The organism is Caballeronia sp. LZ029 (genome assembly GCF_031451275.1).
GTDB lineage: Bacteria > Pseudomonadota > Gammaproteobacteria > Burkholderiales > Burkholderiaceae > Caballeronia > Caballeronia jiangsuensis.
The window spans coordinates 1,314,023-1,367,541 of record NZ_JARUXO010000001.1 but is presented as its reverse complement, the minus strand read 5'-3'; the positions used below and the strand labels follow the sequence as shown (position 1 = coordinate 1,367,541).

Annotated in this window: 63 protein-coding genes, 2 tRNA genes and 1 pseudogene (1 of these 66 cut by a window edge); 30 read left to right on the top strand and 36 right to left on the bottom strand. The window is 63.3% G+C overall.

All coding sequences use genetic code 11. The features are described 5' to 3' along the window. From QCE73_RS06565 to QCE73_RS06530, 8 genes are all read right to left on the bottom strand, one after another. Positions 1–140: the 5' portion of an inorganic phosphate transporter gene (locus QCE73_RS06565; protein ID WP_035498755.1), read on the bottom strand. It extends 871 nt beyond the left edge of the window; only the first 140 of its 1,011 coding nucleotides appear in the window; the start codon lies at positions 138–140; the stop codon falls past the left edge of the window. A gap of 112 nt (positions 141–252) precedes the next feature. Next, a complete protein-coding gene (locus QCE73_RS06560) occupies positions 253–879 on the bottom strand; it encodes a DUF47 domain-containing protein (protein WP_035498756.1) in 627 nt (208 codons plus the stop codon). Between the two features lie 140 nt (positions 880–1,019). Further along, positions 1,020–2,408 carry a replicative DNA helicase gene (locus QCE73_RS06555; RefSeq protein ID WP_035498758.1) on the bottom strand — a complete coding sequence of 463 codons (1,389 nt, stop codon included), beginning with the start codon at positions 2,406–2,408 and terminating at the stop codon, positions 1,020–1,022. A 116-nt stretch (positions 2,409–2,524) separates the two neighbouring features. Beyond that, positions 2,525–2,980, bottom strand: coding sequence for a 50S ribosomal protein L9 (gene rplI / locus QCE73_RS06550; RefSeq protein WP_187604823.1), 456 nt, complete (start codon positions 2,978–2,980; stop codon positions 2,525–2,527). 28 nt (positions 2,981–3,008) lie between these two features. Next, the gene (gene rpsR / locus QCE73_RS06545; protein ID WP_014191233.1) at positions 3,009–3,284 is read right to left on the bottom strand and encodes a 30S ribosomal protein S18; all 276 of its coding nucleotides are present in this window, start codon (positions 3,282–3,284) and stop codon (positions 3,009–3,011) included. A 2-nt stretch (positions 3,285–3,286) separates the two neighbouring features. Then, positions 3,287–3,586, bottom strand: coding sequence for a primosomal replication protein N (gene priB / locus QCE73_RS06540; protein ID WP_035498764.1), 300 nt, complete (start codon positions 3,584–3,586; stop codon positions 3,287–3,289). A gap of 45 nt (positions 3,587–3,631) precedes the next feature. Beyond that, on the bottom strand, positions 3,632–4,003 hold the full coding sequence (rpsF, locus tag QCE73_RS06535) for a 30S ribosomal protein S6 (protein ID WP_014191231.1): 372 nt from the start codon (positions 4,001–4,003) through the stop codon (positions 3,632–3,634). A 121-nt stretch (positions 4,004–4,124) separates the two neighbouring features. Continuing rightward, a complete protein-coding gene (locus QCE73_RS06530; RefSeq protein WP_187604824.1) occupies positions 4,125–5,078 on the bottom strand; it encodes a LysR family transcriptional regulator in 954 nt (317 codons plus the stop codon). 172 nt (positions 5,079–5,250) lie between these two features. Here QCE73_RS06530 and gcl point away from each other — a divergent pair, with 172 nt between their 5' ends. The 3 genes from gcl (at position 5,251) to QCE73_RS06515 (ending at position 8,832) form a co-directional block, all read left to right on the top strand. Continuing rightward, entirely contained in the window at positions 5,251–7,026 is a 1,776-nt protein-coding gene (gcl, locus tag QCE73_RS06525) for a glyoxylate carboligase (RefSeq protein ID WP_309880307.1), read from the top strand. Positions 7,027–7,098: 72 nt separating this feature from the next. Further along, positions 7,099–7,899, top strand: coding sequence for a hydroxypyruvate isomerase (gene hyi, locus QCE73_RS06520; protein WP_035498943.1), 801 nt, complete (start codon positions 7,099–7,101; stop codon positions 7,897–7,899). A gap of 27 nt (positions 7,900–7,926) precedes the next feature. Continuing rightward, positions 7,927–8,832, top strand: a complete 906-nt coding sequence (locus QCE73_RS06515) for a 2-hydroxy-3-oxopropionate reductase (protein ID WP_309880306.1) — start codon at positions 7,927–7,929, stop codon at positions 8,830–8,832. 810 nt (positions 8,833–9,642) lie between these two features. Here the strand turns inward: QCE73_RS06515 and QCE73_RS06510 are convergent. The 6 genes from QCE73_RS06510 to QCE73_RS06485 all read right to left on the bottom strand — a co-directional run bounded on the left by QCE73_RS06510 (position 9,643) and on the right by QCE73_RS06485 (position 15,654). Then, a complete protein-coding gene (locus QCE73_RS06510; RefSeq protein ID WP_309880304.1) occupies positions 9,643–10,635 on the bottom strand; it encodes an asparaginase in 993 nt (330 codons plus the stop codon). A gap of 31 nt (positions 10,636–10,666) precedes the next feature. After that, complete coding sequence (locus tag QCE73_RS06505; protein ID WP_035498772.1) at positions 10,667–11,593, bottom strand: CysB family HTH-type transcriptional regulator; 927 nt, start codon at positions 11,591–11,593, stop codon at positions 10,667–10,669. 35 nt (positions 11,594–11,628) lie between these two features. After that, positions 11,629–12,699, bottom strand: coding sequence for a sulfate ABC transporter ATP-binding protein (locus tag QCE73_RS06500; protein WP_309880302.1), 1,071 nt, complete (start codon positions 12,697–12,699; stop codon positions 11,629–11,631). A gap of 16 nt (positions 12,700–12,715) precedes the next feature. Continuing rightward, positions 12,716–13,624 carry a sulfate ABC transporter permease subunit CysW gene (cysW, locus tag QCE73_RS06495; RefSeq protein ID WP_035498775.1) on the bottom strand — a complete coding sequence of 303 codons (909 nt, stop codon included), beginning with the start codon at positions 13,622–13,624 and terminating at the stop codon, positions 12,716–12,718. Next, positions 13,621–14,526: a sulfate ABC transporter permease subunit CysT gene (cysT, locus tag QCE73_RS06490; protein WP_309880301.1), complete on the bottom strand. Its 906-nt coding sequence runs from the start codon at positions 14,524–14,526 to the stop codon at positions 13,621–13,623. Before cysT ends, cysW begins: the two co-directional genes overlap by 4 nt. A 93-nt stretch (positions 14,527–14,619) precedes the next feature. Continuing rightward, complete coding sequence (locus QCE73_RS06485; RefSeq protein ID WP_187604831.1) at positions 14,620–15,654, bottom strand: sulfate ABC transporter substrate-binding protein; 1,035 nt, start codon at positions 15,652–15,654, stop codon at positions 14,620–14,622. A 259-nt stretch (positions 15,655–15,913) separates the two neighbouring features. Here QCE73_RS06485 and lexA point away from each other — a divergent pair, with 259 nt between their 5' ends. The 3 genes from lexA to QCE73_RS06470 all read left to right on the top strand — a co-directional run bounded on the left by lexA (position 15,914) and on the right by QCE73_RS06470 (position 17,823). Beyond that, a complete protein-coding gene (gene lexA, locus QCE73_RS06480; protein ID WP_035498780.1) occupies positions 15,914–16,591 on the top strand; it encodes a transcriptional repressor LexA in 678 nt (225 codons plus the stop codon). Positions 16,592–16,807: 216 nt separating this feature from the next. Next, complete coding sequence (locus tag QCE73_RS06475) at positions 16,808–17,134, top strand: hypothetical protein (protein ID WP_035498782.1); 327 nt, start codon at positions 16,808–16,810, stop codon at positions 17,132–17,134. A gap of 89 nt (positions 17,135–17,223) precedes the next feature. Continuing rightward, positions 17,224–17,823, top strand: coding sequence for a DUF2939 domain-containing protein (locus tag QCE73_RS06470; RefSeq protein ID WP_309880300.1), 600 nt, complete (start codon positions 17,224–17,226; stop codon positions 17,821–17,823). A gap of 17 nt (positions 17,824–17,840) precedes the next feature. Here the strand turns inward: QCE73_RS06470 and QCE73_RS06465 are convergent, their stop codons facing one another. After that, the gene (locus tag QCE73_RS06465) at positions 17,841–18,350 is read right to left on the bottom strand and encodes a universal stress protein (protein WP_035498786.1); all 510 of its coding nucleotides are present in this window, start codon (positions 18,348–18,350) and stop codon (positions 17,841–17,843) included. A gap of 299 nt (positions 18,351–18,649) precedes the next feature. On the opposite strand from QCE73_RS06465, the gene nodI reads away from it, so the two are divergent. After that, positions 18,650–19,597, top strand: a complete 948-nt coding sequence (nodI, locus tag QCE73_RS06460; RefSeq protein WP_309880299.1) for a nodulation factor ABC transporter ATP-binding protein NodI — start codon at positions 18,650–18,652, stop codon at positions 19,595–19,597. Between the two features lie 4 nt (positions 19,598–19,601). Further along, the gene (locus tag QCE73_RS06455; protein ID WP_309880297.1) at positions 19,602–20,447 is read left to right on the top strand and encodes an ABC transporter permease; all 846 of its coding nucleotides are present in this window, start codon (positions 19,602–19,604) and stop codon (positions 20,445–20,447) included. A gap of 58 nt (positions 20,448–20,505) precedes the next feature. Here the strand turns inward: QCE73_RS06455 and gnd are convergent, their stop codons facing one another. The 3 genes from gnd to QCE73_RS06440 all read right to left on the bottom strand — a co-directional run bounded on the left by gnd (position 20,506) and on the right by QCE73_RS06440 (position 24,911). Then, positions 20,506–21,486, bottom strand: a complete 981-nt coding sequence (gnd, locus tag QCE73_RS06450; protein ID WP_309880295.1) for a phosphogluconate dehydrogenase (NAD(+)-dependent, decarboxylating) — start codon at positions 21,484–21,486, stop codon at positions 20,506–20,508. 6 nt (positions 21,487–21,492) lie between these two features. After that, entirely contained in the window at positions 21,493–23,586 is a 2,094-nt protein-coding gene (tkt, locus tag QCE73_RS06445; protein ID WP_309880294.1) for a transketolase, read from the bottom strand. A 272-nt stretch (positions 23,587–23,858) separates the two neighbouring features. Next, positions 23,859–24,911, bottom strand: a complete 1,053-nt coding sequence (locus QCE73_RS06440) for an NADP(H)-dependent aldo-keto reductase (protein ID WP_309880292.1) — start codon at positions 24,909–24,911, stop codon at positions 23,859–23,861. A gap of 166 nt (positions 24,912–25,077) precedes the next feature. Between QCE73_RS06440 and QCE73_RS06435 the strand changes: the two genes are divergently transcribed. Then, positions 25,078–26,502, top strand: coding sequence for an MFS transporter (locus QCE73_RS06435; protein WP_309880291.1), 1,425 nt, complete (start codon positions 25,078–25,080; stop codon positions 26,500–26,502). 5 nt (positions 26,503–26,507) lie between these two features. Here QCE73_RS06435 and QCE73_RS06430 read toward each other — a convergent pair whose 3' ends face one another. After that, entirely contained in the window at positions 26,508–26,798 is a 291-nt protein-coding gene (locus QCE73_RS06430) for an XRE family transcriptional regulator (protein WP_035498796.1), read from the bottom strand. Next, positions 26,773–27,147, bottom strand: coding sequence for a type II toxin-antitoxin system RelE/ParE family toxin (locus QCE73_RS06425; protein ID WP_309880290.1), 375 nt, complete (start codon positions 27,145–27,147; stop codon positions 26,773–26,775). The genes QCE73_RS06430 and QCE73_RS06425 overlap by 26 nt, the downstream gene beginning before the upstream one ends. A gap of 197 nt (positions 27,148–27,344) precedes the next feature. Here QCE73_RS06425 and QCE73_RS06420 point away from each other — a divergent pair, with 197 nt between their 5' ends. From QCE73_RS06420 to QCE73_RS06405, 4 genes are all read left to right on the top strand, one after another. Next, the gene (locus tag QCE73_RS06420) at positions 27,345–27,542 is read left to right on the top strand and encodes a hypothetical protein (protein ID WP_187604836.1); all 198 of its coding nucleotides are present in this window, start codon (positions 27,345–27,347) and stop codon (positions 27,540–27,542) included. A 191-nt stretch (positions 27,543–27,733) separates the two neighbouring features. Beyond that, positions 27,734–28,123, top strand: coding sequence for a hypothetical protein (locus QCE73_RS06415; RefSeq protein WP_309880289.1), 390 nt, complete (start codon positions 27,734–27,736; stop codon positions 28,121–28,123). 4 nt (positions 28,124–28,127) lie between these two features. After that, entirely contained in the window at positions 28,128–28,469 is a 342-nt protein-coding gene (locus tag QCE73_RS06410) for a hypothetical protein (RefSeq protein ID WP_309880287.1), read from the top strand. A gap of 35 nt (positions 28,470–28,504) precedes the next feature. Continuing rightward, positions 28,505–28,966, top strand: a complete 462-nt coding sequence (locus QCE73_RS06405; RefSeq protein WP_187604839.1) for a lytic transglycosylase domain-containing protein — start codon at positions 28,505–28,507, stop codon at positions 28,964–28,966. Here QCE73_RS06405 and QCE73_RS06400 read toward each other — a convergent pair. After that, positions 28,932–29,285 (bottom strand): antibiotic biosynthesis monooxygenase family protein, encoded by a 354-nt coding sequence (locus QCE73_RS06400; RefSeq protein WP_309880284.1) that lies wholly within the window; start codon positions 29,283–29,285, stop codon positions 28,932–28,934. The genes QCE73_RS06405 and QCE73_RS06400 overlap by 35 nt on opposite strands. Positions 29,286–29,335: 50 nt before the next feature. Continuing rightward, entirely contained in the window at positions 29,336–30,073 is a 738-nt protein-coding gene (locus QCE73_RS06395; protein ID WP_309880283.1) for an SDR family oxidoreductase, read from the bottom strand. A 210-nt stretch (positions 30,074–30,283) separates the two neighbouring features. Between QCE73_RS06395 and QCE73_RS06390 the strand changes: the two genes are divergently transcribed. Beyond that, on the top strand, positions 30,284–31,315 hold the full coding sequence (locus QCE73_RS06390; protein WP_309880282.1) for a methyltransferase: 1,032 nt from the start codon (positions 30,284–30,286) through the stop codon (positions 31,313–31,315). Positions 31,316–31,345: 30 nt separating this feature from the next. Here QCE73_RS06390 and QCE73_RS06385 read toward each other — a convergent pair whose 3' ends face one another. From QCE73_RS06385 to QCE73_RS06375, 3 genes are all read right to left on the bottom strand, one after another. Continuing rightward, positions 31,346–31,549, bottom strand: coding sequence for a hypothetical protein (locus tag QCE73_RS06385; RefSeq protein ID WP_035498948.1), 204 nt, complete (start codon positions 31,547–31,549; stop codon positions 31,346–31,348). A 114-nt stretch (positions 31,550–31,663) separates the two neighbouring features. Beyond that, positions 31,664–32,056 carry a DUF5594 family protein gene (locus QCE73_RS06380; protein ID WP_035498808.1) on the bottom strand — a complete coding sequence of 131 codons (393 nt, stop codon included), beginning with the start codon at positions 32,054–32,056 and terminating at the stop codon, positions 31,664–31,666. A 34-nt stretch (positions 32,057–32,090) separates the two neighbouring features. Then, on the bottom strand, positions 32,091–32,393 hold the full coding sequence (locus tag QCE73_RS06375; RefSeq protein ID WP_187604844.1) for a hypothetical protein: 303 nt from the start codon (positions 32,391–32,393) through the stop codon (positions 32,091–32,093). Between the two features lie 182 nt (positions 32,394–32,575). Here QCE73_RS06375 and dusA point away from each other — a divergent pair, with 182 nt between their 5' ends. The 4 genes from dusA (at position 32,576) to QCE73_RS06355 (ending at position 34,665) form a co-directional block, all read left to right on the top strand. Next, positions 32,576–33,580, top strand: a complete 1,005-nt coding sequence (dusA, locus tag QCE73_RS06370; RefSeq protein ID WP_309880279.1) for a tRNA dihydrouridine(20/20a) synthase DusA — start codon at positions 32,576–32,578, stop codon at positions 33,578–33,580. Between the two features lie 117 nt (positions 33,581–33,697). Then, positions 33,698–33,773 (top strand) — tRNA-His (locus QCE73_RS06365). A 111-nt stretch (positions 33,774–33,884) separates the two neighbouring features. After that, positions 33,885–34,130 carry a hypothetical protein gene (locus QCE73_RS06360; RefSeq protein ID WP_238293661.1) on the top strand — a complete coding sequence of 82 codons (246 nt, stop codon included), beginning with the start codon at positions 33,885–33,887 and terminating at the stop codon, positions 34,128–34,130. Positions 34,131–34,239: 109 nt separating this feature from the next. Beyond that, positions 34,240–34,665 (top strand): hypothetical protein, encoded by a 426-nt coding sequence (locus QCE73_RS06355; RefSeq protein ID WP_035498813.1) that lies wholly within the window; start codon positions 34,240–34,242, stop codon positions 34,663–34,665. Positions 34,666–34,692: 27 nt separating this feature from the next. On the opposite strand, the gene QCE73_RS06350 is transcribed toward QCE73_RS06355, so the two are convergent. The 6 genes from QCE73_RS06350 to QCE73_RS06325 form a co-directional block, all read right to left on the bottom strand. Then, positions 34,693–35,802: an enoyl-CoA hydratase/isomerase family protein gene (locus QCE73_RS06350; RefSeq protein WP_187604859.1), complete on the bottom strand. Its 1,110-nt coding sequence runs from the start codon at positions 35,800–35,802 to the stop codon at positions 34,693–34,695. Then, complete coding sequence (locus QCE73_RS06345) at positions 35,799–36,500, bottom strand: TetR/AcrR family transcriptional regulator (RefSeq protein WP_309880277.1); 702 nt, start codon at positions 36,498–36,500, stop codon at positions 35,799–35,801. The genes QCE73_RS06350 and QCE73_RS06345 overlap by 4 nt, the downstream gene beginning before the upstream one ends. 58 nt (positions 36,501–36,558) lie before the next feature. Next, positions 36,559–36,741, bottom strand: a complete 183-nt coding sequence (locus QCE73_RS06340) for a hypothetical protein (RefSeq protein WP_309880276.1) — start codon at positions 36,739–36,741, stop codon at positions 36,559–36,561. Positions 36,742–36,966: 225 nt separating this feature from the next. Further along, positions 36,967–37,251 carry a DUF1488 domain-containing protein gene (locus QCE73_RS06335; RefSeq protein ID WP_035498949.1) on the bottom strand — a complete coding sequence of 95 codons (285 nt, stop codon included), beginning with the start codon at positions 37,249–37,251 and terminating at the stop codon, positions 36,967–36,969. Positions 37,252–37,452: 201 nt separating this feature from the next. Continuing rightward, positions 37,453–37,806, bottom strand: a complete 354-nt coding sequence (locus tag QCE73_RS06330) for a hypothetical protein (RefSeq protein WP_309880275.1) — start codon at positions 37,804–37,806, stop codon at positions 37,453–37,455. Further along, entirely contained in the window at positions 37,806–38,072 is a 267-nt protein-coding gene (locus QCE73_RS06325; protein WP_035498818.1) for a hypothetical protein, read from the bottom strand. Before QCE73_RS06325 ends, QCE73_RS06330 begins: the two co-directional genes overlap by 1 nt. Positions 38,073–38,379: 307 nt before the next feature. Here QCE73_RS06325 and QCE73_RS06320 point away from each other — a divergent pair, with 307 nt between their 5' ends. After that, the gene (locus tag QCE73_RS06320; protein ID WP_309880273.1) at positions 38,380–38,763 is read left to right on the top strand and encodes a hypothetical protein; all 384 of its coding nucleotides are present in this window, start codon (positions 38,380–38,382) and stop codon (positions 38,761–38,763) included. Between the two features lie 21 nt (positions 38,764–38,784). Here QCE73_RS06320 and QCE73_RS06315 read toward each other — a convergent pair whose 3' ends face one another. Both QCE73_RS06315 and QCE73_RS06310 read right to left on the bottom strand, forming a co-directional pair. Then, positions 38,785–39,123, bottom strand: coding sequence for a multidrug efflux SMR transporter (locus QCE73_RS06315; RefSeq protein WP_035498820.1), 339 nt, complete (start codon positions 39,121–39,123; stop codon positions 38,785–38,787). Positions 39,124–39,159: 36 nt separating this feature from the next. After that, positions 39,160–39,657, bottom strand: coding sequence for a heme-degrading domain-containing protein (locus QCE73_RS06310; RefSeq protein ID WP_309880271.1), 498 nt, complete (start codon positions 39,655–39,657; stop codon positions 39,160–39,162). On the opposite strand from QCE73_RS06310, the gene QCE73_RS06305 reads away from it, so the two are divergent. Next, on the top strand, positions 39,656–39,916 hold the full coding sequence (locus QCE73_RS06305; RefSeq protein WP_309880270.1) for a hypothetical protein: 261 nt from the start codon (positions 39,656–39,658) through the stop codon (positions 39,914–39,916). The two genes, QCE73_RS06310 and QCE73_RS06305, sit on opposite strands and share 2 nt — an antisense overlap. On the opposite strand, the gene QCE73_RS06300 is transcribed toward QCE73_RS06305, so the two are convergent. After that, positions 39,895–39,971 (bottom strand) — tRNA-Met (locus QCE73_RS06300). The two genes, QCE73_RS06305 and QCE73_RS06300, sit on opposite strands and share 22 nt — an antisense overlap. Before the next feature lie 192 nt (positions 39,972–40,163). On the opposite strand from QCE73_RS06300, the gene QCE73_RS06295 reads away from it, so the two are divergent. The 3 genes from QCE73_RS06295 (at position 40,164) to QCE73_RS06285 (ending at position 41,461) form a co-directional block, all read left to right on the top strand. Beyond that, complete coding sequence (locus tag QCE73_RS06295; RefSeq protein ID WP_309880269.1) at positions 40,164–40,544, top strand: DUF2946 domain-containing protein; 381 nt, start codon at positions 40,164–40,166, stop codon at positions 40,542–40,544. A 115-nt stretch (positions 40,545–40,659) separates the two neighbouring features. Then, on the top strand, positions 40,660–41,022 hold the full coding sequence (locus QCE73_RS06290) for a copper resistance protein CopC (RefSeq protein ID WP_309880268.1): 363 nt from the start codon (positions 40,660–40,662) through the stop codon (positions 41,020–41,022). A 7-nt stretch (positions 41,023–41,029) separates the two neighbouring features. Then, positions 41,030–41,461, top strand: a complete 432-nt coding sequence (locus QCE73_RS06285) for a copper chaperone PCu(A)C (protein WP_309880267.1) — start codon at positions 41,030–41,032, stop codon at positions 41,459–41,461. 75 nt (positions 41,462–41,536) lie between these two features. Here QCE73_RS06285 and QCE73_RS06280 read toward each other — a convergent pair whose 3' ends face one another. Beyond that, a complete protein-coding gene (locus QCE73_RS06280) occupies positions 41,537–44,092 on the bottom strand; it encodes a penicillin-binding protein 1A (RefSeq protein WP_035498823.1) in 2,556 nt (851 codons plus the stop codon). Positions 44,093–44,582: 490 nt separating this feature from the next. Here QCE73_RS06280 and QCE73_RS06275 point away from each other — a divergent pair. The 3 genes and pseudogenes from QCE73_RS06275 to QCE73_RS06265 form a co-directional block, all read left to right on the top strand. After that, positions 44,583–44,870: pseudogene (locus QCE73_RS06275) on the top strand (plasmid mobilization protein); the annotation flags it as partial. 333 nt (positions 44,871–45,203) lie between these two features. Next, the gene (locus QCE73_RS06270) at positions 45,204–45,884 is read left to right on the top strand and encodes a PspA/IM30 family protein (protein WP_035498952.1); all 681 of its coding nucleotides are present in this window, start codon (positions 45,204–45,206) and stop codon (positions 45,882–45,884) included. Between the two features lie 147 nt (positions 45,885–46,031). Further along, entirely contained in the window at positions 46,032–47,246 is a 1,215-nt protein-coding gene (locus QCE73_RS06265) for a tetratricopeptide repeat protein (RefSeq protein WP_309880265.1), read from the top strand. 355 nt (positions 47,247–47,601) lie between these two features. On the opposite strand, the gene glgX is transcribed toward QCE73_RS06265, so the two are convergent. Further along, entirely contained in the window at positions 47,602–49,812 is a 2,211-nt protein-coding gene (gene glgX, locus QCE73_RS06260; RefSeq protein WP_035498829.1) for a glycogen debranching protein GlgX, read from the bottom strand. Positions 49,813–50,057: 245 nt separating this feature from the next. Between glgX and QCE73_RS06255 the strand changes: the two genes are divergently transcribed. The 4 genes from QCE73_RS06255 to QCE73_RS06240 all read left to right on the top strand — a co-directional run bounded on the left by QCE73_RS06255 (position 50,058) and on the right by QCE73_RS06240 (position 53,300). Continuing rightward, on the top strand, positions 50,058–51,443 hold the full coding sequence (locus QCE73_RS06255) for a DUF2252 domain-containing protein (RefSeq protein ID WP_309880262.1): 1,386 nt from the start codon (positions 50,058–50,060) through the stop codon (positions 51,441–51,443). Positions 51,444–51,621: 178 nt separating this feature from the next. After that, positions 51,622–52,065 (top strand): large conductance mechanosensitive channel protein MscL, encoded by a 444-nt coding sequence (gene mscL, locus QCE73_RS06250; RefSeq protein ID WP_035498832.1) that lies wholly within the window; start codon positions 51,622–51,624, stop codon positions 52,063–52,065. A 322-nt stretch (positions 52,066–52,387) separates the two neighbouring features. After that, on the top strand, positions 52,388–52,879 hold the full coding sequence (locus QCE73_RS06245) for a hypothetical protein (protein WP_035498834.1): 492 nt from the start codon (positions 52,388–52,390) through the stop codon (positions 52,877–52,879). A gap of 214 nt (positions 52,880–53,093) precedes the next feature. Beyond that, complete coding sequence (locus QCE73_RS06240) at positions 53,094–53,300, top strand: dodecin (protein WP_035498835.1); 207 nt, start codon at positions 53,094–53,096, stop codon at positions 53,298–53,300. Positions 53,301–53,519: the final 219 nt, after the last annotated feature.

Genomic DNA, 53,519 nt, shown 5'->3' with positions numbered 1-53,519 from the left:
TGTTGCGGTTTGAGCACGCCGGTCGAGACGACCGTCGCGATGGAATTGGCGGCGTCGTGAAAGCCGTTCATGAAGTCGAACGCGAGTGCGACTATGACGAGCAAGGAGACTGCCCAGATGGCGAGTTGAATCGAATGCATCGGTTGGTGTTGTTTTGACCGGTCTTGAAATGCGCTGCCGGTTAGTCGTCCCGGTTTTCTCGTGTCCCGCCGCGCGCGGGCCTGCCGCGCGCCGGGGGCTTGGACGGCGTGGTCAGGCGTTTTCCAGCACGATGCCTTCGATGATGTTCGCGACGTCTTCGCACTTGTCGGTGATCGTCTCGAGCAGTTCGTAAATCGCCTTCAGCTTGATGAGCGTCTTCACGTCGTCTTCCTCGCGGAAGAGCTTCGACATCGCCGAGCGCAGCACGCGGTCGGCATCCGACTCCAGCCGGTCGATTTCCTCGCAGATCTTCAGGATTTCGCTCGCGCGCTTCATGTCGGCGAGCAATTCGACGGCCTGCTGCACGCGCGTGACCGTGCCGGTGCAGATATGCGCGAGCTGGCTCGCCTCCGACGTCACCGCGCGCACGTCGTACAGCGAAATGGCCGTGGCGACGTCCTCCATCAGATCGAGGATGTCGTCCATCGTCGTGATGAGCTTGTGGATTTCGTCGCGGTCGAGCGGCGTGATGAACGTCTTGTGCAGCAGATCGATGGTCTCGTGCGTGAGCTTGTCCGCGCGCTTTTCGTTCGCCTGGACGTTCTGCTTGTGGACCTCGGCATCGTCAAGGTTATCGATCAGCAGTTCGAGCTCGCGGCTTGCATCGACCATGCACTTCGCGTGCGCGTTGAAAATCTCGAAGAATTTGCCCTCGGTGGGCATGAAACGACCGAACATGAAATTCCCGCTAAATGGGTCAATTTGAGACGTACATCAAACCGTCATATTGTACCTGCGCACATTGGCTGACGCACCGCGCGTTCGTGACACGCGGTGGCCGATGTCGTCAGGGATTGACAGCGAATGCGATCGGCGGCCTATTCGCCGCCGTAGAAGTTCTGCGCGCCGGCGAAGTTGTCGAACTTCGTGTACTGACCGTGGAAGGTCAGGCGCACAGGGCCGATAGGACCGTTACGCTGCTTGCCGATGATGATTTCCGCGGTGCCCTTGTCCGGGCTGTCGGGGTTGTAGACTTCGTCGCGATAGATGAAGAGGATCACGTCCGCGTCCTGTTCGATAGCGCCGGATTCGCGCAGGTCCGACATGATCGGGCGTTTGTTCGGACGCTGTTCGAGACCTCGATTCAACTGCGACAGCGCGATCACAGGCACGTCGAGTTCTTTCGCTAGACTCTTGAGCGAACGCGAGATTTCGGAGATTTCGGTCGCGCGATTTTCGCCGCCGCCCGAGCCCGACATCAGCTGCAGATAATCGACGATGATCAGGCCGAGCTTGCCGCATTGCCGCGACAGACGCCGCGCGCGCGAGCGCAGCTCCATCGGGTTGAGGCCGCCGGTTTCGTCGATGAAAAGCTGCGCCTCGCTCATTTTCTGCACGGCGTGCGTGAGCTTCGGCCAATCCTCGTCCGTGAGACGGCCCGTACGCATACGATGCTGATCCAGCCGTCCGACCGAGCCCAGCATACGCATGGTCAGCTGCGTGCCCGGCATTTCCATCGAGAACACCGCGACGGGCAAGCCGTATTCCACCGCCACGTATTCGCCGACGTTCATCGAAAAAGCCGTCTTACCCATCGACGGACGGCCCGCCACGATGATCAGTTCGCCGCCGTGCATACCCGAAGTCATGCGGTCGAGATCGACGAAGCCTGTCGGCGTGCCGGTCACATCGCTCGGATTCGCAGTGTGATACAGCGTGTCGATGCGCTCGACGACCTGCGTGAGCAGCGGCCCGATTTCCAGAAAGCCCTGCGTGCCGCGCGCCCCGTCTTCGGCGATCGAGAACACGCGCGCCTCGGCTTCGTCGAGAATCTGGCGAACTTCCTTGCCTTGCGGATTGAAGGCGTCGGCGGAAATTTCATCGGCGACCGACACGAGGCGGCGCAGCACGGCGCGATCGCGCACGATCTCCGCGTAGCGGCGGATATTCGCGGCACTCGGCGTGTTTTGCGCCAGCGCGTTCAGATACGCGAGCCCGCCCACTTCTTCGGCCTTGCCGGCCATCGTGAGCGCTTCGTACACGGTGATGACGTCAGCCGGGCGCGTCGCCGCGATCAGCTTGCCGACGTGCTCGTAAATGATCCGATGGTCGTAGCGATAGAAATCGCTCTGGTGCATGACATCGGCGATGCGGTCCCATGCGGCGTTGTCCAGCAGCAGGCCGCCAATCACGGATTGCTCGGCTTCGATCGAATGCGGCGGGACCTTCAGCGCGTCGAGTTGCGGGTCTTTGGACGGAGCGTTCATGGGGTGGAATTATCGATTAATGTCGCGCGCTAGGCTACGTTCAGACGAAAAAAAGCGGAGCCATGAAAGGCTCCGCTTTTTCGTACCGCACGCGAGACCGAAGTCTCGCGTCAAACTTACGCGTGCTCGCCGAGCACCGACACGGTGACGTCGACCAGCACGTCCGTATGCAGCGCCACTTGAACCGAATGGTCACCGACCATCTTCAGCGGGCCTTGCGGCAGACGCACTTGCGCCTTTTCCACTTCGGCGAAGCCTTGCGACTTCAGCGCTTCAGCGATGTCCGCGTTCGTGACCGAACCGAACAGACGGCCGTCCACGCCAGCCTTCTGCGAAACCTGAACCGTGAAGCCGTTCAGCTTTTCGCCTTGCTTTTGCGCGTCCGCCAGCTTTTCAGCGGCGACCTTTTCGAGCTCGGCGCGGCGAACTTCGAATTCGGCGATTGCGTCCTTCGTTGCGCGGCGTGCCTTCTTGCCGGGGATCAGGAAGTTACGTGCGTAGCCGTCCTTGACCTTGACGATATCGCCGAGGTTGCCCAGGTTGACGACCTTTTCCAAAAGAATGATTTGCATTTTTGGCTTTCCTTAGTGCGTCGTCTGATTAGGCCTTGTGCAGGTCGGTGTACGGCAGGAGCGCGAGGAAACGCGCGCGCTTGATTGCCGTGTCGAGCTGGCGCTGATAGTGCGCCTTCGTGCCAGTCAGACGAGCCGGCGTGATCTTGCCGTTTTCGCCGATGAAGTCCTTCAGCGTTTCCGTGTCCTTGTAGTCGATCTGCTCGACACCGGCTGCCGTGAAACGGCAGAACTTCTTGCGCTTGAAGAGCGGGTTTTGTTGCTGACGACGCTTGTCGAATTTCTTACCAGTCGGGCGGGGCATGATTAGTCCTTTCCAATGTCCTGCAATTCTGTGATGTGAAACACCAGGGTTCGCGCGTTACGGCTCTTTTTGGCCAGAAATCCGGTGAAGCGTGCTTCGACGCCCATCGGACAGCTTTCCAGCCTGCCGCTCGCTTCTCCGGCCGCCACCGCCTGCAGTGTCAGTTCGATCTGACGGGCGATGCCCGCTTCGACGACTTCCGCGCGGTGTTGCAACGTGCAGCTTGCGATCGGGATGCCGGCGGGCGTGTAGCGCACCGGTTCGCGTTCCACGACGCTTGCTGTCAGTTGCAGCCGGTTCACGAGATAGTTTCTGTTCCCTGGTGGCTTGACAGTATTGAACTGTCCTTAAGCCTGCGCTTCGGACGGCTGGCTAGCCGCCTTCTTGGCTTCTTCGCGCTGCACTTCCTTCATCATCGGCGACGGGCCGGTTTCGGCCTTCTTCATCTTGACGATGAGGTGACGCAGAACGGCGTCGTTGAACTTGAACGCGTGTTCCAGTTCTTCGAGCGTGGCCTGGTCGCATTCGATGTTCATGCAGACGTAGTGAGCCTTCGCGAGTTTCTCGATCATGTAGGCCAGTTGGCGACGGCCCCAGTCCTCGATGCGGTGGATCTGACCACCGTGCGACGTGATCGTGCCCTTGTAGCGCTCGATCATCGCGGGCACTTGCTCGCTCTGATCGGGATGCACGATGAAGACGATTTCGTAATGACGCATATTCACTCCTTGTGGATATAAGCCGCCCGGGCGTCGGACCGGTGCGGCAAGTGAGAAGCCAAAGATTATAGCTTTTTACATGCACCTGCGCAAATACGATTTTGAACGCATTTTCAAGTAGTTACGACGCCTGCGCGGGCGCCGTCTGCGGCTCGCCCGGAAGCGTCAGCCGACGGCTCCAGTAACCGGGTTGCGCATAGATTTCCTTAAGATAATCAATGAAATAGCGCACGCGCGCCGGTACGTAGCGCTGTTGCGGATAAACCGCGAGGATGTCGTAATCGGGCAATTCGAATTCGTCGAGGACGGTTTCGAGCTCGCCCGATTCCAGTTGCCGCTGGATTTCCCAGGTCGAGCGCCAGCCGAGCCCCAGCCCCTCCGACGCCCAGCGATGCAGCAACTCGCCATCGTTGCAATCGAGCGTTCCGGTGACGCGAACCGTCACGACCTTGCCGTTACGCCGGAAATACCAGCCGCGATTCTGCCCGCCTTGCAGGTTGAACGCGAGGCAGTTGTGATTCGGCAGGTCTTCGAGCGCTTTCGGCCGGCCGTGCTTCCTGAAATAGGCGGGCGTGCCGCACACCACGCGCCGGTTGCCCGCGAGCTTCACGGCGACGAAATTCGGATCGACTGCTCCGCCGATGCGAATCGACAGGTCATAGCCCTCGCGCACCAGATCGACGACGCGATCGGTCAGATTGAACGACATCTGCAGTTCGGGTTTGTCGGCGACGAATGCGGGCGCGTGCGGCGCGACATGCATACGCCCGAACGCCGCCGGCGCCGACACGATCAGATGCCCGCCGACCGCGCGCCGTCCCGCCGCGAGTTCGTTTTCCGCCTGATCCCATTCCAGCAGCAGATTCTTGCAGCGGTCGAGAAACGCCGCGCCTTCTTCGCTCACGACGAGCCGCCTCGTCGAGCGGTACATCAGCTTCACGCCGAGGCGCTTCTCGAGCGCGTCGATACGCCTGCCGAGAATCACCGGCGACACGCCCTCCTCCAGCGCCGCCGCGGCCAGGCTGCCGGCTTCGGCTACGCGCACGAAAGTTTCTATCTGCTTGAAGCGGTCCATCTCTCGTCTCCAGCCGCCCGACCGCGCGGAACGGGCATTCGATACTTTTTGTTTGGGAAAAAGCGACTGCGGCTGATCTTATCAAACCTTTTTCACAGACTTAAAGTGCAACGGAACCCTGCTTGAATGCAGACAGCCATTTCGGATAGAGACCCCCAGGAAGGAGACAACCATGCCCAAGATGAGAGCCGTCGACGCAGCCGTCCTCGTGCTGGAAAAAGAAGGAATCGATACCGCGTTCGGCGTGCCGGGCGCAGCGATCAACCCGTTCTACTCGGCGATGAAGAAGTCGGGCGGCATCAGCCACGTGCTCGCGCGCCACGTCGAGGGCGCATCGCACATGGCCGAAGGTTATACCCGCGCCGCGCCCGGCAACATCGGCGTTTGCATCGGCACGTCGGGTCCGGCGGGCACGGACATGATCACCGGCCTCTATTCGGCCCAGGCGGATTCGATTCCGATTCTCGCGATCACCGGCCAGGCGCCGCGCGCTCGTCTCTACAAGGAAGACTTCCAGGCCGTCGATATCGAATCGATCGCCAAGCCGGTCACGAAGTGGGCCGTCACCGTGCGCGAGCCGGCGCTCGTGCCGCGCGTGTTCCAGCAGGCATTCCATCTGATGCGCTCGGGCCGTCCGGGTCCGGTGCTGGTCGACTTGCCGATCGACGTGCAGCTCGCCGAGATCGAATTCGACATCGACACGTACGAGCCGCTGCCGGTCTACAAGCCGAAAGCGACGCGCGCGCAGATCGAAAAGGCGCTGACGATGTTGAACGACGCCGAAAAGCCGTTGATCGTCTCGGGCGGCGGCGTGTTGAACGCGGCGGCGGAAGATCTGCTCGTGCAGTTCGCGGAAACGCTCGGCGTGCCCGTCATTCCGACGCTCATGTCCTGGGGCGCGATCCCCGACGATCATCCGCTGATGGCAGGCATGGTCGGCCTTCAGACGTCGCATCGCTACGGCAATGCAACGATGCTCGCCTCCGACTTCGTGCTCGGCATCGGCAACCGCTGGGCGAATCGCCATACCGGCAGCGTCGAGGTGTACACGAAGGGCCGTAAGTTCGTGCACGTCGATATCGAGCCGACGCAGATCGGCCGCGTGTTCGGCCCGGACCTCGGCATCGTGTCGGATGCGAAGGCCGCGCTCGAACTGTTCGTGGAAGTGGCGAAGGAATGGAAGGCCGCCGGCAAGCTGAAGGATCGTGGCGCGTGGGTCGCGGACTGCCAGCAGCGCAAGCGCACGATGCTGCGCAAGACGCACTTCGACAACGTGCCGATGAAGCCGCAGCGCGTCTACGAAGAGATGAACCTCGCGTTCGACCGCGACACCTGTTTCGTCACGACGATCGGTCTGTCGCAGATCGCTGGCGCGCAGTTCCTGCACGTGTTCAAGGCGCGCAACTGGATCAACTGCGGCCAGGCCGGCCCGCTCGGCTGGACGATTCCCGCCGCGCTCGGCGTGCGTGCGGCTGACCCGCAACGCAAGATCGTCGCGCTCTCGGGCGACTACGACTTCCAGTTCATGATCGAAGAGCTCGCCGTGGGCGCGCAATTCAAGCTGCCGTACGTGCACGTGGTCGTGAACAACTCGTATCTCGGCCTGATCCGTCAGGCGCAGCGCGGCTTCGACATGGACTACTGCGTGCAGCTCGCGTTCGACAACATCAACGCGCCTGAACTCGAAGGCTATGGCGTGGACCACGTGGCGGTCGCCGAAGGCCTCGGCTGCAAGGCGCTGCGCGTGCACAAGCCGGAAGAGATTGCACCGGCGCTGAAGCGGGCGCAGGCGCTGGCCGCCGAACATCAGGTGCCGGTCGTGGTCGAGATGATCCTCGAGCGCGTGACCAACATCGCGATGGGCACCGAGATCGACGCAATCAACGAGTTCGAAGAGCTCGCCGAAAGCAAGGCCGATGCGCCGACCGCCGTCACGCCGCTCGACTGAAGCTTCGCCGCCGCGCGTTCGATCGAGCGAATGCGCGGCGAACATTCACTGACCGACCATCAGGAAAGAACAATGCCGAAATTTGCCGCGAATTTGACCATGCTGTTCAACGAAGTCCCGTTCCTCGACCGCTTTGCCGCGGCCGCGAACGCGGGTTTCAAAGCGGTCGAGTTCCTGTTCCCTTACGCGTTCTCGATCAGCGATATCCAGAAGCGCCTGAAGGACAACGACCTGCGGATCGTGCTGCACAACCTGCCCGCGGGCAACTGGGAAGCGGGCGAGCGCGGCATCGCCTGCCTGCCGGATCGCGTCGCTGAGTTCCGCGAAGGCGTGCCGCGCGCGATCGAATACGCGAAGGCGCTGAACGTGCCGCAACTGAACTGCCTCGTCGGCATTCCGACGGCGGGCGTATCGGCGGAACAGGCGCGCACGACGATCATCGAGAATCTGCGTTTTGCCGCGGAAGCGCTGAAGAAGGAAGGCATCAGGCTGCTGGTGGAGCCGTGCAATTCGTACGACATTCCCGGTTTCGCGCTGAACCGTTCGAAAGAAGGACTGGATGTGATCCGCGCGGTCGGCTCGGACAATCTGTTCCTTCAGTACGACATCTATCACATGCAGCGCATGGAAGGCGAACTCGCCGCGACGATCCGGAAGAACCTGCCGCAGATCGCGCATATCCAGCTCGCCGACAACCCTGGCCGCAACGAGCCGGGCACGGGCGAAATCAACTACGCGTATCTGTTCGGTCTGCTCGACGAGATCGGCTATCAAGGCTGGATCGGCTGCGAGTACAAGCCGCTCGACGGCACCGAAGCGGGCCTCGGCTGGCTTCAATCGATCGGCGGCGTGAAGCAAGGCGCAACCGCTTAAACCAGACACACAGGAGGAGCTCGAAGTATGGCAACGATCGGTTTCATCGGCCTCGGCATCATGGGCGCGCACATGGCGCGCAATCTCATCAAGGGCGGCCACAAGCTCGTCGTGAACGGCAAGTTTCCGGTGCCGGACGATATCCGCGCGCAAACGCAAGTCGTCGCGGATTCCTCGGCGGTCGCGCAGGAAAGCGAGATCGTCATCACGATGGTGCCTGACACGCCCGATGTCGCCAATGTGCTGTTCGCCGATGACGGCGTCGCGAAGGGTCTGACGAAGGGCAAGCTCGTGATCGACATGAGCTCGATCGCCCCGCTGGAGACGCAGGAGTTTGCGAAGAAGATCAACGCGCTCGGCTGCGACTATCTCGACGCGCCGGTGTCCGGCGGCGAAGTCGGCGCACGCGAAGCGACGCTCACGATCATGGTCGGCGGCCCGGAGAAGTCGTTCGAGATCGCGAAGCCTTTGTTCGAACTGATGGGCAAGAACATCTCGCTCATCGGCGACAACGGCGCGGGTCAGACCTGCAAGGTCGCGAACCAGATCATCGTCGCGCTGAACATCGAGGCGGTCGCGGAAGCGCTGCTGTTCGCGGCGCGTTCGGGCGCGGATCCGGAGCGTGTGCGTCGTGCATTGATGGGCGGCTTCGCATCGTCGCGCATCCTCGAAGTGCATGGCGAGCGCATGACGAAGCGCACGTTCAATCCGGGCTTCCGGATCGAGCTGCATCAAAAGGATTTGAACCTCGCGCTCGACGGCGCGCGCAAGATGGGCCTCGCCCTGCCCCATACCGCCAGCGCGCAGCAATTGTTCAGCGTGTGCGCCGCGAACGGCGGCAAGGCGTGGGATCACTCGGCGCTCGTGCGTGCGCTCGAAATCATGTCGAACTTCCAGGTGGCTGAAGAGCCGGCGCAAGCCAAGGCCGCGTAAGCGGCGCCTGAACCGTGGGGCGTCCCGCGTATGGGCACGCGGGACAAACGTCGCTCTGGGCTGAGGGCGACAAAGTGGGGTCCGAGAAGCGGCACCCGGTGATGCGCCGGGTAAGCCTTGGTCGGTCAGACGGTTTATCGTCGGGTGTCCGCGTCGGATTGTTTTTTGGTTTTCTATGGATTGCCTGTGATCGTGTCGGTCTATTAGCACTGCCCCTATGCGGGGCGGCAGTCACTTTCTTTGCTGCTGCAAAGAAAGTAACCAAAGAAACAGCTATCCCCAGCCTAAGCACTTCACACCGGCCGCGGCACAGGCGATTGGCCTAATGGCCCGCCTGTAGCGAGTGCCCCCACAAGCAGACAAGGGCTTGGCTCGCGCACGGTCTGACCCATCGCACCACACACCAAACTGGTTCAGCACCAAATAGCTCCGGCCCGCTACGCGGCCGATGGGTCAATCGGGTGTGCGTGTGCTTCTTCTTCGATGGTTTCCCTCGCATACCCAACGGCAGCGCGTAGCGCTGTGCCGATGCCATTTCGTGCTGAACCAGCGCGCTGAATCGTCTCGGGCGTCAGACCGTGCGCGAGCCAAGCCCGATTGTTCCTTCGAGGGCGACACTTAGGCGAGTGCCACGGGCGGCTGGCAAGCATGGCCAACGTGCGTGTGACCGCGGGCGAAGAGAAGCTGCTTTCTTTGGTTACTTTCTTTGCAGCAGCAAAGAAAGTGACCCCCGCCCCGGGGAGGGGCAGTGCAAATAGACCACCACGAAAACAGGCCATCCATAGAAGCCGAACCAAAACAAAAAACCCCCTAATAAACATCAAAAACGCGCTGCAAGTCATCAACTCCCGAAGCAAGAGCAAGCAGCAACAAAACCCGCGCCTTATAGGGGTTAAGCGTCCCCGCACTGACGCTCCCGATGGCGTCATCATTCGCGGCGCCGTTGCGCATCACATGCCCCGCCCCCACGCGCGACGCCCGCACGACCGCGACGCCGTGCGAAACGGCATCGGCAAGCCCCTGCGTAAGCGTCGCATGCATCGAGCCATTACCGGTCCCGGCAACAACGATCCCCCGCACCCCCGCCGCGACGAGCGCATCGACCATCACCCGCGATGCATCCGCGTAACTCGCGACGATCTCGACCATCGGCCACTGACCGGTCACGGAAAACTCGCTCGCGACGGTATGCGGTCGCACGACCATACGCTGAAACTCGACGCGCCCGTCCTGCACAAAACCGAGCACGCCGGTCTCAGGCGAGCGAAACGCATCGACGGCGTAAGTGCTCGTCTTGGTGACATCGCGTGCGCTATGAATCTGGTTATTGACCGCGACGAGCACGCCCTTGCCCGCCGCGTCCTTCGACGCCGCGACCGTCACCGCGTTCAGCAGATTGAGCGGGCCATCGGCGGACAGCGCAGTCGATGGGCGCATCGCCGCCGTCAGCACAACGGGCTTCGTGCTCTTCACCGTGAGATGCAGCAGATACGCCGTTTCTTCGAGCGTATCGGTGCCATGCGTGACGACCACGCCATCGATATCGTCCTGCGCGAGCAGTTCGTCGATGCGCGATGAGAGCGTCGTCCACAGCGCGGCGCTCATGTCCTTGCTGTCGATGCTCGCGATCTGCTCGGCGTGAATGCGCGCCACTGAACCGAGCGCCGGCACGGCATCGAGCAACTTGTCGACGCCGACGACGCCCGCCTTGTAGCCCGCCGTCTTCGATGCGTCGCCGGCGGACCCGGCGATGGTGCCGCCCGTAGCCAGCACGGCGATGCGAGGGAGAGAGGAAGTATTCATGCCGGCGATTGTAAATCAGCCGGCATGAGGATTACGCCGTTTCGCGAAGCTGGGCCGCGATCTGCGCTTCTTCGAGTTGCGGCGCGAACATCTCGATCAATCGATACGCATACGCCCGCAAAAACGCGCCCTTTCTCAGGCCGACGCGCGTCGTGCTGGCCTCGAACAGATGCTGCGTATCGAGCGCGACGAGCTCGGTGTCCCGCTTCGCGTCGTACGCCATCGCCGCGACGATGCCGATGCCCATGCCGAGCTCGACATACGTCTTGATGACGTCGGCATCGATCGCGGTCAGCACGATATCGGGAATCGCGCCCGCGCTCGCGAACGCCTGGTCGACGTGCGAACGTCCGGTGAAGTCCTGGTCGTAAGTGACGATCGGATACTCGGCGATCTGCTCGAGCGTGATGTTCTCGCGGCCGACGAGCGGATGACCCTTCGGCACGACGACCGTGTGGTGCCACGAATAGCACGGAAACGTGACGATATCCGGATAACGGTCGAGCGCCTCGGTCGAGATGCCGATATCCGCCTCGCCATTGATGATCATCTGCGCGATCTGCTGCGGGCTGCCCTGGCGCAGCGCGAGATGCACCTTCGGGAACACCTCGGTGAACTGGCGGATGACCTTCGGCAACGCGTAACGCGCCTGCGTGTGAGTCGTCGCGACGACGAGATGGCCGTTGTCCTGATCCGCGAACTGGCGCGCCACGCGTCGCAGGTTCTCGGCGTCGAGCAGCATCCGCTCGATCAGCTGATGCACCTCCTTGCCCGGCTCGGTGAGACCCGTGAGACGCTTGCCGCGGCGAATGAAGATATCGACGCCGAGCTCGTCCTCCAGATCCTTGATCTGTTTCGACACGCCCGACTGCGACGTATAGAGCACGTTGGCGACCTCCGTCAGATTCATGTTCTGACGCACGGCCTCGCGCACGAAGCGCAATTGCTGGAAATTCATGTGAAACCTCTCCGCGATCCTTTTATGTTGTTATCTCACTGCGCCGGCGACGGCGCCGGAAAGACGCGCAGCGCGCGCGGCACGGCCGTCACGCCGTCGCCGACATCGAGCCTGAGCGCGCGCCATGCCTCGCGATCCAGTTCCGCCTCGATCACGCCGCCCGCGCTGCCCTCGAGCTCGACACGCACCGAACCGCCGAGCGTCACGACGCGCCGCACGCCGACCACGATGCCATCGCGATGCGTGCCATCGGCGGGATAGAGCGCGAGATCGTGCGGACGCACATACGCGAGCGCCCGGCCCCTGAAATGCGCCTCTGCGGCGATCGGGCTCGCGGCGCCATCGACGACAAAGCCGCCGGCATCGACATTGCCCTGCAGCCGGTTCGCCGCGCCGAGAAACTCGTACACGAACGACGTCTGCGGATGATCGTACACGTCTTGCGGACTGCCCACCTGCTCCACGCGGCCATGATTCATCACGACGATACGGTCCGCCACTTCGAGCGCCTCTTCCTGGTCATGCGTGACGAAGAGCGTCGAGATATGCAGATCGTCGTGCAGGCGGCGCAGCCAGCTACGCAGTTCCTTGCGCACCTTGGCGTCGAGCGCGCCGAACGGCTCGTCGAGCAGCAGCACTTTCGGCTCGACGGCGAGCGCGCGAGCGAGCGCGATGCGCTGCCGCTGTCCGCCCGACAGTTCGGACGGGAAACGCTCCGCGAGCCAGTCGAGCTGCACGAGTTTCAGCAGTTCATGCACCTTCTCGCGGATCACGGCTTCGCTCGGACGCTCGCGGCGCGGCTTCACACGCAGGCCGAACGCGACGTTCTCGAACACCGTCATGTGCCTGAAGAGCGCGTAATGCTGGAACACGAAGCCGACCTGCCGCTCGCGCGCGCCGACTGCCGCGACGTCCTCGCCATGCAGCACGACTTGTCCCGCATCGGCGAATTCGAGGCCCGCGATGACGCGCAAAAGCGTGGTCTTGCCGCAGCCCGAAGGCCCGAGCAGCGCGACCAGTTCGCCCGCCGGAAAATCGAGCGTGACGTTGTCGAGCGCGGTGAAATCGCCGAAGCGTTTTTGCAGATTGCGAACGTTGATGCTCATGATGTTGTCGGCCTCTTCAATTCTGTGCGGGTGTCCGGGTTTCGCCGATGGCTTGCGACATGCGCCGCTCCGCGAGGAGCTTGAGCGCGAGCGTCACGAGCGCGAGCAGCGCAAGCAGCGACGCCACCGCGAACGCGGCCGAGAAGTTGTATTCGTTGTAGAGAATTTCGACGTGCAGCGGCATCGTGTCGGTCTGGCCGCGAATATGCCCCGACACCACCGATACCGCGCCGAACTCGCCCATCGCGCGCGCGTTGCAGAGAATCACGCCGTAGAGCAGGCCCCACTTCACGTTGGGCAGCGTCACGCGCCTGAAGATCTGCCAGCCCGATGCGCCGAGCACGTGCGCCGCTTCCTCTTCGTCGTTTCCCTGCGCCTGCATCAGCGGAATCAGCTCGCGCGCGACGAACGGAAACGTCACGAAGATCGTCGCGAGCACGATGCCCGGCACGGCGAAGATGATCTGCACGTCGTGCGCGGCGAGCCACGGACCGAACCAGCCTTGCGCGCCGAAAATCAGCACGTAGATGAGACCGGAGATCACCGGCGAAACCGAAAACGGCAGATCGATGAGCGTGGTCAGGAGCGCCTTGCCGCGAAAGTCGAACTTCGCGATCGCCCACGAAGCGGCCAGCCCGAACACGACGTTCAGCGGCACGGCGATCGCCGCGGTGATCAGCGTGAGCTTGATCGCGGACCACGCATCGGGATCCTTCAGCGACTCGAAGTAATAGTCGATGCCCTTCGCGAACGCCTGCACGAACACCGCGACGAGCGGCACGACGAGAAAGAGCGCGAGAAACACGAGCGCGATGCCCGTCAGCAGCCAGCGCACGGCGCGCGGTTCGGTGACGGGATTGAGGCTGCTCGCGCGCACGCGTGCGGCGGCGTGCACCGGAAGCGCTTTGCTATCGGGCGTGCTCATGCCTGACCTCCGCCCGGATGTCCGACATGCAGCGAAGGCCCGGCGGCGACGGCAGGCGCCGCACCCGTCTTGCTCGTGCGCCGCTGGAGAAACCATTGCAGCGTGTTGATGAGGAGCAGCATCAGGAACGACACGCACAGCATCACGACGGCAAGCGCGGTCGCGCCGGCGTAGTCGTACTGTTCCAGCTTCGTGATGATGAGCAGCGATGTGATCTCGGATTTCATCGGCACATTGCCCGCGATGAAAATCACCGAGCCGTACTCGCCGAGCGCGCGCGCAAACGCGAGCGCGAAACCGGTCAGGAGCGCGGGAAACACCGAAGGCAGCACGACGCGGCGGAACGTGAGCCAGCGCGTCGCGCCGAGGCACGCGGCGGCCTCTTCCTGCTCGCGCTCGAACTCTTCGAGCACCGGCTGCACCGTGCGCACGACGAACGGCAAGCCGATGAACGTCAGCGCGACGAGCACGCCGAGCGGCGTGAACGCCACCTTGATGCCGAACGGCGCGAGATATTGCCCGATCCAGCCGTTGCCGGCATAGACCGCGGCGAGCGAGATGCCCGCGACGGAGGTCGGCAGCGCGAACGGCAAATCGACGATCGCATCGACGATGCGCTTGAACGGAAACGTGTAGCGCACGAGCACCCACGCGACGAGAAAGCCGAACACCGCGTTGATGAGCGCGCCGCCGAGCGCCGCGCTGAACGTGAGCCGATAAGACGCGAGCACGCGCGGCGACGTAACCGCGCGCAGGAACTGCGCCCAGTCGAGCGTCGCGGTCTTCGCGAAGGTGGCGGCAAGCGGAATCAGCACCACGAGGCTTAAGTACGCCACCGTGATGCCGAGCGTCAGGCCGAACCCGGGAAGCGCGCTCGGCTTCTTGAATGTGAGGGTCGTCATCCTTGATTGATCCTTGTCTTGCGCCGGGGTTGGGCGCGTCGCTGCTTCGGGGCGCGCGGCGTCATTGACGCGCCGCGTCGCCCGCTCTTTCGCTTACTGCGGTTGATAGATCGAATCGAACACGCCGCCGTCCGCGAAATGCGTCTTCTGCGCTTTCGTCCAGCCGCCGAACGTATCGTCAATGGTGTAGAGCTTCAGCTTCGGAAACTGCTTCGTGAGTTCAGCAGGCACCTTGTCCGAACGCGGCCGATAAAAATTGCGCGCAGCGATCTGCTGTCCTTCGTCGCTGTACAGATACTTGAGATAGGCATCGGCGAGCTTGCGCGTACCGTGCTTGTCAACGACCTTGTCGACCACCGCGACCGGCGGCTCCGCGAGAATGCTCACCGACGGCACCACGATCTCGAACTTGTCCGTGCCGAACTCTTTCACCGAGAGGAACGCCTCGTTCTCCCATGCGATCAGCACATCGCCCTGGCCGCGCTGCACAAAGCTCGTCGTGGCGCCGCGCGCGCCGGAATCGAGCACGCCGGCGTTCTTGTAGAGCTTCGTCACGAAGTCCTTGGCGGTCTGGTCGTTGCCGCCCGGCTTGTGCTGCGCATACGCCCACGCCGCGAGATAGTTCCAGCGCGCGCCCCCCGAAGTCTTCGGATTCGGCGTGACGATCGACACGCCGGGCTTGGCCAGATCGTCCCAGTCCTTGATGTGCTTCGGATTGCCCTTGCGCACGAGAAACACGATCGTCGATGTGTACGGCGACGCGTTGTCCGGCAGACGCTTCTGCCAGTCCGCGTTGACGAGTCCTTTGGACGCGAGCGCATCGATGTCGTAGGCGAGCGCGAGCGTCACGACATCGGCCTGCAGACCGTCGAGCACCGCGCGCGCCTGTCCGCCCGAGCCGCCGTGCGACTGCTTGAAGGTGACCGTTTCGCCCGTGTCGGCCTTCCACTTCTTCGCGAACGCCTGATTGAAGTCCTGATACAGCTCGCGGGTCGGGTCGTAGGAGACGTTCAGAAACGACGTTTGCGCGAACGCCGACGCAGCCAGCCCGACGCCCGCCGCCGTCAGCGCCGCCGCCGCAAGCACGCGCCGCGCGCCTTTGCCCAATCCCAGTTTGATGCTTTGCATTCCCCGTTCTCCGTCTTATCGAATTGACGGAATCAGTCTATCGAGGCGTCTATATGATTAGAAATAATCGTTATTCACTTTTTTATACGTAAAACTGCTAAGAAGCATATTCCTGGACGGAAGAAGCGACGGCGGCGGCGAACCGCCTCCTCGGCTGCGGCGGGCGGGCGAACTTAAAGTAAAGCTTGAAAAGCGCAAAATACTGTATAAAAATACAGCTAACTGTCCATCCATACAGTGCACCCAGGGGCCAGAGCCTGTGACCAAGACATCAAAACTTACCGCGCGCCAGCAGCAGGTCTTCGAACTGATCCAGCGCGCGATCGACCGCACGGGCTTTCCGCCGACGCGCGCCGAGATCGCGGCGGAACTCGGCTTCAGCTCGGCGAATTCGGCCGAGGAGCACTTGCGGGCGCTGGCGCGCAAGGGCGTGATCGAACTGGCGGCGGGCTCGTCGCGCGGCATCCGGCTGCTCGGCGACGCCTCGCGCATCGATCGCTCGGAAGAACTGCCGCATCAGTTCACGCTGCCGCATCAGAGCATCATGCAACTGTCGCTGCCGCTCGTCGGGCGCGTCGCGGCAGGTAGCCCGATCCTCGCGCAGGAACACATCTCGCAGCATTACGCTTGCGATCCCGCGCTCTTCTCCAGCAAGCCGGACTATCTGCTGAAAGTGCGCGGCCTGTCGATGCGCGACGCCGGCATTCTCGACGGCGACCTGCTCGCCGTGCAGAAGCGCACCGAGGCGAAGGACGGGCAGATCGTCGTCGCGCGTCTGGGCGACGACGTCACGGTCAAACGCTGGAAACGCCGTCCGGACGGGGTCGAGCTGATCGCCGAGAATCCGGACTACGAGAACATTTTCGTGCGCTCCGGCAGCGGCGATTTCGCGCTGGAAGGCATCGCGGTTGGCCTGATTCGTTCTGGCGAGTTCTGAAGTCTCCGCCCGGCAAGGGCGGGAGGCGAAAACCGCGGGCAAATCGTTCGCTCACGTTCAGAAAGAGATAAGAATGGGACAAGAAATGTCCCATTGACATCGCAAGATAGCCTCACCAACCGCTTTAACGCTCAGTCGAGGCGGCTCAAACACAACAAGCATGACGGCCGCCGTGCGCGGTGCGCCGCGGTGCGTCCTATCGTCTGGAGAGTCATCATGGAACGTTTTGCCCGTCTGCTGCCCTTCCGTCAATTTGGCCGCCTGCGCCATCTGCGCACGCTGATCGCATGCGGCACGCCGCACGCCGAAACCGCCCCCGACCTCTTCGACGACATGCCCGCGCTGCCGTCCCGCCAGCCTGCTTTCGCACGCGTGTCGTTGAGCAGCACGGTGCACGCGGAGCCGGAACAGCGCGCGCCGGTGCGCGTGTATCGCGGGCAATCGCGCGTGATTCTGGTGGGCAAGATCGACGAAGTGTCGCGCATGATCGACCGGTGCATCGCGGAGGAAGACGCGGGGCTCGCCGGCGGCATCCTCGCTTGAATCGGGGCGGAACGTGAATTCACGGGATTTATCGCGCGCCGGCGTGGTCAATCCCGGATTCACGTTTTGCAAAGAGGCTTCGTCGTCGCATGTCCCGCACTACCCGCTCTGTCGCTACCGCGTTCGTCGTCCTGATTCTCGTCGCGGCGCTCGCTTTTATTTACGCGTCACCTTATATCGCGCTGAATCGAGTGAAACGCGCGGCCGATGCGCGCGACGCGCAGACCGTCAACCAGTACGTGGATTTTCCCGCGCTGCGCGCGAGCCTCAAGGAACAGGTCGGCGCGCTGCTCACGCGCCGCGTCGATATTCAAAAGAGCGGCAATCCGCTCGCAATCATCGGGGCGATGATCGGCGCGGCGCTCGTCGGTCCTCTCGTCGATTCATATGCGACACCGGACGGCGTCGCGGCGATTCTCAACGGCATTCCGCCGCGCGGCGATCCGGGCGAGCAACCGCCGCAGGCCGGAAACGGTTCACCGGCAACGCCGTCGAACGCGCCGGCCTCGGGCGTCACGGCCGCGCAGCAGGCGCCCAAGGAACCGCCGCAGACCACCGCCGGTTATCGAAGCCTGAACACGTTCGTCGTCACGTATCAGCACGGCGCCGGCGATGCGCGTTACTCGGCGATCTTTCACCGCTACGGCCTCGTGTCATGGAAGCTCGTCGCGGTCGATCTCAACGGCTGACGATCAGGCGCCGGCTTTCAGGCGCCGGCTTCGGCCTTGACAGGCTTGGCCGCGTAGGCCGCTTCGTCTTCCGCCTCCGCCGATTCACCCGCCTGACACACGGCCACGAGAATGCTGCACTTCACGCGGTCGAGCAAGGGCGTGTTGCCCGCGCCCATCCACCAGCGCGCGAGACCGTTGCGGCAGCGATGCCCGACCACGACGAGATCGACCTGAAGGCTTTCGGCAAGCGCGGCGATCTCGTCGATCGGATGCCCGAACGCGAAGTGTCCCTGCGCCTGAAGACCGCGTTCGCGCAGCCATTCGACACCTTCCTGCAGAATGTCGCGCGCGGCCTCTTCGAAGCGTCCGCAGGCCATATCGGTTAGCAGTCCGGCGCTCTGCGCGATGCTCGAGCGCATGTCCACCACCGCGAGGACGTGCGTTTCGGCATTCAGATCCAGCGCGAGATTCGCGCCTTGCCGCAATGCCTTGCGACCTTCTCTGGAGCCGTCATAGCAGAGCAGGATTTTTCGGTAGCTTTCCATCATGACCTCCCTGGCCAACATTTACCCGCGGCGTTGCTTCATCATCGTGCGTCGCCCTTTGGGTGACAACGCTGGAAAACGCTTACCGACGCGAACATGCTAGCTCGCACCGTGCCAGAACTCCGAACACGCCGACGGACAAGCCTCTGGCACTTTCGGCCGGAACCGGTTCGGCGCCCGTCGCACAGGTTTGACACGCGCTCGCCGCACGCGGTTGCACGCCAGGCATCGCCTTGGTGCAATGGATTACACTAGCCCGCTGGATTTCCCCTACGCGATTTTTCCTGCGTCACGAATGCATGACTGATCAAACATCACGCGAGTCCGATGAAAGCGGCGCGCCCGCCATCGAGTTCAGCGAAGTAAGGAAGCACTACGGTGAGCGCACCGTGGTCGATGGTCTGTCGTTCGATGTGCGACCCGGCGAATGCTTCGGACTGCTCGGCCCGAACGGCGCGGGCAAGACGACGACGCTCAAGATGCTGCTCGGCATCACCTCGCCCGATAGCGGTGCGATCCGTCTAGTCGGCGAGCCGGTGCCCGCGCGCGCCCGTTTCGCGCGCGAACGCGTGGGCGTCGTGCCGCAATTCGACAATCTCGATCCCGATTTCACAGTGCGCGAAAACCTGACTGTGTTCGGCCGCTACTTCGGTCTCACCGGCGCGCGCATGGATGCGCTCGTGCCTTCGCTGCTGGAGTTCGCGCGCCTGGAGAGCAAGGCCGATGCGCGCGTCGGCGAACTGTCGGGCGGCATGAAGCGGCGTCTCACGCTCGCGCGCGCGCTCGTCAACGATCCCGATGTCCTCGTGATGGACGAACCCACCACCGGACTCGATCCGCAAGCGCGGCATATGATCTGGGAGCGCCTGCGTTCGCTTCTCGCGCGCGGCAAGACCATCCTTCTGACGACGCATTTCATGGAAGAAGCCGAACGTCTGTGTGATCGTCTCTGTGTGATCGAGGAAGGCCGCAAGATTGCCGAGGGACGGCCGCGCGATCTCATCGAATCGGTGATCGGCTCGGATGTGATCGAGATCTACGGGCCCGATCCGCAGGCGCTCGCGGCGGAGCTCGAGCCGTTCGTCTCGCGCATGGAAGTGAGCGGCGAAACGCTCTTTTGCTATGTCGACGATCCGCAGCCCGTGCATGCGCGCGTGAAAGGCCGCGCGGACGTGCGCTATCTGCATCGTCCGGCGAATCTCGAAGATGTTTTCCTGCGTCTCACGGGACGTGAGATGGTGGACTGAATCAATGGATACGCTCGAACAATCCCGCATCGGACGAAAACGCCAGTCGAAGCACGCGGAGAATTTCACGCCGCTATCCAGCGCGCTGCCCGCCAACGCAACGCACTGGATGTCGGTGTGGCGGCGCAACTATCTCGTCTGGAAGAAGCTCGCGATCGCCTCGATGATCGGCAATCTCGCCGACCCGATGATCTATCTCTTCGGTCTGGGGCTGGGTCTCGGGCTGATGGTCGGGCATGTCGACGGCGTGTCGTATATCGCGTTTCTCGCGGCGGGCACGGCGGCATCGAGCGTGATGATGTCCGCGAGTTTCGAGGCGATGTACTCGGGCTTCTCGCGCATGCACGTGCAGCGCACATGGGAAGCGATCATGCATACGCCGCTCACGCTCGGCGACATCGTGCTCGGCGAGATCGTATGGTCCGCGAGCAAGTCGGTGCTGTCGGGCGTCGCGATCATGATCGTCGCGGGCGCGCTCGGCTATGCCAGTTTTCCGTCGATGCTGATCGCGCTGCCCGTCATCGTGCTGACGGGACTCGCGTTCGCCAGCACGGCGATGGTCATCACCGCGCTCGCGCCGAGCTACGATTTCTTCATGTTCTATCAGACGCTCGCGCTTACGCCGATGCTGCTGCTCTCCGGCGTGTTCTTTCCGATCGCGCAACTGCCCGCGATCGCCCGGCACGTCACGCAGGTTCTGCCGCTCTTCCATGCGGTCGAGCTGATCCGTCCGGCGATGCTCGGCCGCCCGTTCGACGGCGCCGCGCTCCATGTGCTGGTGCTTACCGCCTATGCGGTCGTGCCGTTTTTCCTGTGCGCGTGGCTGTTCCGGCGACGCATGATGAAATGAAAAACGGCGATGGACCGCTGAAGTCCATCGCCGTGCTCACATCGTCGAAGAAAAAACGCTACTTCACGGGAAACTCGTGATGGCCGCCGAAGCCGAAGCGCATCGCGGAAAGCATGCGCTCGGGGAACGATTCGGCATCGCGCGAGCGGAAGCGCGTATAAAGCGCCGCCGACAACACCTGCGCAGGCACCGCTTCCTCGATCGCCGCCTCGATGGTCCAGCGCCCTTCGCCGCTGTCCGCGACTTCCGTCGAGAAACGTTCGAGCGTTCCGTCGCTGGCGAGCGCGCCCGCGGTGAGATCGAGCAGCCACGACGACACCACGCTGCCGCGCCGCCAGACTTCGGCGATATCCGCGAGATCGAGCGTGTAGCGTTCGCCTTCAGCGAGATCCTTCGACTCCTTGTGCCTGAGAATGTGAAAGCCCTCGGCATACGCCTGCATCAGGCCATACTCGATGCCGTTGTGCACCATCTTCACGAAGTGCCCCGAGCCGACCGGCCCGCAGTGCATATAGCCATTCTCGACGCGCGCATCGCGTCCTTCGCGGCCGGGCGTCTGCGGAATGTCGCCGCGTCCGGGCGCGAGCGTCGCGAGAATCGGATCGATCCGCCGCACGATCGCGTCGTCGCCGCCGATCATCATGCAGTAGCCGCGCTCCAGTCCCCAGATGCCGCCCGACGTGCCCACATCGACGTAATGGATGCCCTTCTCGCGCAACTGCGCGGCGCGGCGGATATCGTCCTTGTAGAAGCTGTTGCCGCCGTCGATGATCACGTCATCCGCGCCGAGGATCTTGTGCAGATCGTCGAGCGTGTCTTCGGTGATCTTTCCCGCGGGCAGCATCAGCCAGACGACGCGCGGCGCACTCAGCTTCGCGACGAGATCGCCGAGATCCTTCGCGCCCGTCGCGCCTTCGCTCGCGAGCGCTTCGGTCGCTTGCGGATTGTGATCGTACGCGACGCACGTATGCCCGGCGCGCATCAGCCGCCGCCCGATGTTGCCGCCCATGCGCCCCAGTCCCACGATGCCGATCTGCATGATGATTCACTCCTTGCCGTTGGATTTCACGCGTTCGATCTGCTTCTTCGCGGCGTCGTAGACCGCTTCCGGCGTGAAGCCGAATTTCGTCTTCAGCGCTTTCAAGGGCGCCGATGCGCCGAACGTGTGCATCACGATCTGCGATCCCAGGCGGCCGACATAGCGATCCCAGCCGAGCGTCGCGGCCTGCTCGACGCAGACGCGCGCATTCACGTCCGGCGGCAGCACCGAGTCCTTGTACGCCTGATCCTGCTTCTCGAAGATGTCCCACGACGGCATCGACACGACGCGCGCCGCGATGCCTTCGCCCTTCAGCTTCTCGTAGGCTTCGACGCACAACGAGACTTCGCTGCCCGTCGCGAGCAGAAGCACTTCGGGCTTCTTACCGCCATCGGCATCGGCGAGCACGTAGGCGCCGCGCTTCACGCCATCGGCCGATGCGTACTTCTTGCGATCGAAGGTCGGCAGCGCCTGACGCGTAAGCACGATGCACGAAGGCTCCTTCGAATGCGTCAGCGCGACGCGCCACACTTCGGCCACTTCGTTGGCATCGGCGGGACGCAGCGTGCACAGACCCGGCACGCCGCGCAGCGAAGCGAGCTGCTCGATCGGCTGGTGCGTCGGACCATCTTCGCCGACGCCGATCGAATCGTGCGTGAACACGTAGATCACCGGCACTTCCATGATCGCGGAGAGGCGAATCGGCGGCTTCATGTAGTCGCTGAAGATCAGGAACGTCGATCCATACGGGCGCAACCCGGACAACGCGAGGCCGTTGCAGACCGCGCCCATGCCGTGCTCGCGGATGCCGAAGTGCAGGTTGCGTCCGCCATAGCTGTCGTGCTCGAAACTGCCCGCGCCTTCGAACTTGAGATTCGTCTTGGTCGACGGCGAGAGATCCGCCGCGCCGCCGATCAGCCAGGGAAGGCGCGGTGCGATGGCGTTCAGCACCTTGCCCGATGAATCGCGCGTCGCGATGCCTTTTGCGTCGGCTTCGAACGTCGGAATGTCGGCGTCCCAGTTGTCGGGAAGCTTCGATTCGAGCATCTGCCACGCTTCTTTCGCGAGTTCCGGATTGGCCTTCTCGTAGGCGTCGAAGCGCTGCTTCCATTCGGCATGCAGCTTCTTGCCGCGCGCGCCCATGCCGTCGGCGAAATGCTGCATCACGCCGTCCGGCACGTAGAACTGCTTGTCCTCGGGCCAGCCGTAGAACTTCTTCGCGAGCTTCACCTCTTCCTCGCCGAGCGCTTCGCCGTGCGCGCTCGACGTGTCCTGCTTGTTCGGCGCGCCCCAGCCGATGATGCTCTTCACGACGATCAGCGTCGGCTTGTCCGTGTGCGACTTCGCCTTGTTGATGGCGTCTTCGAGCGCCTGCGCGTCGTTGGCGTCGTCGACATGCAGCGTGTGCCAGTTATAGCCGTGAAAGCGCGCCTCGACGTCATCGCTATAGGCGAGATCCGTATGACCTTCGATGGTGATGCGGTTGCTGTCGTAGATCCAGATGAGATTCGAGAGCTTCAGATGCCCCGCGAGCGACGCGGCTTCGTGCGATACGCCTTCCATCATGTCGCCGTCGCCGCACAGCGCGTAGACGCGGTAATCGAAGATCGCGTCCTTGCCCTTGTTGAAGTGGGCTTCCTTCCAGCGCGCGGCCATCGCCATGCCGACGCTGTTGCCCAGACCCTGACCGAGCGGGCCGGTCGTCGTCTCGACGCCGGTCGTCATGCGGTATTCCGGGTGGCCGGGCGTCTTGCTGTCGAGCTGGCGGAAATGCTCGATGTCGTCGAGCGACACCGCGGGCTTGCCGGTCGGCTTGCCGTTCTGGTCGAACTCCTTCACGCCCGCCAGATGCAGCAGCGAGTAAAGCAGCATCGACGCATGACCGACCGACAGCACGAAGCGGTCGCGATTGGGCCAGAGCGGCGCGTCGGGATCGTAACGAAGATGGTTCTGCCAGAGATGGAACGCGACGGGCGCGAGCGCCATCGGCGTGCCGGGATGGCCGGAATTGGCCTTCTGCACGGCGTCCATCGAGAGGGTGCGGATGGTGTCGATCGTGAGGCGATCGAGATCTTTGGCCTGCGGTGTTCCTTGAGACATGAGCGACGACTCCTTTGCGAAGAGCGCGCTGTGGCGAAAGGCGCCGCAGCGGGCAACCAGGACCATCGAGCAAGTGTAGTGCCTTGTAGCCGGCACCGCACCGCGAACGTTGCGAGGGGTGCGCCGTGGGTAAAAGCGTCGGGCGCTTCGGCCCACGGCGGTATTACGAAAAGGATGCGGGCACTAAGCGCCTGCCATGCGAACGTCAATGCTGACACATTCGCGGCCAGCGCATCCGATTCTTCGACAAATGCATGACCGGACAGGGAATTTCAGGGCGCCGGATTCGGCTGTCGTTCGTGCAGCGCTTCGATTTGGGCCAGAATTTCCTCCGACAGTTCGACGTTCACGCTCTCGATGTTCTCCTTCAGTTGCGGCATCGATGTCGCGCCGATCAGCGTGCTCGTCGTAAATGGCCGCGTGTTGACGAACGCGAGCGCGAGTTGCGTCGGCGTGAGTCCGTGGCGCTTCGCCAGCTCGACGTAGGACGTGATCGCGGCGAGCGCCTGCGGCTTGCTGTAGCGCTGAAAGCGCTCGAACAGCGTGATGCGCGCGCCGACCGGACGCGCCCCGCCCTCGTACTTGCCCGACAGCCAGCCGAACGCGAGCGGCGAATACGCGAGCAGCCCGACGCCTTCCTTATGCGTGAATTCGGACAGGCCGAGCTCATACGTGCGGTTCACGAGACTGTACGGATTCTGAATGCTGACGATCTTCGGCAAACCCGCTTTCTCGGCCGCGCGCAGGAATTGCGCGACGCCCCACGGCGTTTCGTTGGACACGCCCACATGGCGGATCTTGCCCGCCTTCACGAGATCGGCCAGCGCGGCGAGCGTTTCCTCGATGGGCACCGTGTATTCATCTTCGAGATACGGATACGACGGGCGGCCGAAGGTCATCGTGCTGCGATCGGGCCAGTGCAACTGGTACAAATCGACGTAATCCGTTTGCAGACGCTTCAGACTGCCGTCGATGGCTTCGTTCAGGTTCTTGCGGTCGAACTGGTTGCCCGCGCCGCGGATATGCCGCGGATTGTGCGGCTGGCGCGCGGGCCCGGCGATCTTCGTCGCGAGCACGATGTCGCCGCGCTTCGCGGCGTTCTTCGCGAGCCACGTGCCGATGTATTCCTCGGTGCGGCCCTGCGTCTCGGGGCGCGGCGGCACCGGGTACATTTCGGCGGCATCGATCAGATTCACGCCCTGGGCCAGCGCGTAGTCGATCTGCTCGTGCGCTTCGCTTTCGGTGTTCTGCTCGCCCCAGGTCATGGTGCCGAGCCCGATCAGGCTGACGTCGAGACCCGAATCACCCAGTTTCCGAAACTTCATTGATCATTCCTCTTGTTGGCGTTGTGTTTGCGCGTTGTCGGCGCATTGTCGGAAATGCTGCTTGGCTGGTTTTCCGGCAATCGCAAAAACTACCATAGGCGCGAAAGCTCTGCTCTCGCGGCTAGAATGGCAAGCTTCCAACACGTCATGCAGGAGCGTTCGACCGATGCCGTCCGCAAGCGATCGCGACAACAAAGGCTCGTCGCTCATCGTCACGCTCGTCGCGGCGACCTTCTTCATGGAGAACCTCGACGGCACGATCATCGCGACCGCATTGCCGCAGATGGCGCGCTCGTTCAACGTGCATCCCGCCGACATGAGTCTCGGCATCACGGCGTATCTGCTGACGCTCGCCGTCTTTATCCCGATTTCCGGCTGGGCCGCCGACCGCTTCGGCCTGCGCACCGTGTTCGCGAGCGCGATCGCGGTGTTCACGGCGGCGTCCGTGTTGTGCGCCACGACCTCGACGCTGCCCGCGTTCGCCGCGGCGCGCGTGCTGCAGGGCATCGGCGGCGCGATGATGGTGCCGGTCGGCCGGCTCGCCGTGTTGCGCGCGACGCCCAAGGAAGGCCTGATGCGCGCCATCGCGATCATCACGTGGCCGGGACTCGTTGCGCCAGTGATCGGCCCGCCGCTCGGCGGTTTCATCACGACGTATTCGTCGTGGCGCTGGATCTTCTATCTGAACGTGCCGCTCGGTCTGATCGGCTTGCTGCTGACGCTGCGCTTCATCGGCAACGAGCGCGGCGACGCGACGCGGCGTTTCGACCTGCCGGGCTTCGCGCTCTGCGGCATTGCGTGCACGACGCTGCTCTACGCGATGGAACTGGTCGGCCGCAGCGACGCCGACTGGACGCTCGTTGGCGTGCTCGTCGCGGTGGGCGTGGCGGCGGGCATCGCTTCGTGGTGGCATCTGCGGCGCGCGGCGCATCCGGTCGTGGATCTGTCGGCGCTGAAGGTGAAAACCTTTGCCGTGGCGATGGGCGGCGGATCGCTCTTTCGCATCGCGATCAGCGCGGCGCCGTTTCTGTTGCCGCTGATGTTCCAGGTCGGCTTCGGCATGAACGCGTTCGAATCGGGCTTGCTCACGCTTGCCGTTTTCGCGGGCAATCTGTCGATGAAGCTCGTCACCACGCCCGTCATGCGCCAGTTCGGCTTTCGGCCGGTGCTGATCGTCAATGGCGTGCTCGCGGCGCTCTCGCTTGCCGCGATGAGCCTGCTCGCGCCGACGACGCCGAAGCTCGTGATCGTCGTCGTGCTGTTCGTGAGCGGCCTGTCGCGCTCGCTGCAGTTCACGGCGCTCAACACGCTGAGCTTCGCCGATGTGCCCAAAGCGCAGATGAGCGGCGCGTCGGCGCTGTCCAGCACGCTCTTTCAGATGACGATGGGCATCGGCGTCGCGGTCGGCGCGATCGCGTTGCGCATCGGCGAGTGGCTGCACGGTCACGATGCGCATTCGATCGGGCCGGAGGATTTCGGCGTCGCGTTTCTGATCGTCGCCTTTGTCGGGCTGGTGGGCGTGCTCGATCTGTTCGGGCTCGCGAGGGATGCGGGCGCGTTCGTTTCGGGGCATCGGAAGCCGAAGGCGTGATGGTTTTATGACGCGTTCACGAGCTCGAATCTGAACCGCTTGCCGAGCGCCGCGGCCGCGCTCGCCAGCGTCGTCAGCGTGAGACTGGTGTCGGTCTCGTCCAGCAAGCGATTGAGCGCTGAGCGACTCGTTTTCATTTTCGCCGCCATCGCAGTTTTCGTGATGTGCTGCGCCTTCATTTCCTGCTCGATTTGCCACGCGATCACTCGCTTGATCGCCGTGGCTGTGACTTCCTCGAGAATGCCTTCGTCCTGAAGGAAGTCGTCAAAGTCACTGCCGACGTGTTTCTTGGTCATGTCGCTCTCCGTCGTGAACTTCTTTCATGCGGGTTTCGGCCAGATCGAAGTCGCCCTTGGGCAACGCCTGCGATTTCTTGATGAAGCCGTGGAGCAGAACCATTTCGCCGTCTTTCACCGTGAACAACACCCGCGCGATTCGTTGATGAAGGTGGATTCGGATTTCCCACAAATGTTTGGCCAGTTTTCTGACCAGCGGCATGCCGAGCGGCCAACCGATCTGCACGGTCTTGATGTCGGCGCCAACTGCTTTCTTGTCCGGTTCATCCAGCACGCTCAACCATTCACGCACCGGTTCATTGCCTGACGACTGCCGAAAAAGCCGGACTTTCAAAACTAGATGCTGCATTTGCTAGACCCTTCTTTTTATTTCCCGCATGTGCTTGCATAGCCGAACCCTTTTTCGCAACTCGTTGAACCTTGTTGTAGTGCGCGCGTAGGTGGAATCGCGCGCTGATCGTATCGTACCAAAATTGGTACATCATGGGAATCCACGATGCACTCGAGGCCGCTAAAGTTCGCGCCCCTCAGGCCGTAATCCGCGGTATGAACTCCCACACGCTCGACTCGCTCGCTGCCCTGACCGAAACGGTCGCCGCCATCCGCCACGCGCGCGGACTGAAGAATCCCCACGATCTACCCGAAGGCTCGCCCGAGCGAGAAATCGCCGCCGACGCCTTCGCCAACGATTTCCTCCGCGCGCTCGACGCCGAGCCGAGCATCGGCGCGTGGTGGCCCATCTGATCGATCCCCGCGTCATTTCACCGTCACATCGGTAACGTCGCGGCATCGTTTGCCGCGATCCGTGCGGGGCGATTTCCCGAATCGCCGTCTTCTGAGTCAAGTCTTGCTTTTTGGCGAAACGTTTGCGCGCGGCTATCAAGTCGCGCGCCCGCGCGCCGTCAACTCGCATATCGCCATGACTCAATCAGGAGATGCCAGTGAAGTGGGCAGCATCTTTTTTTGCCATCGCCGTCGCATTCGCCGTGACCGGCTGCGCGCCGATGCCGGCGGCCAGCACGGCCCAGACCGACAAGCCGGCGGCGTCCGCCGAAATCATCCGCTTTGAGATTCCCGCTGACGCGCTCGGCGCGCGCGATCCGCAACTCACCGCGATGCTCGCGAAAGCCGGTGCGCTCGCGGCCGCGCAGAAGCAGCCGACGACCATCCTCGTCACCGCGCTCGCGCAAGACTTTCCATATCTCAACCAGGCGATCTGGAAAGGCGTCCCCGCTCGGCACACGGTCAGGCTCAGCCTCGAAAACCTGACCGCCGGCGCGCGACAGCCCTACAGCGTGTCCATCAAGCCGACGCAGGGAGGCTGACGCGATGCGCCGATTCCTGATCCTTGCCGCCGGCATCTTGTTTTCAGCGAGCGCCTTAGCCGGTCCGCTCGACGTGAGCGCGCCCGCCTCCGTGCAAACGCTCGCGGCGCTGGGCCCCGTCGTTCAGAAGGTCTATCCACCCTTGCCCACGCTCGCGATGCTGCCGCCCGCCGCCATCGAGGACGACGATCCGCCCGTCAAATCCGCGAGCAAGAAAGGCAAGAAAACGCGCCGCGTCGCCGATTGCAAATGCAGCGGTCCGGAACCGCGTCTCGTCGTGTCCGACGAATCGCGCGCGTACATGAAGGACGTCGAGCATCGCATCGATATCGCGCTCGCGCCGTAAGCGACGCGCGCCCATTTCCGAAGGAGCCACGCCTCATGTTCCGTTCGACTCATGCCGCCCTCGCCGCCTGCGTGCTGTTCGGCGCATCGCTCGCGCCGGGCGCCGCTCGCGCCGACGATTGCTTCGAGCAGGCCGCCGCGTATCAGGGCGTCAATCCGCTCGTGCTGCGCGCGGTCGCCTGGCGCGAATCGAAGGGCGATGCCGCCGCGATCAACCGCAACGCCAACGGCTCGATCGATGTCGGCCAGTTGCAGATCAATTCGATCCATTTCACCGATCTGGCGCGTCAGGGCATCCCCCATCGCGCGCTCGCCGATCCGTGCGTCAACGTGTTCGTCGCCGCATGGCTCCTGAAGCAGAAGATGGTGAAGTACGGCAACACGTGGCGCGCAATCGGCGCTTATCACTCGGAATCGCCGAAACATCGCGATGCCTACGCGCGCAGCATCCAGCAAATTCTGGTTAGCTGGGGCGAACTGCAGCCGGCGATGCGCTGAGCGCGCCGCGTTCGTAGGTTCGCACCGGCGTGAGAAATTCGATCGTCCGGTCGCGCGCGAGCAATTGCGGCAGCACGGCCTCGTAAGCCTGCCGATAAGGCCGGCCCAGATGATGCGCGCGAAAATGCTCGGCCGAGCACGCCCACGTTTCGTACAGCACGAGCGTATCCGGATCGTCCGCCGCGCGATGCAGATACGTGTTGATGAAGTCCGGCTCGTCGGACATGCGTTCCAGCACGTCGAGAAGACGCGTTTCGAGTTCATCGCGATGCTCCGGCTTGCCCGGCAGATGCACGACGAACGAAGTGATGTCACTCATGATGAATCCCTCGCGGAGCACGGGCCGCGCGTGCGGCCCGCGCGGTTGGCTTAGAGCTGGCTCATGCCGCCGTCGATGATGATCTCCGTGCCGACGATGAAGCCCGATTCCGGCGATGCCAGATGCAGCACCGTCGCCGCCACTTCGCTCGACTTGCCGAAGCGTCCGAGCGGAATCTGGCTCTGAAGTTGCGCGGCGGCTTCGTCGACGAGGCCGAGTTTTTCATGCAGCGGCGTCGAGACCGGGCCGGGGCTCACGACATTCACGCGCGCGCCACGCGGCAGCAATTCCGCCGACAGCGTCTTCGCGAGCGACACGAGCGCCGCCTTGCTGGCCGCGTACACCGAGGACATCGGCATGCCGATATGCGCGTTGATCGAACCGTTCAGCACGATCGATGCGCCTTCGTTCAGTAGCGGCAGCAGCGATTGAATCTGGAAGTAAGGCCCTTTCACGTTGATCGCGAAGGTTTCGTCCCACGCCTTTTCGTCGATATCGGCGAACGGCGCGAACGTGCCGACGCCCGCGTTGACGAAGATCGCATCGAGGCGGATGTTCGCATCGACGAGCGCCTGCGCGAGTTCACGCGCCGCGCCGACCGTGCCGGCGACGTTGCGAATGGCGATCGCGTTCGCGCCCAGCGACGCGCGCGCCGTGGCGAGCGAGCTTTCGTCGCGACCCGTGATGACGACCCGCGCGCCTTCCGCCGCAAATGCCTGCGCCGCCGCGAGACCGATGCCGCTGTTGCCGCCGGTAACCAGAACTGTCTTGCCTTCGAAGCGATTCATGACGTTCTCCTTTGAACGTTGATCAGTGTGAAGTCATTATGGGCGGGACTTCGCGCGCTGCCGTACGACGTGATCGGCGCACTCGTTCGATATCATCGAACATGTTTTCGTCTGCGTGATACGGCCCACATAACTCCTTGAACCGGACGCGAACCGATCCTAGAGTACGCAGACCTTTCCAGTCTGCTTTCAGCTTCAGGGAGCCGCATCATGCAAGACGCGCAAGGCAGTATGAACGCACAGCCGAATCCCGAGCGCTTGCTGCAAATGGGCATGGCGTTCTGGGCGTCGAAAACGCTGCTGTCGGCGGTCGAACTCGGCGTGTTCACACAACTGGCGAGCGGACCGCGAACCGCGCAAGACCTGGCGCAGGCGCTCGAACTGCATCCGCGCGGCGCGCTGGATTTTCTCGATACGCTCGTCGCGCTCAATCTGCTTACGCGCGAGGATGGCCGCTACGCGAACGCGAGCGACGCCGATTTCTTCCTCGATCGCGACAAGCCTTCATATGTCGGCGGATTGCTGGAGATGGCGAACGCGCGGCTGTACCCGTTCTGGGGATCATTGACGGAGGCGCTGCGCACCGGCTTGCCGCAGAACGAATCGAAGCACGGCGGCAATGTCTTCGAGACGCTATACAGCGACCCGGCGCGCCTCCGCGGTTTCCTGCAGGCGATGAGCGGCGTGAGCATGGGCGCGGCGCAGGCGATCGCCCGCCAGTTTCCGTGGAGCGAGTACCGGACGTTCATCGATATCGGCGCGGCGCAAGGCGCGCTGCCGGTGCAGATCGCGCGGGCGCATCCGCATTTGACGGGAGGCGGCTTCGATCTGCCGGTGGTCGGGCCCATTTTCAACGACTATGTCGCGGCGCACGGACTGCAGGACCGGGTGCGCTTTTATCCCGGCGATTTTTTCAAGGACCCGTGCCCGTCGGCGGATGTGCTCGTGATGGGTCACATCCTGCATGACTGGAACCTGCCGCAGAAGCTCGAACTGCTCGCGAAGTGCCATGCGGCGCTGCCGCCGGGCGGCGTGCTCATCGTGTACGACGCGATCATCGACGACGAACGCCGTCAGAATGCGTTCGGCCTTCTGATGAGCCTCAACATGCTGATCGAAACGCCGGGCGGCTTCGATTACACCGGCGCGCAATGCTGCGCCTGGATGAAGGAAGCGGGGTTCGCAACGGCGCGCGTCGAGCCTCTGACGGGACCGGAGTCGATGGTGATCGCGACGAAGTGAATCGTCGCGGGCCGCGCGCGCGAGGCTTCGTCAGCGGTCGTTCGACATCCCTTTCAGGCGATCATTGCCTGCGTCGCGGGCGGCGTCGGCGGTGGCGAAATTTTCTTCGGAGACCAGCACGCGCTTCACCTCGCGCGCCGAAAAATCGACGAGCGCAAGGACCCACACAAAACCGCCCGCCTGTTCCGCGGTCTGCACGAATGCGCGCAGATCGCCTTCATTCGACGATGCCATACCGACCTCCACGTTCATGTTGATGCGCCCTGCCGATGCCACGCAATGCGTGAGCACCGGCGATGCGATGCGTCGGCTGAACGGGCGCTAACGGGCGGCAGCCGGCCGCCGTGATCAGGCTTCGAAATCGAGACCGCCGAAGAGCACCGACGGCTCTGCCTGGGAGCGCGTCGCGAGATCGACGTCGCGTGCGCCCTGCCAGGCGTCGAGCTTGGCGGCCATCGCGTCGAGATATCGCAGGAATCGGGCCTCGCCGCCCGCGCCCAACAGACGTTCGATTTCTTCGTCGTCCCAGGTCAGAAATACATTCAGCGGATATGGATAGACGTGCCGATGCTCATCGCCCGCTCGATGCGCATCGGCGTTGACATGCAGACGCGTCGGCACGGCTGCGCGCTCGTAGGGAAGTATCTCGACGCGCACGCCGCGCCCGAGGACACGCATCACACGCTCGACGATGCGCGGCATGAACTCGGTTTCGAACCGCAGCGCGTGTTCCCGATTCAACGCTCGTCTCCGCGAGTGCGCCTTTGCGATGCCTTCAGACGGGCGGCAGATCTTCGAGCGATTTCTCGATCTGCCCGTCCTGCACGCGCGCCTCGATGCCGATATGCCCGTTCGTATATGGCAGCGCGCTGACTTTCGGACCGAGGAAGACGCGGCCGCCGAGTGTGAAGAGCGTGCGGACTTCCTTGCCGTTTTTGAGGGCGTCCACGACCTGCTGGACGTCCACGATGGTGGTGGGCGCGGTCCAGTCGTTCGTGGCCGGATCGAAACTGCCCCAGCGCACGTTGGTCACGCGATCGTTGACCCAGCGCACACCGTCGATCGCCAAAGTCGTCATGTCTGTCTCCGATGTCGTCGTTGGGGGTGGTTTGGAAATCCTAGCATGGTGAAGCGAAGCGGGTGAACGTTTGCGCCACCCGACGCGATCGGACCGGACGACCGATCCGCCGCGCTGCGGTAAAATCGCGGATTCCCCTTCAGATTCAGGCGGTTCGCACGAAAGCGCGGCCGTCGTCGCCCATGTCAGCCGTATCGAAGATCAGCCCCCGCCGCGTTTCCGTTGCACCGATGATGGACTGGACCGACCGACACTGCCGGTCCCTGCACCGGCTCGTGTCGCGTCATGCGTGGCTCTACACGGAGATGGTGACGACGGGCGCGCTGCTCTACGGCGATGTCGCGCGGCATCTCGCGTTCACGCCCGCCGAAGCGCCCGTCGCGCTGCAGCTCGGCGGCAGCGAGCCGGCCGATCTCGCGAAGAGCGCGAAGCTCGGCGAACAATGGGGCTACGACGAGATCAACCTGAATTGCGGATGCCCTTCCGAGCGCGTGCAGCGCGGTGCTTTCGGCGCGTGCCTGATGAATGAGCCGCAGCTCGTCGCGGATTGCGTGAAGGCGATGCGCGATGCCGTGTCGGTTCCGGTGACGGTCAAGCATCGCATCGGCGTGGATACGGTCGAGGAGTACGAGTTCGTGCGCGATTTCGTCGGCACGATCGCCGATGCGGGCTGCGAGGTGTTCATCGTGCACGCGCGCAACGCGATCCTCAAGGGCCTGAGCCCCAAGGAGAACCGCGAGATTCCGCCGCTCAAGTACGAGTACGCGTATCGGTTGAAGCGCGACTTCCCGCATCTGGAGATTTCGATCAACGGCGGCATCAAGACGCTGGACGAAGTCGAGGAACATCTGAAGCACGTCGATGGCGTGATGCTCGGCCGCGAGGCTTATCACAATCCGTACGTGCTCGCGGGCGTCGACACACGCTTCTATGGCGGCGCTACGCCGGTTCCGTCGCGCGAGGACATCGAGGCGGGGTTCATCGACTACGCGCGCCACGAACTTTCGCGCGGCACGTATCTCGGCGCCATGACGCGGCACGCGCTGGGCCTGTATCGCGGCGTCGCGGGCGCGCGCGGATGGCGTCGCGTGCTCTCCGACAATCGCCGGCTCGCGAAAGGCGATCTGACGATTTTCGACGAGGCGCGTGCGCATCTTCGCGAGGCCGTGGAAGCGATCGAATCCTAAGGCGTGCCCTTCGGAAAAAGATGCTCGAAGGGACTAGGCAAGTGCAATCATTGTTCGTATAATCTCGCTTCTTGATTGCTACGGCAGTTCTGAAGCAGTCAGGACGCGGTAACAGTGGTGGCTGTAGCTCAGTTGGTAGAGTCCAGGATTGTGATTCCTGTCGTCGTGGGTTCGAGTCCCATCAGCCACCCCACCGAGAATTCATGCAAAAAGCCCAGTCATCCGACTGGGCTTTTTGCATTCTCGACACCGACTCAGGCACGCGTCATGCACATCGAAGATCTCCCCTTCGCGGAGAGCGATCATGACCCGGCATCACCTCGCGACAGCCGCCCTTCTACTCCTCACGACCTTCGCGGCCCACGCCCAGACCGCGCGCCCCGACGATAGCGCATCGATGGTCAAGCCGCCGGGCGCACCCGGCGCGCCATCCGCGAGCGCCACGCGCCCCGACAATCCCGACAACATGCCGGTGAAGCGTCCGAATCCGCCGCAGAACAGCGATCGCATGCTGCATCACAGCCCCGCGAGCGACGCGATCGCAAAATAACCCGCGAAGGACCCGGACCCCGCCTGGAAGCACGCGCGACGCAACTATAATGGCGCTCGTCACGACAATCGGAGAGAACCGCGCCCTCCGGCTCCAAGCGGTCCAATCAATGCAAAAAGTCATACTGCCGTTAGTTTCCGGTTTCCTCGCCGCGCTCTTTTTCCGCGAATCGACCCTGGCGCTGCTGCACGCAGCGGGTCTCGTCGATCCAGCCGGCTTTTCCACCGCACCGTTCGTTCCGCTCGGCATCCCCGAATTCATCGCGCATGCGCTGTGGAGCTCTATTTTCGCCGTGCTGATGGTGTGGCTGCTGCGTGTCGCGCCCGAGCGCAACGCGCCCTGGATCGGCGCGCTCGTCTTCGGCGGCATCGTGCTGACCGCGGTCGGCGTATTTGTGATCGATCCGGCGCGCGGCATCTGGCCGAGCGGCAACATGCTGCCGCGCCTCGCGCCCAACTTCATCGCCAACGCGATCTGGGGCTGGGGCGCACTCGTGTTCATGCGCGCATTCATGGCCGGCAGCGAACCGGACTGATCCGGCGTCGAAATCTCCCGCGCGGGATCAGTCCTTCAAGAGCCGCAGCGGATGCAACGCGGGCGTCCACGCGCTCTCGAACATGCGGTCGATATCGGCGGCATTCACATCCTCGGCGCGTGCGATCTTCCAGCGCGGCTCGTTGTCCTTGTCGACGATACGCGCCCGGATGCCCTCCAGCACATCGCCGCGCTCGAACATCGTGCGCGTGAGATCGAGGTCGCGGCGCAGCGTCTCGGCCATCGTCGAGAACTTCGCGCGATCGACTTGCTGCAGCGCTACATCGACGGAAAGCGGCGAGCGCTCGCGCAAGTCGGCTGCCGTGCGCTTCGCCCAGTCGTTGCCTGCGTCCGCCTCGCGTTCGAGCGACGCGAGAATCGACGCGCCGTTGCCCGCCGCGAAGTGCTTGTCGATCATCGTGCGCGCCAAGGCGAGCTCGCTTCTCTCGGGGATCGGCGCAACCTTGTACTTCGTCGTTTCGTTCTGCACGAAGCGCACGATTTCCACGCCATCGAGAAAGCGCTGATGCCTGAGCGATTCGACGAGTCCGGGCAGCGCGCCATCGTCGAGATAGGCGTCGGCCATGCGGGCGTAGAGCGCATCGGCGGCGGCGAGGCTCGCGCCCGTCGCCGCGAGATAACGGCCGATCGCGCCCGGCGCGCGCGCGAGAAACCAGCTCACGCCGACATCGGGAAAGAGGCCGATACGCGTCTCGGGCATCGCCATCTTCGTCGATTGCGTGACGATGCGCAGGCCGCCCGTGTGATGCGCGCCCTGCGAGATGCCCATGCCACCGCCCATCACGACGCCGTTCACGACCGCGATATACGGTTTCGGAAACGTGAAGATCGCGTGATTGAGCTTGTATTCGTCGGTGAAGAACGCGTCGATCGCGTCGCGCGCGCCCGCCTGCGCGGACTCGTACAGAAAGCGGATATCGCCGCCCGCGCAGAACGCCCGCACGTGCGGGCTATAGACGACGACCGCGCGGATCGCCTGATCGTGGCGCCACGCGCGCAATGCCTCGCTGATCGCGCGCAGCATCGGCGGCGTCAGCGCGTTGAGTGCCTTCGGACGATCGAGTGCAATGAAGCCGATGCCGTTGGCGGTGTCGATACGGATGTCTTCGGTGGTCATCGTGTTGAAGTGTCGGATCGATCCGGTGAGTTGAATCGAGTTTCGGTTCCCCGAGGTTCAGTTCCGTTGACCGGCGCGTACCACACGTCGAGCGACAACTCGACGAGCGTCGCGGCCGGTGTCTCGGGCAACGCCGCGCCATTGAGCTTCAGCGCGACGATGCCATGCAGATTCGCCCACAGCCCTTCCGCGCACGCAATCGGCGCGGCGCGCGGCGGCAGCCGGTCGGCCGCGCGCAACTCGACGAACGCATCCGCGATCAGCGAAAGCGTCGCCGCACCGGACTCCGCCGCGTGGCCGTTGCCGTTGTCATCGGCATCGGCGGGGGCATCGGCGGAACCCGCGGGCTCCATGAACATCAGCCGATACGTCTCGGGCTCGGCCAGCCCGAATTCGACATACGCGCGGCCCATCGCGTTCAAACGCGCGGCCGGGTCCGCGATCGACGTATGCGCGACGAACGCGTCGCGCAGACTCGCGTGCCCTTCGCGGCGCAACGCCCGCGCGATATCGCCACGGCTCTTGAAATGAAGGTACAGCGCGGCGGGCGAATAATCGATCGCTTCGGCGAGCTTTCTCATCGAGAGCGATGCGAAGCCCTCGCGCTTCACGATCTCGCGCGACACTTCGAGTATGCGCTCGCGCAGCGCCTGGCGCTGTTCGCGTCTTTGCTCGGTGCGCCGCTCTTGCGGTCCCATGCGAGGCATTGTCGGCACCGCCTCTGTCGAAGTCAAATCGCGGCGCGCCCGCGCGCGCTCAGATAGTGATCTTGGCGTCGTCGTCGCGGCGCGGGGCCGCCCGATAAAGCGGCTCGTCCGAGTCGCTCAGCAGAACCGATGCGAACACGATGCACAACGCAAGAATCAGCACACCAACGGCTGCCCAGATGAGCCATAGCGCATTGGACTCGACAAGTGAGTGAAAAAAGGATTGAAGCATGACGACCCCGCGCGATTTTTATATTTGATTGCTCAAGAAGCGCATGCCTTCGAGCAAATAATGTGCCGAGCGAATCGCATCGCGTGCGGCGAATAGAGCGATGGTACTCCGTTGCGCGATCACGCGGAAGGAGGCGCAACGCATCCGCCGCCGATAAAGCACACGGTGCGATGGAGGTCTTACATCGCGCCGTGTAAGAGAAGAAGGTGCGTGTGCGTCAGCGCATCAGACCGTGACGCGTCCGGGCGGAAAGTGTCCGCTTTTCAGGAGCACCGGCATACCGTTGGTCACGCGCAGATGCTCGCGCGCCACGGCTTCGATGCGCGTGCGGCCCGAATCGAACGCATCGATCCAGCCGGCGCTGTCGTAGGTTTGCGCGCCGAAATGATCTTCCAGCGCTTCCACCGAAATCGCGCACGGCACGCGCCGTCCGTCGACGATCGCGGCGAACTCGATGGTCAGATTGGCATCGCGGTAATCGGGCGCGTCGGGGAGGAATCGAATATCCATGATTGTCTCGTTGCTGATGCGTGGCGCCCGGTCGGGAAAGCATCGGGCCGGCGCCAACGCGAAGACGTTCAAGCGCTTCATTGCTCCGCTTCATTGCTCCATTCGATGCGAATGTGTTTGCAGCGCCGCAAACGATCGCACGAATCGATTCGGCGACTATGGTACTCGCGCTCGCGCCACGCGGTCCAGCGCCCGCGCCGTTCACGCGGCAAGAACGGTTTCGTCGACATCCACGACGAGCAGCGAACTCGCCAGAGGGTCCGCGTAGTTGAAGTCGAGCAGCCGGCTCATGTCGCGCACGCGCTCGCATACGCGTTGCCGCGCCTCCTCCGACAGATGCGGATAGTCGCGCAACACCTGCGCGTCGAAGCGATAGTGCACGCCCCACGCGATGTTGCCGGGATGATTCGCCACGCCGCCGGTACGCCAGCTCACGAAGAGCGCGGGCGTCGCCTCGAGACCGATTTCCGCGACATCCGCGCCGCTCGGAAAAAGGTCGATCAGGCAATTCGCGACGTCGTACAGCACGGTGTGTCGAAGATGGATGGGACGCATCACGTCGCTTGCAGCAAGCGGTCGATGTATTCGCGCGCGGCCTGCTCCACATGCACGAGCGCCTCGCCTTCGGTCGCAAAACGCCGCTCGGGTCCGAGATCGACCAGCGCCTCGAAGCGATGCGCGTCGTCCGGTCCGCCGCGCGCGAGACTGACCGAGCCGACATAGATCGGCGCATCGCCGTCATGCTCGCCGTGCGACTGCACGAGCCGCGCAGAAGCGCTGATGTAATACCCTCGATATGGCCCCGTGACTCTTTCCGCCATGACTTTCTCTCCCTTTTTTCGCTCGCGGCACTTGTGTCCTGCCGTCCGATAGGCAATTCCAACCGAAACTGCAGAGGTTAAGGTGCGCGATCCGGAAAATAGTTCAGCGGATCTGCGCAACCAATCGTGGTTCCGCAAGCATCGCGCCCGCGCGGCCATCGCGCTTCGGGCGTGCGTCGCGCGGATAACAACCGCTTACGTGTCGCGTAAGCAGCGTATGGGACAATGCACATCTCAAAAAATGCGCCCTCCCCGCGAACTCGAGTCCGGCGGACGCATATCGTCATTTCGCTCTCACGAGGTAAAGATGAAGGAACCTGGTCGGCGCATGCGCCGTATCTCCGCACGCGCCGCACATGACGGCGCCGTTTCGCGTGTCTCGTGGCTGCGTAGCGCAGCACTCGGCGCGGCTGTCGTCGCGATCTCGGGTCTCGGCGCGTGCGCGTCGTCGAACGAAGCGTCGCTCATCAATCTGCCCGATGGACAGACCGGCTATGCCGTCAACTGCAGCGGCGCGGACGCCGGATCGAGCTGGGCGAGCTGCTATGTGCTCGCCGGCAAGAAATGCGGCGCGACGGGTTACGACATCGTCTCGAAAGATAACGAGGAAGGCGGCCCGACCGGCGGCGGCATCACCAACGTGATCTCGGCGAACGTCAAGAATCGCTCGATGATCGTGCGCTGCAAGTAAGCCTGCGCACGATCGGGCGTGTCAGTGCGCGCTCATCTTCGAGAACGCATTGAGCACCACGACGCCCGCCACGATGAGGCCCATGCCGAGCATGGCGGGCAGATCGGGCGTCTGCTTGAAGAGCAGCGCCGCGACGATCGTGATGAGCACGATGCCCGCGCCCGACCACACGGCATACACGACGCCGACGGGCAACGCGCGCAGCGTCAGCGAAAGCAGATAGAACGACAGCCCGTAGCCGACCACGACGATGGCCGCGGGCAGCGCGCGCGTGAAGCCGTCGGAGGCGCGCAGCGCGGAGGTCGCGACGACTTCGGCGACGATCGCGATGGCGAGAAGCACATAAGCGGTTGAGCGCATCTTGGTTGTCGTGTCGATTCGAGGATGTCGAAGACGTCAGTCGCGGCCGAGCGAAAGATGGCCGAAGTTCTCGCCGAGCACCGCGCATAGCGCTTCGACGACCATCTGATGATCGTCGCGCTGCGGAAGCCCCGACACCGCGACCGAACCGATCACGCCCGCGCCCGATACGCGCAACGGAAACGCGCCGCCGTGCGTCGCGAACTCGGCGGGATCGAGAGCGTGTTTGTCGGCGAGCGTCGCACCGGCCTGTTGCAGCGCGAGCCCGATTGCATACGAGCTGCGTCGAAAATGCTCGACGGTGCGCGACTTGCGTTCGATCCAGCGCGCGTTGTCGGGCGTGGTGTTGTCCATCGCGGCATAGAAGAGCTTGCGCCCGAACGTACGCACGTCGATGACGACGGCCGCGTCGCGCGCGAGCGCCATCTCGCGCAATTGCGAGCCGATCTGCCACGCATGCTCGGCGTGAAACTGCTGAAACACGAGCGTGTGTTCCTGATGCGCGATAGCCTGCAGAACGTGTGGAATGTCCATGAGCGAGGACTCCTTTTATCGTGCGTGGAGTGGGATTGGATTGGCGCATGTGCATGCACCGGTCTTTGCGATTTTGACATGCGCATGTGAAGTCGCCACATGCGCTTCGGCCATGAACTGGTTCGATTGCGACTTCGTGCGGTTCTTGAGTTCGCACGGTGGACGCATCGCGATGCGCGCGCTGAAAAGCAAAAAGCCCGGCTTGACCGGGCTTTTCTGCGTGATGCTGGACGGTGTTGGTTGCGGGGGTAGGATTTGAACCTACGACCTTCGGGTTATGAGCCCGACGAGCTGCCAGACTGCTCCACCCCGCGTCCGTCGAAGAAAAGATTATAAGTCCTCGCTTACTTTGTCGCAAGCCCCCATCTGCTTCGATCAAAGAAAAAGAAGAAGCGAAGCGTCGATGCTGCGTCGATGCGACTCGCTCCGATGCAAAGCGCGTGAAAACACGCATGGCATAATCGTCCGCTCAGCATGGTATGTATCGATAACGGATCAAACGCGACATGCATCACTTGCGTCGGGGCATCATCGGGAAGATAAGCGGGTTCGCGGCGATATGCGCGATCCTGCTGCTCTCGCTCGCGCCGGTCGCATCGCAGGCGTTCGAACATGCGCGCATCGAATCGATGCTCGCTTCCGTGTGCGCCGCCGATGCACGCACATCGCACGATTCGCATCCGGTCGAACACGACGCCGTCGGTCATCTTCAGGTGTGCGCTTATTGCGACCTCATCGCGCACGCACCGACGCCGCCGGCATCGCTCGATCGAACCTTCTCCGCGTTCCCGTCAAACGAAACATTCGCCGACGCCACCTTCGACGATGCGCCGCGCCGCGCATTGCTCAACGCCGCGCAACCGCGCGCCCCGCCCGCCTTCGCCTGATTCACGCGCCTACGCGCGGACTTCGTTCATCGCACCGCGCGAGATGAAGTCCGCCATTCGCACGCAGCAAACATTGCTCGACAAGCCAGCGGCTTCGAGCACGCAAGGAACCATCATGCTTTCATCATCGATCATGCGCGGCGCGCTCGCGCTGGCGTTCATCGGCTCGGCGCAGCTCGCGCTCGCGCATGCATTGCCGAAGGTGCAACAGCCCGGCCCCGGCGCGACTGTCAGCGCGCCGCACGAAGTCGCGATCGACTTCGGCGAAGCGCTCGAACCGACCTTCAGCAAGCTCATCGTCACCAATGCTCAGGGCACGCAGATCAACACCGCGAAATCCGCCGTCGATGCCAGCGACAAGAAGCACATGAGCGTCGCGCTTCCCGATCTCGCGCCGGGCGTCTACAAGGTGCAATGGACCGCGGTCGCGGCGGACGGGCATCGCACGCAAGGTCACTACAACTTCACCGTCAAGTGAGAACGCAATGAAAAAAATCGCTGTACTCGTGGGCACCCTCGCCTGCGCATCGCTCGCACAGGCCGCGACGCTCGAAGCCCGCGATTGCTGGATTCGCGCGATGCCGCCGAACCTGCCGTCATCGGGCTATTTCACCGTCGCGAATAACGGCGACAAACCCGCGACGCTCACCGCCGCGGCGACGCCCGCATTCGGCATGGCGATGATGCACAAGTCCGAAAGCAAAAGCGGCACGGCGACGATGTCGCCGGTCGATTCCGTCGATGTCCCCGCGCACGGCACGCTGAGCTTCGCGCCGAAGGGCTATCACCTGATGCTCGAAGAGCCGCCCAAGCCGCTCAAGGTCGGCTCGACGATTCCCCTCACCCTTTCGTTCGCGGACAAGTCCACGCTCGACATGAAATGCGAAGTGAAGTCACCCGCGACCGTCGGACACTGAACGCACGCTTCCGAAATGCAAAGCGCGCCGGGTTTGCAGCCCGGCGCGCTTTTTTATCGACTGTGCTGCATCACCTCACGGCCTGCTGAACATGTCCATGATCTGCTTGCGTTCGTCGGTCGTGACTTGCGGTGTCGGCGGCGCCTGCATGCCCGCCGGTCCGACACCGCCCATCGTGGTCGCATCGCCCGCCATCGGATTGGTGTTGTCGAGCCCGATGCTCGCCACGAAGCCCGCGCCCGGCGTGCGGTCGGCGTAGAACAATTCGCCGTCCACTGTCGTGATGCCATCGGGCTTCGCCATCTGCTCCTGCGGAATGCCGCGCAGCGCACGTCCCATGTACTCGACCCAGATCGGCAACGCGAGCTGCGCGCCGAACTCGCGGCTGCCGAGCGTCTTGGGCTGGTCATAGCCCATCCACGCAACCGCGACGAGCTGCTTCTGATAACCGGCGAACCAGCCATCCTTCGCGTCGTTGGTCGTACCGGTCTTGCCTTGCAGGTCGTTGCGCTTGAGCACATTGGTGCCCGAGCCGGTGCCCTGCGTCGCGACCGTATGCAGCAGGCTGTTCATGATGTACGCGTTGCGCGGCTCCAGTGTCTGCGGCGCATTGCTGCCGGCCATGAGCGGATTGGCGCGCGAGATCACGGTGCCGCGCGCATCGGCGACGTCGGCGATGAGATACGGATTGATGCGATAGCCGCCGTTCGCGAACACCGAATACGCGCCGCTCAGTTGCAAGGGCGTGACGAGGCCGGCGCCGAGCGCGAGCGGGAGATAAGGCGGCGTCTTGTCCTTGTCGAAACCGAACTTCTGCGTGACGAAGTCCTGCGCGTAGCCCGTGCCGATATACGACAGAATGCGGATCGAAACCAGGTTCTTCGACTTCTGCAGGCCGGTGCGCATCGACATCGGGCCGTCGGGCTGGTCGTCGTCCTTCGGTTCCCACGCATCGCCGCCGCCCGCCGCGGGGAAGTACAGCGGCGCATCGTTGATGATGGTCGCCGGTCCCAGCCCCTTGTCGAGCGCCGCCGAATAGATGAACGGCTTGAAGCTCGAACCCGGCTGACGCCATGCCTGCGTGATGTGATTGAACTTGTTCTTGTTGAAGTCGAAGCCACCGACGAGCGCGCGGATCGCGCCATCCTGCGGCGTCATCGAAACCAGCGCGCCCTCGACCTGCGGCAGTTGCGTGATCTGCCAGTTGCCCTTGTCGTCCTTCGTGAGGCGCACGATCGAACCCGGCTTGATCGCAAGCGCCTTCGACGCATTGTTGCGCAGCCCCGCCGCCACGAAGCGCAGTCCTTCGCCTGCGATGGTCGCGGTATCGCCGCCGACGAACTGCGCCGTCACCTGCTTCGGGCTCGCGGCCGTCACGACCGCCGCGACGAGTTCGCCGTTGTCCGGATGATCGACGAGCGCGTCTTCGATCGCCTCGGCGCGATCGTCCGCGTTGGACGGCAGATTGATGTTGCCCTCCGGCCCGCGATAGCCATGCCGGCGCTCGTAATCCATCACGCCCTTGCGCACGGCCTTGTACGCGGCGTCCTGATCGGCGGAATCGATGGTCGTCGTCACCGTGAGGCCGCGCGTGTACGTTTCTTCCTTGTACTGCGCGTACATCATCTGCCGCACCATTTCCGCGACGTATTCCGCATGCACGCCGTACTCGGTGCCCGCGGACTTCGTGTGGAGGTCCTCGGCGATCGCCTGATCGTACTGTTCGCGCGTGATGAAGTTCAGGTCCAGCATGCGCTTGAGAATGTATTGCTGACGCACCTTCGCGCGCTTCGGATTGACGACCGGGTTATACGCCGACGGCGCTTTCGGCAGGCCGGCGAGCATCGCCGCTTCGGCGAGCGAGATGTCCTTCAGATCCTTGCCGAAGTACACGCGCGCCGCAGCCGAAAAGCCGTAGGCGCGCTCGCCGAGATAAATCTGGTTCATGTACAGCTCGAGAATCTGATCCTTCGTCAGCGCGCGCTCGATCTTGTACGCGAGCAGCATCTCGTAGATCTTGCGCGTGTACGTCTTCTCGCTCGACAGAAAGAAGTTGCGCGCGACCTGCATCGTGATCGTGCTCGCGCCCTGCGATGCGCCGCCATGCGTGAGATCGGTCACGCCCGCGCGCAGAATGCCCACGAAGTCGACGCCGCCGTGATCGTAAAAGCGGTAATCCTCGATTGCGAGGACGGCCTTCTTCATCTGATCGGGAATATCCTGGAAGCGCACAAGGCTGCGCCGCTCTTCGCCGAACTCGCCGATCAGCACGTGATCGGCGGTATAGACGCGCAGCGGCACCTTCGGCCGGTAGTCGATCAGCGCATTGAGCGACGGCAGATTCGGCCCCATGACGACGAGCGCATAGCCGACGATGAGCGCGCCGATCACGACGCCGATAGCAGCGAGCCCCGCGAACCAGAGCGCGATGCGCGCGAAGGGCGAACGGCCTCGGCCGCCGCCGTTGCGATCGTTACGGCCATTGCCGCCATTGCGGCCGTTTCCGCCGTTGCGCCCGCCGCCGTCGCGGCCGCCCGAGTCATTGCGTGAGTCGTTGCGAGAGTCGTTCCAGCGGGGTTCGCGATCGTATCGCGAGGATTTGGATGAGTCGGGTCGTTTGATGATAGGCATGACTGGGTTCGTTCGGCGCGCCGTGAAGCGCGCGCTGCCGAGCTGCGATGCGATGCGCCGAAGCTCTGGCGCGACTGCAAAGGCGGGACGTGTGAATGTGCGGGCCGGTATCGACCGAGATAACAGCGCATTTTAAAGAATTCGCGCGCGCCACTACAAAACCAGCGGGAATTTTTTGTAAGTAAATGCCCGCGCGCCGCCGGAACGCGCGTGAATGTTGGGTTACCCACAGAAAGTGTTGAGAGCCTTGTAGACAACCGTATGAGAAAATAGCCAAGTCGTTGATCGCGCGCCGTTTTTGCGCAACGCTCAAACTCATTCGATGCGCGGTGGTTCACACGCACGGCCGCCCGCAAACCGATATGATGGTTGAGTGGATCGCAGGTTCCCCGGAACAGCTCGGGCGGGCCTGCAGTAACGATGTCGTGCCGTTTGATGAACCGAAGTCGCGATCGTCCCATACGATTGCCTTACTGTTTGCGAGCCGCTCATGACGACCAAACCCAGCGAACGCATCGTTGTTTTCGTGACCCCCGCGCAGAAGCTGGCCATCAGCAAGACAGCGGACAACCTCGGCATCAGCGTGAGCGAGCTCATGCGACGCGCGGTGCTCAACTTCAACGCGACGAGCGAGCAGATCAAGGTCGCGGGCATCGTCGATCGTCTGCGTGCGCCGAAAGCCCCCGATGCGCTCAACGTCGCGCTTAAGAGCGTCGCCGCGAAAGCCGCCGCGCGCGAGGCCCGCGAAGCGGCGGCGAGCGCAACCAAGCGCGCCGCGCAGGCACGCACCGTTTCGCAAGCTCAGCAAGCTCAATCCGAAGAGGATGCCGAGCACGACACGGATCAGGGCGACGATGCCTCGCTGACGGACGACACGCGTTCCGAACGCTAGTCGCCGCTACCGTGGTCCGCTTCTCCGGCACGGCGCATCGTTACACTCCTTAACCTTCCGTTAAGTCCCGATTAAGTCACGGCATGATCTAATGAGCGGGTAAACCCGGCGTGAGCGTGAGGCTCACGACGCTTGCAATCCCGCCCATTGCGCCTCACATTCGAGCCGCGTGGCACGCAGATGGGCGCGCACGCCGCCGTCTTCATCCAGGAGAAATACATGTCGCTTTTCGATTCCATCACGCGCACGGTCAGAGGCCTCTTGAACGACGCCGCCGACACTATGCAGGACCCTTCGCGCGACGCACGCCAGATCGTGCGCGAGCTCGACGACAGCATCGCGAAGGCGGAGAACTCGCTCATCGAGATAGAAGCGCAGGTCGCGACGCAGCAAAGCAAGCGCGACGCCGCAGCAGATAAAGCGAAGAAGTACGAAGACGGCGCGAAGCGCGCGCTGCAGTCGGGCGATGAAAGTCTCGCGCGCGAAGCACTCGCGGCGCAGTCGAACGCCGAAACCGAACGCGACGCGCTCGCGGCGGAACTCCAGACGCTCGTGCCTTCGGTCGAGCATCTGAAAAAGCAGATCGCGGACATGCGCCAGCGCCGCAACGATCTCAACGCGCGCTCGAATATTCTTCAGGCCAAGCAGCAGATCGCGCAGGCGAAGGACACGGCGGCTACCGCGCTGGGCGGCATCGGCGGAAAGAATCTTTCCGAAGACTTTCAGAAGCTCGAAGACAAGGTTCAACTCGCCAACGCCCGCTCGGACGCGCGTCTGAATTCGGCGGACCAGAACTCCGGCAAGGCGCTCGACGACAAGCTCGCCGCGCTCAATCGCGGGCCATCGGTGGAAGATCGTCTCGAAGCGCTGAAGAAGCAGTTGAACACGCCGGCGCAGTAAGTGCTGCATCTGAAAGGCCGCGGCGCGCGGCGAACTTCCGGGTCCGCCGCGCGTCGCACGAATATGCGTTACCTTGAGCATCACGACTTGCATCACCCGTTTGCAGCATCGACAGGAGACGGACGTTCATCGCGTCCGGCCCGCATCATGAAAAAGACTTTGACGGCTCTGGCGTTGTCGCTGTCGCTCGCTTCTCCGCTCGCGTTCGCCGTGCCGACCGCGCAGCAGGTCGAGCAGTCGATGACGCAGGGCAACTGGCAACAGGCCGACACCCAGTTGAGCGAAGTGCTCAGCGCGCATCCGAAGAACGCGCATGCGCACTACCTGTATGCGCAGGTGCTCGACCGCGAGGGCCGCTATAGCGACGCGCTTTCGCAACTCCAGCAGGCAAAATCGCTCGATCCCTCGCTGAGCTTCACCGATCCGTCGCGCTTCGCCGCCACGCAAGCCCGCATTCAGGCCGATTCGACGCGCGCAAGCATCTCGCCGCGCTCGAACAACGGCGCGACTACTTCGAGCGCGCAGAATCCGTTCAATCAGGAGCAGGCCGCCGCCGCGCCGCAAAAGCACGGCATCGGCATGGGCGCGTGGATCGGCTTCGCGCTGCTGATCGCGGCGATCGCGCTGGTGCTGCGCTGGGGCTTGCGACGTGCCCGCGCACGTGACGACGGTCAGGCCGAGAACGACCGCCGCTCGCAGATCAAGCGCGCGACCGAACTGCTCAACGACGTGCGCACGCTCAAGCTCGACGTCCGGCTCTCCACCGCGCCGGGTCACGAGGCGCTCCTCAAGGATGTCGAAGGCGCGGAGACGCAGTTGCGCGAGATGGTCGAGTCGCTGTCGAACTCGAAGAATCCGGTCCCGCCGTATGCGATCGAAGATCTGGCGAATCAGGTCGCGAGTCTGAAGGCTCGCGCCGAGGGCCGTCCCGATCCGAACGCCACGAACAACGCCCAGGCGGGCGCGGCGGCCGGCTCGCCGTATGCGCAGGAAGCCGAGCGTTTCGGACGCGGCCAGCAACAGTATCCGCAGCAAGGGCCCTATCCGCCTTATCCGCCGCAGCAGGGGCAGCAACCGCCCGTCATCATTCAGCAAGGCGGCGGCGGATTCGGCGGCGGCATGGGCGGACTGCTCACCGGCGTGTTGCTGGGCGAGGCGCTGTCGCATGGGCGCGATCGCGTGATCGAGCGCGAAGTGCCTGTCGATCGCCCGGCGCAAAACGACAACGGCGGTCTCGACTTCGGCAACAACAACAACGGCGGCGGCCTCGATTTCGGCAACGGCTCGAACGACTGGAACGATGGCAGCGGCGGCGGAGGCCTAGACCTCGGCAGCAGCGACGACAGCTGGCGCGATTCCTGACCTCGCCGCTTGCCGCGCACGCATGATCGAGGGCCCCGTTTGCGCGGGGCCCTTTTCGTTACGGCGTGAGGAATGGGCGCATCATCCGCCGCCGAGAAAACGCAACAGGCCCCACAGGAACTTGAAGAAGCCGACGATGAATTCCCAGATGCGTTCGAGCTGATCCCAGCTCGCGACGTGCAGAATGGCGTGCAGGATCATGCCGTCGGCGCAGCGCGGCCTTCGATGAGCGCGCGTTCATGCGTGAATGAAACAGGCATCGTGGAAAAAAGAAGGCGGCTCGCGCCGCCTCCTGTCTCTAGTGCAAAGAATCGCATGATACCCGGTCGCGCATGGCGTCCCGTCGATGCGAGCTTCAGCCCTCCGCTTTCTTCTCGTCGCTTTCGGGCGGCGCTTCGTCCGTCAGCGCTTCCTCCAGACGCTTGAAAATCCGCTTGGTCGCGCCGCGCGGCTGAAGCGCGAACAGCAGCAGCGAGCGGCCCGTCACCTGATACACGTCGTCGGAGCCGAACTCCGGCAATTCCTCGCGGATCGGCGCATTCGTGTCGATCAGGCAGATCCATTCGTCCGGGCCCGGAATATCGGGCAGCGTGAAATCGACCACGTCGTGATACGCATTCACGATCAGCAAAAGCGTCGCGTCCGATGCCGGCTTGCGGATGCCGGTCGCCTGCGCGCGGCCGTCGAAGACGATCGCGAAGCAGCGCATGTTCGGATCGTCCCATTGTTCCTGCGTGAGCTCGTCGCCGGTCGTGCCGAGCCATCTGACATCGGCCACCTGCAAGTCCTCGTTGTACTCGCCCGTGAGGAAGCGTTGGCGCCGCAGCACGGGCAGCGTGTGACGCAGCGTCGTCAGTTTGCGCACGAACTCGGCGAGCGCGCGGCCATCGTCGTCGATGTCCCAGTTCACCCAGCTGATGTCGTCGTCCTGGCAGTACGCGTTGTTGTTGCCCTTCTGCGTGCGGCCGAATTCGTCGCCCGCGAGCAGCATCGGCGTGCCTTGCGAGAACAGCAGCGTCGCGAGCAGGTTGCGCTTCTGGCGTTCACGCAGCGTGCGGATTTCCGCGTCGTCGGTCGGGCCTTCGGCGCCGCAGTTCCACGACTTGTTGTCCGAATGGCCGTCCTTGTTGTCCTCGCCGTTCGCATCGTTGTGCTTTTCGTTGTACGACACGAGATCGTTCAGCGTGAAGCCGTCGTGCGCGGTGATGAAGTTGACGCTCGCCCACGGCCTGCGTCCGCGCTTGTTGAACTTGTCGCCCGATGCGGTGATGCGCGTCGCCAGTTCCGGTGCAACACCTTCGTCGCCCTTCCAGAACTCGCGCACCGTGTCGCGATAGCGATCGTTCCATTCCGCCCAGCCCGGCGGAAATCCGCCGACCTGATAGCCGCCCGGCCCGCAATCCCACGGCTCCGCGATGAGCTTGACGCTCGACAGAATCGGGTCCTGCCGGCAACTGTCGAGAAAGCCGCCGCCTTCGTCGAAGCCGTACGGCTCGCGGCCGAGGATCGTCGCGAGGTCGAAACGGAAGCCGTCGACATTCATCTCCGTCACCCAGTAGCGCAGGCTGTCGGTGACCATCTGCAGCACGCGCGGATGCGAGAGATTGAGCGTGTTGCCCGTGCCGGTATCGTTGATGTAGTAGCGCGATTCCTCCGGCATCAGCCGGTAGTACGACGCATTGTCGATGCCGCGGAACGATAGCGTCGGCCCGCGTTCGTTGCCTTCGGCGGTGTGGTTGTACACGACGTCGAGAATCACTTCGAGGCCGGCTTCGTGCAGCCGGTCGACCATCTCCTTGAACTCGGCGACGACGCCCGGCCCGCGCGCGAAATAGCGCGGATCGGCAGCGAAAAAGCCGATGGTGTTGTAGCCCCAGTAATTCGTGAGGCCCTTGTCGAGCAAGTAACTATCGTTGACGAACGTATGGATCGGCAGCAGTTCCACCGACGTCACGCCGAGGCTCTTGATGTACTCGACCACTTCCTTCTGCCCGAGCCCTTCGAAGGTGCCGCGCATGTGCTCGGGAATCGCCGGATGCAGCTTCGTGTAGCCGCGCACGTGCGTCTCGTAGAAGATCGTGTGTTCCCACGGCACGCGCACGCGCGTCGCGTGGGTCCAGCTGAAGGTCTGATCGATGACCTGACACTTCTGCATGAAAGGCGCGCTGTCACGCTCGTCGAAGGTGAGATCGTCGCCTTCGGCGTCGAGCGTGTAGCCGAACAAGGCCGGATCCCATTGCAGCGTGCCGACGTGCGCTTTCGCGTAAGGATCGAGCAGCAGCTTGTTCGGATTGAAGCGATGGCCCGCTTCCGGTTCGTAAGGACCGTGCACGCGATAGCCGTAGACCGCGCCGGGTTCGAGCCCGTGCACGTAGACGTGCCAGACTTCATCGGTGTATTCGGGCAGCTCGATGCGCTGCGTTTCCTTCTCGCCCTTCTCGTCGAAGAGACATAGCTCGACCTTGGTCGCGTTCGCGGAAAAGAGCGCGAAATTAACGCCCTTTCCGTCCCAGTTCGCGCCGAGCGGAAACGGGGAGCCTTCGGCAATGCGGATTTCGTTCGGCATGAGATGATGTGTTCGAATGGTTGACGCGCGCTGCGTCGGGATCGTGCGTTGGCATTGCGGGGCTTCAAGCCGATCGTAAGGAGCATTTAGCGTGCCCGTTTGCGCTGTGTCGGCGCGCGGCTTGCTTCATACCTTCCGCGACGTCCGACGCCTCATGCCCGCCACGCGCCGCGTGTAAAACGTTCCGTGCCTGACGCTCCCCGGCACGTTCGACGCACGCGCTCATCGCCGAAGGAGAATACGCCTTGTCCACACGCCCAGGTTCCGCGTCGTCGAATTCCCCGCTCAACGGCACGGCCGAAGAGAGCCGCGCGGCCGGCCGCGCATTGCGCGACGCGGTTCCGTTCGACGCCCACGGCGCGTGGTCGCCCGAGCCCGATAGGCCCGATCCCGTCGAGCGCGTGCTCGCGGGCAACGCGGGTCGGCAGGAAAGGCTCATTCCGCTACGCATGCAGCGTATGGCCGAATCGCCGTTCGCGTTCCTGCGCGGCTCCGCGACCGTGATGGCGTGGGATTTGGCGAAGTCGCCATCGATCGGGCACAACGTCATCATCGACGGCGATGCGCACGTCAATAATTTCGGCCTTTTTCGCACGCCGCGCCAGGACGTCGTGTTCGATCTGAACGACTTCGACGAAACGCTCGTCGGTCCCTGGGAGTGGGATCTGAAGCGCCTGACCGCGAGCATCAATGTCGCGGCGCGCGAGAACGGCGTCGACGCCGCCGGGCGCGAGCGCGCGGTGCGCTCGGCATGCGCCGCGTATCGCACGACGATGGCCGATCTCTGGCAAGTGAGCCCCTACGATCTCTGGCAGATGCGCTCCTACGCGAGCGCGCTGCACATGGACGCCCCGACGAAACTCGACGCCGACGAGAAAGCGACCATCGAAAAGACCGTCGAGCGCGCGATGAAGCGCTCGCACGCGACGATGCTCGCGAAAGTCGCGGAACCTGTCGGCAAGAGCTATCGCTTCAAAGTCGATCCGCCGATCCTCACGAGCCTCGACGCCGCCGAAAAAAATCATGTGATCGATGGCCTGAAGGCGTATCTGCAGACCATCGCCGGCGAATGGCGCATGATGCTGGAGCGCTATGACGTCGTGGATGTCGCGCATCGCGTCGTCGGCGTGGGCAGTGTCGGCACGCGCGCGTATCTCGTGCTGATGCTCGGGCGCGCGCTCGGCGATCCGCTTTTCATTCAGGTGAAGGAAGGCATCGTGCCCGCCGCCGCGCCTTTCGTGCCGCCGCTCGACGAGCCGTATCGGCATCAGGGACGGCGCGTCGTGCATGGTCAGCGGCTTTTGCAGAGTTCGTCGGATGCGCTGCTCGGCTGGACGACCATCTCGGGCCGCGATTTCTACGTACGACAGATGAAACAGATTCGCGGATCGATTCCCATGGACTGGCTGCACGGCGCCACCTTCGATTTTTACGCGTGGTGTCTCGGCCTCCTGCTCGGCCGGGCCCACGCGCGCACGGGCGACGCCGCGCTCATCGCGGGGTATTGCGGCAACTCGGATCGCCTCGACGCGGCTTACGCGAGCTGGGCCGAACGCTACGGCGCGCAGACAGTCGCCGATCACGCCGCCTTTTGCGCGGCGATCAGCGTGGGCCGCGTGCCTGCCGCATGATGGTCGAAGGCGCGCGCGATTTTCGGCGCGCGGGCGGTCCGCAGTCGAATTGACTATCATTGACGCTGTCCGCGATGAAACGCACTTCGCTGCGCGTTTCGCGGATGTCTCAATGGCATAGCCCTTGCTGCCGCTTTGGCCCGCACAACCGTCTAACTCAAACTGGAGGAAGCCGCGCATGAGCATGATCGAAGAATTCAAGAACTTCGCCCTGAAGGGCAACGTCATGGACCTCGCGGTCGGTGTCATCATCGGCGGTGCATTCTCGACGATCGTGAACTCCGTCGTGAAGGATCTGATCATGCCGGTGGTCGGTCTTGCCACCGGTGGCCTCGACTTTTCAAACCTCTTCGTAAAACTCGGACAGATACCGCCAACCTTCAAGGGCAATCCGGATTCGTACAAGGACCTTCAGACGGCGGGCGTCGCCGTGTTCGGCTACGGCTCGTTCATCACGACGCTGATCAACTTCATCATCCTCGCGTTCATCATCTTTCTGATGGTCAAGTTCATCAACAATCTGCGCAAGCCTTCCGAAACCACGCCGCCGCCCGCGACGCCGGAAGACGTGCTGCTGCTGCGCGAAATCCGCGACGAACTGAAGAACGCGCCGCGCGTCTAGCCGGGCGAACCCGCTCGAAACGGGTGGAACCCGTGCGACGCGCATGGGTCTGCCCGGAGAGTCACCCCGCACGCTTGGTGCGCCCACCCGCTTTTTTCTTTACGAAAGCTGTTCGCGCGGGTAGCAGCGGGACTATTATTGGGATAGATGCTCAGAGGGATGCCAAGCGGGCCGCCAAACGGTTATCGGCACGAATCGTGCGCCAGGAACGTGCACCGGCATTTTGCTGGTGACAAGGATGAATGGCCCGATTCACCGTGACCTAATCACATCGATGCGCTATAAAAGATCGACGTGCGGCGCGCAAGACGGGAGTGGCCGCATGAGGACGCTGCGTTTCTTGCAATTCTTTTTCAGGCGAGTTTTTATGTCCTTCCCGAAAAAGCGTAAGCGCGTGAAGGCCGATGGCGACGAGTCTTTTCTCGCCGTGCTGCGGCATTTCAAGCCATTTGGTCAGCTCGACACGAAGATTGCCCGAGCTCGCGCCCAGGATGAACCGGTGCTGTACGCGCATGTCCTGCCGGGGCTCGATGTTCTTCTGTGCAGCGTGCGCGGCGCCCAGCCGCCGTACCCGGCCATCGACGAGCTGCACAGGCGCTGTGTCGAATCGATCACCAATGCGCTCGAGCAGCCGCTCGACGGACTGGAGAACGGCGGTTACTGGTACGAGGCGAACGGCTTTGGTTTCCTCGTGTTCGCGAGCCGCGCCCGAACGCAGATCCTGAGCGAATTCGGCGCGACGGTTTCGGCGCGCAGGCGCCGGGGCACGCGTCGCCAGGACGCGGGTGATGCTGCTTCGCGGCCGCTGCGCTGATCCTTCTCTGAGCTTTCCTGTTTCTCCCCGATGCATGCGGGCCTCGTGAACGAGGCCTCGCGTGCCGTTGTCTGCGCATCGACGTGCTTCGCGCAAACCCCGACTACTCCCGTAAGCGTTCCTGTCCTTTAATGGAAGCCACGCGCGAAAGCGTGATGGCGCGTGCCTTGCTGCACCGGAATACATCCCCTTGAGGGACTACAAGGAGAACACCATGTCGGAACACGTCTACAAGCAGATCGAACTGACCGGCTCATCGCCGCAATCGAGCGATGACGCCGTGCGCGTCGCGCTCGAGAAGGCGTCGAAAACGCTGCGCAACATGCACTGGTTCGAAGTGGTGGAAACACGAGGGCACATCGATGATGGCAAGGTCCTGCACTGGCAGGTGACGATCAAGGTGGGACTGCGTATCGATTGATGGCGGCGCCCCGGCGCGCCGGGGGTGGGCTTTCTGCAGGATCCCGTTGGCGTTCGATGATGGCTGCGTGCATGCCGGGGCCGGCTTTTTGCCGGATCCCGTTTTCGCGTCGGTCTATTCGTGTTGCCCCTGTGCGGGGCGGCAGTCACTTTCTTTGCTGCTGCAAAGAAAGTAACCAAAGAAACAGCTATCCCCAGCCTAAGCACTTCACACCGGCCG

Coding starts and splice junctions, on each gene's coding strand:
- QCE73_RS06560 (WP_035498756.1), bottom strand. CDS start 879: ATGTTCGGTCGTTTCATGCCCACCGAGGGCAAATTCTTCGAGATTTTC.
- QCE73_RS06555 (WP_035498758.1), bottom strand. CDS start 2,408: ATGAACGCTCCGTCCAAAGACCCGCAACTCGACGCGCTGAAGGTCCCG.
- rplI (WP_187604823.1), bottom strand. CDS start 2,980: ATGCAAATCATTCTTTTGGAAAAGGTCGTCAACCTGGGCAACCTCGGC.
- rpsR (WP_014191233.1), bottom strand. CDS start 3,284: ATGCCCCGCCCGACTGGTAAGAAATTCGACAAGCGTCGTCAGCAACAA.
- rpsF (WP_014191231.1), bottom strand. CDS start 4,003: ATGCGTCATTACGAAATCGTCTTCATCGTGCATCCCGATCAGAGCGAG.
- QCE73_RS06530 (WP_187604824.1), bottom strand. CDS start 5,078: ATGGACCGCTTCAAGCAGATAGAAACTTTCGTGCGCGTAGCCGAAGCC.
- gcl (WP_309880307.1), top strand. CDS start 5,251: ATGCCCAAGATGAGAGCCGTCGACGCAGCCGTCCTCGTGCTGGAAAAA.
- hyi (WP_035498943.1), top strand. CDS start 7,099: ATGCCGAAATTTGCCGCGAATTTGACCATGCTGTTCAACGAAGTCCCG.
- QCE73_RS06515 (WP_309880306.1), top strand. CDS start 7,927: ATGGCAACGATCGGTTTCATCGGCCTCGGCATCATGGGCGCGCACATG.
- QCE73_RS06510 (WP_309880304.1), bottom strand. CDS start 10,635: ATGAATACTTCCTCTCTCCCTCGCATCGCCGTGCTGGCTACGGGCGGC.
- QCE73_RS06505 (WP_035498772.1), bottom strand. CDS start 11,593: ATGAATTTCCAGCAATTGCGCTTCGTGCGCGAGGCCGTGCGTCAGAAC.
- QCE73_RS06500 (WP_309880302.1), bottom strand. CDS start 12,699: ATGAGCATCAACGTTCGCAATCTGCAAAAACGCTTCGGCGATTTCACC.
- cysW (WP_035498775.1), bottom strand. CDS start 13,624: ATGAGCACGCCCGATAGCAAAGCGCTTCCGGTGCACGCCGCCGCACGC.
- cysT (WP_309880301.1), bottom strand. CDS start 14,526: ATGACGACCCTCACATTCAAGAAGCCGAGCGCGCTTCCCGGGTTCGGC.
- QCE73_RS06485 (WP_187604831.1), bottom strand. CDS start 15,654: ATGCAAAGCATCAAACTGGGATTGGGCAAAGGCGCGCGGCGCGTGCTT.
- QCE73_RS06475 (WP_035498782.1), top strand. CDS start 16,808: ATGGAACGTTTTGCCCGTCTGCTGCCCTTCCGTCAATTTGGCCGCCTG.
- QCE73_RS06470 (WP_309880300.1), top strand. CDS start 17,224: ATGTCCCGCACTACCCGCTCTGTCGCTACCGCGTTCGTCGTCCTGATT.
- QCE73_RS06465 (WP_035498786.1), bottom strand. CDS start 18,350: ATGGAAAGCTACCGAAAAATCCTGCTCTGCTATGACGGCTCCAGAGAA.
- nodI (WP_309880299.1), top strand. CDS start 18,650: ATGACTGATCAAACATCACGCGAGTCCGATGAAAGCGGCGCGCCCGCC.
- QCE73_RS06455 (WP_309880297.1), top strand. CDS start 19,602: ATGGATACGCTCGAACAATCCCGCATCGGACGAAAACGCCAGTCGAAG.
- gnd (WP_309880295.1), bottom strand. CDS start 21,486: ATGCAGATCGGCATCGTGGGACTGGGGCGCATGGGCGGCAACATCGGG.
- tkt (WP_309880294.1), bottom strand. CDS start 23,586: ATGTCTCAAGGAACACCGCAGGCCAAAGATCTCGATCGCCTCACGATC.
- QCE73_RS06440 (WP_309880292.1), bottom strand. CDS start 24,911: ATGAAGTTTCGGAAACTGGGTGATTCGGGTCTCGACGTCAGCCTGATC.
- QCE73_RS06435 (WP_309880291.1), top strand. CDS start 25,078: ATGCCGTCCGCAAGCGATCGCGACAACAAAGGCTCGTCGCTCATCGTC.
- QCE73_RS06430 (WP_035498796.1), bottom strand. CDS start 26,798: ATGACCAAGAAACACGTCGGCAGTGACTTTGACGACTTCCTTCAGGAC.
- QCE73_RS06425 (WP_309880290.1), bottom strand. CDS start 27,147: ATGCAGCATCTAGTTTTGAAAGTCCGGCTTTTTCGGCAGTCGTCAGGC.
- QCE73_RS06420 (WP_187604836.1), top strand. CDS start 27,345: ATGAACTCCCACACGCTCGACTCGCTCGCTGCCCTGACCGAAACGGTC.
- QCE73_RS06415 (WP_309880289.1), top strand. CDS start 27,734: ATGCCAGTGAAGTGGGCAGCATCTTTTTTTGCCATCGCCGTCGCATTC.
- QCE73_RS06410 (WP_309880287.1), top strand. CDS start 28,128: ATGCGCCGATTCCTGATCCTTGCCGCCGGCATCTTGTTTTCAGCGAGC.
- QCE73_RS06405 (WP_187604839.1), top strand. CDS start 28,505: ATGTTCCGTTCGACTCATGCCGCCCTCGCCGCCTGCGTGCTGTTCGGC.
- QCE73_RS06400 (WP_309880284.1), bottom strand. CDS start 29,285: ATGAGTGACATCACTTCGTTCGTCGTGCATCTGCCGGGCAAGCCGGAG.
- QCE73_RS06395 (WP_309880283.1), bottom strand. CDS start 30,073: ATGAATCGCTTCGAAGGCAAGACAGTTCTGGTTACCGGCGGCAACAGC.
- QCE73_RS06390 (WP_309880282.1), top strand. CDS start 30,284: ATGCAAGACGCGCAAGGCAGTATGAACGCACAGCCGAATCCCGAGCGC.
- QCE73_RS06385 (WP_035498948.1), bottom strand. CDS start 31,549: ATGGCATCGTCGAATGAAGGCGATCTGCGCGCATTCGTGCAGACCGCG.
- QCE73_RS06375 (WP_187604844.1), bottom strand. CDS start 32,393: ATGACGACTTTGGCGATCGACGGTGTGCGCTGGGTCAACGATCGCGTG.
- dusA (WP_309880279.1), top strand. CDS start 32,576: ATGTCAGCCGTATCGAAGATCAGCCCCCGCCGCGTTTCCGTTGCACCG.
- QCE73_RS06360 (WP_238293661.1), top strand. CDS start 33,885: ATGACCCGGCATCACCTCGCGACAGCCGCCCTTCTACTCCTCACGACC.
- QCE73_RS06355 (WP_035498813.1), top strand. CDS start 34,240: ATGCAAAAAGTCATACTGCCGTTAGTTTCCGGTTTCCTCGCCGCGCTC.
- QCE73_RS06350 (WP_187604859.1), bottom strand. CDS start 35,802: ATGACCACCGAAGACATCCGTATCGACACCGCCAACGGCATCGGCTTC.
- QCE73_RS06345 (WP_309880277.1), bottom strand. CDS start 36,500: ATGGGACCGCAAGAGCGGCGCACCGAGCAAAGACGCGAACAGCGCCAG.
- QCE73_RS06340 (WP_309880276.1), bottom strand. CDS start 36,741: ATGCTTCAATCCTTTTTTCACTCACTTGTCGAGTCCAATGCGCTATGG.
- QCE73_RS06335 (WP_035498949.1), bottom strand. CDS start 37,251: ATGGATATTCGATTCCTCCCCGACGCGCCCGATTACCGCGATGCCAAT.
- QCE73_RS06330 (WP_309880275.1), bottom strand. CDS start 37,806: ATGCGTCCCATCCATCTTCGACACACCGTGCTGTACGACGTCGCGAAT.
- QCE73_RS06325 (WP_035498818.1), bottom strand. CDS start 38,072: ATGGCGGAAAGAGTCACGGGGCCATATCGAGGGTATTACATCAGCGCT.
- QCE73_RS06320 (WP_309880273.1), top strand. CDS start 38,380: ATGAAGGAACCTGGTCGGCGCATGCGCCGTATCTCCGCACGCGCCGCA.
- QCE73_RS06315 (WP_035498820.1), bottom strand. CDS start 39,123: ATGCGCTCAACCGCTTATGTGCTTCTCGCCATCGCGATCGTCGCCGAA.
- QCE73_RS06305 (WP_309880270.1), top strand. CDS start 39,656: ATGAGCGAGGACTCCTTTTATCGTGCGTGGAGTGGGATTGGATTGGCG.
- QCE73_RS06310 (WP_309880271.1), bottom strand. CDS start 39,657: ATGGACATTCCACACGTTCTGCAGGCTATCGCGCATCAGGAACACACG.
- QCE73_RS06295 (WP_309880269.1), top strand. CDS start 40,164: ATGCATCACTTGCGTCGGGGCATCATCGGGAAGATAAGCGGGTTCGCG.
- QCE73_RS06290 (WP_309880268.1), top strand. CDS start 40,660: ATGCTTTCATCATCGATCATGCGCGGCGCGCTCGCGCTGGCGTTCATC.
- QCE73_RS06285 (WP_309880267.1), top strand. CDS start 41,030: ATGAAAAAAATCGCTGTACTCGTGGGCACCCTCGCCTGCGCATCGCTC.
- QCE73_RS06280 (WP_035498823.1), bottom strand. CDS start 44,092: ATGCCTATCATCAAACGACCCGACTCATCCAAATCCTCGCGATACGAT.
- QCE73_RS06270 (WP_035498952.1), top strand. CDS start 45,204: ATGTCGCTTTTCGATTCCATCACGCGCACGGTCAGAGGCCTCTTGAAC.
- QCE73_RS06265 (WP_309880265.1), top strand. CDS start 46,032: ATGAAAAAGACTTTGACGGCTCTGGCGTTGTCGCTGTCGCTCGCTTCT.
- glgX (WP_035498829.1), bottom strand. CDS start 49,812: ATGCCGAACGAAATCCGCATTGCCGAAGGCTCCCCGTTTCCGCTCGGC.
- mscL (WP_035498832.1), top strand. CDS start 51,622: ATGAGCATGATCGAAGAATTCAAGAACTTCGCCCTGAAGGGCAACGTC.
- QCE73_RS06245 (WP_035498834.1), top strand. CDS start 52,388: ATGAGGACGCTGCGTTTCTTGCAATTCTTTTTCAGGCGAGTTTTTATG.
- QCE73_RS06240 (WP_035498835.1), top strand. CDS start 53,094: ATGTCGGAACACGTCTACAAGCAGATCGAACTGACCGGCTCATCGCCG.